The sequence below is a fragment of the Streptomyces sp. NPDC005533 genome (assembly GCF_042871845.1).
GTDB lineage: Bacteria > Actinomycetota > Actinomycetes > Streptomycetales > Streptomycetaceae > Streptomyces.
On sequence record NZ_JBIAJH010000019.1, the window covers coordinates 1 to 54926 of the forward strand.

General features: G+C 71.7%; 58 protein-coding genes and 1 rRNA gene (1 of these 59 running past the window's edge). 35 read left to right on the forward strand and 24 right to left on the reverse strand.

All coding sequences use genetic code 11. The features are described 5' to 3' along the window. Positions 1-87, forward strand: a 5S ribosomal RNA gene (gene rrf, locus ACFYP3_RS20105); the annotation flags it as partial. Positions 88-200: 113 nt separating this feature from the next. Then, positions 201-752, forward strand: a complete 552-nt coding sequence (locus ACFYP3_RS20110) for a GNAT family N-acetyltransferase (RefSeq protein ID WP_388834482.1) — start codon at positions 201-203, stop codon at positions 750-752. A 4-nt stretch (positions 753-756) separates the two neighbouring features. On the opposite strand, the gene ACFYP3_RS20115 is transcribed toward ACFYP3_RS20110, so the two are convergent. From ACFYP3_RS20115 to ACFYP3_RS20140, 6 genes are all read right to left on the reverse strand, one after another. Then, positions 757-2259, reverse strand: coding sequence for a type VI secretion protein (locus tag ACFYP3_RS20115; protein ID WP_388834141.1), 1503 nt, complete (start codon positions 2257-2259; stop codon positions 757-759). A 2-nt stretch (positions 2260-2261) separates the two neighbouring features. Further along, the gene (locus ACFYP3_RS20120) at positions 2262-3683 is read right to left on the reverse strand and encodes an ATP-binding protein (protein ID WP_388834143.1); all 1422 of its coding nucleotides are present in this window, start codon (positions 3681-3683) and stop codon (positions 2262-2264) included. Between the two features lie 19 nt (positions 3684-3702). Then, positions 3703-5265, reverse strand: coding sequence for an SCO6880 family protein (locus tag ACFYP3_RS20125; protein ID WP_388834145.1), 1563 nt, complete (start codon positions 5263-5265; stop codon positions 3703-3705). Further along, the gene (locus tag ACFYP3_RS20130; protein ID WP_388834147.1) at positions 5262-6590 is read right to left on the reverse strand and encodes a hypothetical protein; all 1329 of its coding nucleotides are present in this window, start codon (positions 6588-6590) and stop codon (positions 5262-5264) included. Before ACFYP3_RS20130 ends, ACFYP3_RS20125 begins: the two co-directional genes overlap by 4 nt. Then, positions 6580-7407, reverse strand: a complete 828-nt coding sequence (locus ACFYP3_RS20135) for a hypothetical protein (RefSeq protein WP_388834149.1) — start codon at positions 7405-7407, stop codon at positions 6580-6582. The genes ACFYP3_RS20130 and ACFYP3_RS20135 overlap by 11 nt, the downstream gene beginning before the upstream one ends. Positions 7408-7507: 100 nt before the next feature. Then, complete coding sequence (locus ACFYP3_RS20140) at positions 7508-7816, reverse strand: hypothetical protein (RefSeq protein WP_008742356.1); 309 nt, start codon at positions 7814-7816, stop codon at positions 7508-7510. Positions 7817-8191: 375 nt separating this feature from the next. Between ACFYP3_RS20140 and ACFYP3_RS20145 the strand changes: the two genes are divergently transcribed. Further along, a complete protein-coding gene (locus ACFYP3_RS20145) occupies positions 8192-9346 on the forward strand; it encodes an alpha/beta fold hydrolase (protein WP_388834151.1) in 1155 nt (384 codons plus the stop codon). A gap of 505 nt (positions 9347-9851) precedes the next feature. Here the strand turns inward: ACFYP3_RS20145 and ACFYP3_RS20150 are convergent. Then, a complete protein-coding gene (locus ACFYP3_RS20150) occupies positions 9852-10676 on the reverse strand; it encodes a pentapeptide repeat-containing protein (protein ID WP_388834153.1) in 825 nt (274 codons plus the stop codon). Positions 10677-10790: 114 nt separating this feature from the next. Between ACFYP3_RS20150 and ACFYP3_RS20155 the strand changes: the two genes are divergently transcribed. The 5 genes from ACFYP3_RS20155 (at position 10791) to ACFYP3_RS20175 (ending at position 16130) form a co-directional block, all read left to right on the forward strand. After that, positions 10791-11399 carry a LysE family transporter gene (locus ACFYP3_RS20155; RefSeq protein ID WP_362859030.1) on the forward strand — a complete coding sequence of 203 codons (609 nt, stop codon included), beginning with the start codon at positions 10791-10793 and terminating at the stop codon, positions 11397-11399. Between the two features lie 75 nt (positions 11400-11474). Continuing rightward, on the forward strand, positions 11475-12266 hold the full coding sequence (locus ACFYP3_RS20160; protein ID WP_388834155.1) for a thioesterase family protein: 792 nt from the start codon (positions 11475-11477) through the stop codon (positions 12264-12266). Positions 12267-12330: 64 nt separating this feature from the next. Then, positions 12331-14115, forward strand: a complete 1785-nt coding sequence (locus ACFYP3_RS20165; protein WP_388834158.1) for a serine/threonine-protein kinase — start codon at positions 12331-12333, stop codon at positions 14113-14115. A 59-nt stretch (positions 14116-14174) separates the two neighbouring features. Beyond that, entirely contained in the window at positions 14175-15194 is a 1020-nt protein-coding gene (locus ACFYP3_RS20170; protein WP_388834160.1) for an NlpC/P60 family protein, read from the forward strand. Between the two features lie 204 nt (positions 15195-15398). After that, positions 15399-16130, forward strand: a complete 732-nt coding sequence (locus ACFYP3_RS20175) for a phosphatase PAP2 family protein (protein WP_388834161.1) — start codon at positions 15399-15401, stop codon at positions 16128-16130. 120 nt (positions 16131-16250) lie between these two features. On the opposite strand, the gene ACFYP3_RS20180 is transcribed toward ACFYP3_RS20175, so the two are convergent. Both ACFYP3_RS20180 and ACFYP3_RS20185 read right to left on the reverse strand, forming a co-directional pair. Further along, positions 16251-16469 carry a hypothetical protein gene (locus ACFYP3_RS20180; RefSeq protein WP_388834164.1) on the reverse strand — a complete coding sequence of 73 codons (219 nt, stop codon included), beginning with the start codon at positions 16467-16469 and terminating at the stop codon, positions 16251-16253. 157 nt (positions 16470-16626) lie between these two features. Continuing rightward, complete coding sequence (locus tag ACFYP3_RS20185) at positions 16627-16842, reverse strand: hypothetical protein (RefSeq protein ID WP_199808145.1); 216 nt, start codon at positions 16840-16842, stop codon at positions 16627-16629. Between the two features lie 131 nt (positions 16843-16973). On the opposite strand from ACFYP3_RS20185, the gene ACFYP3_RS20190 reads away from it, so the two are divergent. Then, a complete protein-coding gene (locus ACFYP3_RS20190) occupies positions 16974-17807 on the forward strand; it encodes a hypothetical protein (protein ID WP_388834166.1) in 834 nt (277 codons plus the stop codon). 153 nt (positions 17808-17960) lie between these two features. Continuing rightward, the gene (locus tag ACFYP3_RS20195; RefSeq protein ID WP_327419582.1) at positions 17961-18116 is read left to right on the forward strand and encodes a hypothetical protein; all 156 of its coding nucleotides are present in this window, start codon (positions 17961-17963) and stop codon (positions 18114-18116) included. A 21-nt stretch (positions 18117-18137) separates the two neighbouring features. On the opposite strand, the gene ACFYP3_RS20200 is transcribed toward ACFYP3_RS20195, so the two are convergent. Continuing rightward, a complete protein-coding gene (locus ACFYP3_RS20200; protein WP_388834168.1) occupies positions 18138-18476 on the reverse strand; it encodes a metal-sensitive transcriptional regulator in 339 nt (112 codons plus the stop codon). A gap of 194 nt (positions 18477-18670) precedes the next feature. Here ACFYP3_RS20200 and ACFYP3_RS20205 point away from each other — a divergent pair, with 194 nt between their 5' ends. Both ACFYP3_RS20205 and ACFYP3_RS20210 read left to right on the forward strand, forming a co-directional pair. Beyond that, on the forward strand, positions 18671-19291 hold the full coding sequence (locus tag ACFYP3_RS20205; protein WP_008742369.1) for a DUF47 domain-containing protein: 621 nt from the start codon (positions 18671-18673) through the stop codon (positions 19289-19291). 5 nt (positions 19292-19296) lie between these two features. Further along, positions 19297-20295, forward strand: a complete 999-nt coding sequence (locus tag ACFYP3_RS20210) for an anion permease (protein ID WP_388834171.1) — start codon at positions 19297-19299, stop codon at positions 20293-20295. 129 nt (positions 20296-20424) lie between these two features. Here the strand turns inward: ACFYP3_RS20210 and pstB are convergent, their stop codons facing one another. The 7 genes from pstB to mshD form a co-directional block, all read right to left on the reverse strand. Next, positions 20425-21201 carry a phosphate ABC transporter ATP-binding protein PstB gene (gene pstB / locus ACFYP3_RS20215; RefSeq protein WP_388834174.1) on the reverse strand — a complete coding sequence of 259 codons (777 nt, stop codon included), beginning with the start codon at positions 21199-21201 and terminating at the stop codon, positions 20425-20427. A gap of 30 nt (positions 21202-21231) precedes the next feature. Next, the gene (pstA, locus tag ACFYP3_RS20220) at positions 21232-22314 is read right to left on the reverse strand and encodes a phosphate ABC transporter permease PstA (protein ID WP_388834177.1); all 1083 of its coding nucleotides are present in this window, start codon (positions 22312-22314) and stop codon (positions 21232-21234) included. Next, complete coding sequence (gene pstC / locus ACFYP3_RS20225) at positions 22314-23303, reverse strand: phosphate ABC transporter permease subunit PstC (protein ID WP_388834180.1); 990 nt, start codon at positions 23301-23303, stop codon at positions 22314-22316. The genes pstA and pstC overlap by 1 nt, the downstream gene beginning before the upstream one ends. Positions 23304-23444: 141 nt before the next feature. Further along, on the reverse strand, positions 23445-24578 hold the full coding sequence (gene pstS, locus ACFYP3_RS20230; protein ID WP_388834183.1) for a phosphate ABC transporter substrate-binding protein PstS: 1134 nt from the start codon (positions 24576-24578) through the stop codon (positions 23445-23447). Between the two features lie 244 nt (positions 24579-24822). After that, positions 24823-25794: a CHAD domain-containing protein gene (locus ACFYP3_RS20235; RefSeq protein ID WP_388834186.1), complete on the reverse strand. Its 972-nt coding sequence runs from the start codon at positions 25792-25794 to the stop codon at positions 24823-24825. Continuing rightward, a complete protein-coding gene (locus ACFYP3_RS20240) occupies positions 25775-28066 on the reverse strand; it encodes an RNA degradosome polyphosphate kinase (protein ID WP_388834189.1) in 2292 nt (763 codons plus the stop codon). Before ACFYP3_RS20240 ends, ACFYP3_RS20235 begins: the two co-directional genes overlap by 20 nt. Before the next feature lie 391 nt (positions 28067-28457). After that, complete coding sequence (mshD, locus tag ACFYP3_RS20245) at positions 28458-29384, reverse strand: mycothiol synthase (RefSeq protein ID WP_388834192.1); 927 nt, start codon at positions 29382-29384, stop codon at positions 28458-28460. A gap of 170 nt (positions 29385-29554) precedes the next feature. Here mshD and ACFYP3_RS20250 point away from each other — a divergent pair, with 170 nt between their 5' ends. Beyond that, positions 29555-31372 (forward strand): bifunctional metallophosphatase/5'-nucleotidase, encoded by a 1818-nt coding sequence (locus tag ACFYP3_RS20250; RefSeq protein ID WP_388834195.1) that lies wholly within the window; start codon positions 29555-29557, stop codon positions 31370-31372. 76 nt (positions 31373-31448) lie between these two features. On the opposite strand, the gene ACFYP3_RS20255 is transcribed toward ACFYP3_RS20250, so the two are convergent. Then, positions 31449-32231: an alpha/beta fold hydrolase gene (locus ACFYP3_RS20255; protein WP_388834198.1), complete on the reverse strand. Its 783-nt coding sequence runs from the start codon at positions 32229-32231 to the stop codon at positions 31449-31451. 123 nt (positions 32232-32354) lie between these two features. Here ACFYP3_RS20255 and ACFYP3_RS20260 point away from each other — a divergent pair, with 123 nt between their 5' ends. Together ACFYP3_RS20260 and ACFYP3_RS20265 are read left to right on the forward strand one after the other, a co-directional pair. Beyond that, positions 32355-32924 carry a TetR/AcrR family transcriptional regulator gene (locus ACFYP3_RS20260; RefSeq protein WP_388834201.1) on the forward strand — a complete coding sequence of 190 codons (570 nt, stop codon included), beginning with the start codon at positions 32355-32357 and terminating at the stop codon, positions 32922-32924. 136 nt (positions 32925-33060) lie between these two features. Next, a complete protein-coding gene (locus ACFYP3_RS20265) occupies positions 33061-33978 on the forward strand; it encodes a phosphatidylinositol-specific phospholipase C (protein ID WP_388834204.1) in 918 nt (305 codons plus the stop codon). On the opposite strand, the gene ACFYP3_RS20270 is transcribed toward ACFYP3_RS20265, so the two are convergent. The 5 genes from ACFYP3_RS20270 to ACFYP3_RS20290 all read right to left on the reverse strand — a co-directional run bounded on the left by ACFYP3_RS20270 (position 33958) and on the right by ACFYP3_RS20290 (position 39324). After that, complete coding sequence (locus ACFYP3_RS20270) at positions 33958-35391, reverse strand: sensor histidine kinase (RefSeq protein WP_388834207.1); 1434 nt, start codon at positions 35389-35391, stop codon at positions 33958-33960. The two genes, ACFYP3_RS20265 and ACFYP3_RS20270, sit on opposite strands and share 21 nt — an antisense overlap. Continuing rightward, positions 35388-36119: a response regulator transcription factor gene (locus tag ACFYP3_RS20275; RefSeq protein ID WP_388834210.1), complete on the reverse strand. Its 732-nt coding sequence runs from the start codon at positions 36117-36119 to the stop codon at positions 35388-35390. The genes ACFYP3_RS20270 and ACFYP3_RS20275 overlap by 4 nt, the downstream gene beginning before the upstream one ends. 75 nt (positions 36120-36194) lie before the next feature. Continuing rightward, entirely contained in the window at positions 36195-37304 is a 1110-nt protein-coding gene (locus tag ACFYP3_RS20280; RefSeq protein ID WP_388834213.1) for a S1C family serine protease, read from the reverse strand. A gap of 145 nt (positions 37305-37449) precedes the next feature. Then, a complete protein-coding gene (locus ACFYP3_RS20285; RefSeq protein ID WP_388834215.1) occupies positions 37450-38472 on the reverse strand; it encodes a LacI family DNA-binding transcriptional regulator in 1023 nt (340 codons plus the stop codon). A 24-nt stretch (positions 38473-38496) separates the two neighbouring features. After that, positions 38497-39324, reverse strand: a complete 828-nt coding sequence (locus tag ACFYP3_RS20290; protein WP_388834218.1) for a response regulator transcription factor — start codon at positions 39322-39324, stop codon at positions 38497-38499. 485 nt (positions 39325-39809) lie between these two features. Here ACFYP3_RS20290 and ACFYP3_RS20295 point away from each other — a divergent pair, with 485 nt between their 5' ends. The 13 genes from ACFYP3_RS20295 to ACFYP3_RS20355 all read left to right on the forward strand — a co-directional run bounded on the left by ACFYP3_RS20295 (position 39810) and on the right by ACFYP3_RS20355 (position 49682). Next, entirely contained in the window at positions 39810-40064 is a 255-nt protein-coding gene (locus tag ACFYP3_RS20295; protein ID WP_030718384.1) for a MoaD/ThiS family protein, read from the forward strand. Between the two features lie 10 nt (positions 40065-40074). Continuing rightward, positions 40075-41775 (forward strand): hypothetical protein, encoded by a 1701-nt coding sequence (locus ACFYP3_RS20300; protein WP_388834221.1) that lies wholly within the window; start codon positions 40075-40077, stop codon positions 41773-41775. Between the two features lie 64 nt (positions 41776-41839). Then, on the forward strand, positions 41840-42556 hold the full coding sequence (locus ACFYP3_RS20305; protein WP_388834224.1) for a DUF2993 domain-containing protein: 717 nt from the start codon (positions 41840-41842) through the stop codon (positions 42554-42556). Between the two features lie 160 nt (positions 42557-42716). After that, complete coding sequence (locus ACFYP3_RS20310) at positions 42717-42800, forward strand: putative leader peptide (RefSeq protein WP_350206375.1); 84 nt, start codon at positions 42717-42719, stop codon at positions 42798-42800. Positions 42801-42977: 177 nt separating this feature from the next. Next, entirely contained in the window at positions 42978-43823 is an 846-nt protein-coding gene (locus ACFYP3_RS20315; RefSeq protein WP_388834227.1) for a sulfurtransferase, read from the forward strand. 53 nt (positions 43824-43876) lie between these two features. Further along, positions 43877-44167 carry a DUF1416 domain-containing protein gene (locus tag ACFYP3_RS20320; RefSeq protein ID WP_030718391.1) on the forward strand — a complete coding sequence of 97 codons (291 nt, stop codon included), beginning with the start codon at positions 43877-43879 and terminating at the stop codon, positions 44165-44167. A 132-nt stretch (positions 44168-44299) separates the two neighbouring features. Next, positions 44300-44563, forward strand: coding sequence for a DUF3099 domain-containing protein (locus ACFYP3_RS20325; RefSeq protein ID WP_388834230.1), 264 nt, complete (start codon positions 44300-44302; stop codon positions 44561-44563). A gap of 113 nt (positions 44564-44676) precedes the next feature. Then, the gene (locus ACFYP3_RS20330) at positions 44677-45468 is read left to right on the forward strand and encodes a hypothetical protein (protein ID WP_388834233.1); all 792 of its coding nucleotides are present in this window, start codon (positions 44677-44679) and stop codon (positions 45466-45468) included. After that, entirely contained in the window at positions 45465-46328 is an 864-nt protein-coding gene (locus ACFYP3_RS20335; RefSeq protein ID WP_388834236.1) for a hypothetical protein, read from the forward strand. Before ACFYP3_RS20330 ends, ACFYP3_RS20335 begins: the two co-directional genes overlap by 4 nt. Next, entirely contained in the window at positions 46325-47293 is a 969-nt protein-coding gene (locus tag ACFYP3_RS20340; RefSeq protein WP_388834239.1) for a hypothetical protein, read from the forward strand. The genes ACFYP3_RS20335 and ACFYP3_RS20340 overlap by 4 nt, the downstream gene beginning before the upstream one ends. A gap of 282 nt (positions 47294-47575) precedes the next feature. Continuing rightward, a complete protein-coding gene (locus tag ACFYP3_RS20345; RefSeq protein ID WP_388834242.1) occupies positions 47576-48148 on the forward strand; it encodes an FABP family protein in 573 nt (190 codons plus the stop codon). Between the two features lie 79 nt (positions 48149-48227). After that, entirely contained in the window at positions 48228-48692 is a 465-nt protein-coding gene (locus tag ACFYP3_RS20350) for a Fur family transcriptional regulator (protein ID WP_388834245.1), read from the forward strand. Positions 48693-48713: 21 nt separating this feature from the next. Further along, entirely contained in the window at positions 48714-49682 is a 969-nt protein-coding gene (locus ACFYP3_RS20355) for a YgfZ/GcvT domain-containing protein (protein WP_388834248.1), read from the forward strand. Between the two features lie 13 nt (positions 49683-49695). Here the strand turns inward: ACFYP3_RS20355 and dtd are convergent, their stop codons facing one another. Beyond that, positions 49696-50121 carry a D-aminoacyl-tRNA deacylase gene (gene dtd / locus ACFYP3_RS20360; protein ID WP_388834251.1) on the reverse strand — a complete coding sequence of 142 codons (426 nt, stop codon included), beginning with the start codon at positions 50119-50121 and terminating at the stop codon, positions 49696-49698. Positions 50122-50257: 136 nt separating this feature from the next. On the opposite strand from dtd, the gene ACFYP3_RS20365 reads away from it, so the two are divergent. From ACFYP3_RS20365 to ACFYP3_RS20395, 7 genes are all read left to right on the forward strand, one after another. Next, positions 50258-50857, forward strand: a complete 600-nt coding sequence (locus ACFYP3_RS20365; RefSeq protein WP_388834253.1) for an AmfC protein — start codon at positions 50258-50260, stop codon at positions 50855-50857. A 61-nt stretch (positions 50858-50918) separates the two neighbouring features. Further along, positions 50919-52190 carry a GNAT family N-acetyltransferase gene (locus ACFYP3_RS20370; protein WP_388834255.1) on the forward strand — a complete coding sequence of 424 codons (1272 nt, stop codon included), beginning with the start codon at positions 50919-50921 and terminating at the stop codon, positions 52188-52190. Positions 52191-52222: 32 nt separating this feature from the next. After that, entirely contained in the window at positions 52223-52993 is a 771-nt protein-coding gene (locus ACFYP3_RS20375) for a putative protein N(5)-glutamine methyltransferase (RefSeq protein ID WP_388834486.1), read from the forward strand. A gap of 114 nt (positions 52994-53107) precedes the next feature. After that, the gene (locus ACFYP3_RS20380) at positions 53108-53455 is read left to right on the forward strand and encodes a DoxX family protein (RefSeq protein ID WP_388834257.1); all 348 of its coding nucleotides are present in this window, start codon (positions 53108-53110) and stop codon (positions 53453-53455) included. A gap of 106 nt (positions 53456-53561) precedes the next feature. Further along, a complete protein-coding gene (locus ACFYP3_RS20385) occupies positions 53562-53963 on the forward strand; it encodes a helix-turn-helix domain-containing protein (RefSeq protein WP_388834260.1) in 402 nt (133 codons plus the stop codon). A 23-nt stretch (positions 53964-53986) separates the two neighbouring features. Continuing rightward, the gene (locus tag ACFYP3_RS20390) at positions 53987-54541 is read left to right on the forward strand and encodes a hypothetical protein (RefSeq protein ID WP_388834263.1); all 555 of its coding nucleotides are present in this window, start codon (positions 53987-53989) and stop codon (positions 54539-54541) included. Between the two features lie 142 nt (positions 54542-54683). Then, a protein-coding gene (locus ACFYP3_RS20395; RefSeq protein ID WP_388834266.1) for a DUF2516 family protein crosses the window boundary here: on the forward strand, positions 54684-54926 show its 5' portion. The gene runs 105 nt beyond the window's last position; the window shows 243 of its 348 coding nt (coding positions 1-243); the start codon lies at positions 54684-54686; its stop codon lies beyond the right edge, outside the window.

Sequence of the window (54926 nt, forward strand, 5' to 3'; positions counted from 1 at the left end):
GGTTACATTCCGAACCCGGAAGCTAAGCCTTTCAGCGCCGATGGTACTGCAGGGGGGACCCTGTGGGAGAGTAGGACGCCGCCGAACAATCATTGCGGGAAGCCCCGCACCAAGCCTTCGGGTTCGGTGCGGGGCTTTTCTGCGTTTATGCGGATGAAGTCTGCACGGTCCTCTGGTTAGGATCGGCGACCATGAGTGACATCCAGCATGTGATACGCCCGGTGCGTGCAGACGAGTGGGAGAAGGTCAAGGATCTGCGGATCGCCTCCCTTCACGATCCCGCGGCTCCCATCGCCTTCCTCGACACCGCCGAGCTCGCCGTGGCCAGGCCGGACAGCTTCTGGCAGGAGCGGACCGCCGGGGTCGCGTCCGGGCGGGCCGTGCGGCAGTTCGTGGCCGAGGGGCCCGACGGGGTGTGGAACGGCTCCCTGGCCGTGCTGGTCGAAGAGCGCGGCACCACCGACTTCCTCGACCGTGAGATCGAGACGACCCAGGGGCACGTCGTCGCCGTGTTCGTCCGCGAGGGGCAGCGGGGGACCGGGGTCGCCGAGGAGCTGTTCCGGGCCGGCCTGGAGTGGGCCTGGTCGCTGGAGGGGCCCCGACTGGAACGCGTACGGCTCTACGTGCACGAGCGGAACGAGCGGGCGCAGGCCCTCTACCGGCGCGTCGGGTTCCGCGACAGTGGCGTGCGGGTGCCGCTGGAGAGCGACCCGTCCGCCAAGGAGATGGAGTTCGTGATCCCGAGGCCCTGAGGTCTCACGGCAGGTCAGCGTCGGGCCAGCGGGAGCGGGCCTGTTCGCGGCTGCGGCACAGGGCCAGGAGGGGAAGGGCCTCCTGGGTCAGGAGCTCCGGGAGCTGGGGGATCGGGGCCACGGCGGCCACGTCGTCCAGGACCAGGGACAGTGGTGGGTCGAGCCGACCGTGGGATGACCGTGCGGCCATGCGGCGGCCGTGCTCGACCACGTGAGAGGCGAGTGCGGTCAGCAGGGGCATCGCACCCGGGTGGGTGCGGGGATCCTCCAGAGGCTCACCCACCAAGTAGAGGGTGCCCCCTTCGGTGACGAACGATGCCAAGGTGAGTGCATCTGTTCGGTTCGGATTGCAGGCCTCGCGGATGTGGATCGAGGTCAGGCAGGAGAGGGCCCGGGCCGTCAGGTTCTGGGCCAGTTCCCGGCGTTCGGGGTGGGCGGTGAGGGCGCTCTCCAGCTCGCCGGCCGCGCCGGGGGCGGCCTGGGGGTGGGTGCGCAGGATGCGGACCGGATCCTGGGCGCCGTTGCCCTGGGCCCAGCGGTGGAGCTGCTTGAACGGGCGGCCGTCGAGGGCGACGGCCTGGAGCCAGCTGCGCAGGAGCGTTTCCGCGGTGTCGGCGACCGCCGCGTCCATCCGGGCCTGCGGGCGTACGGGGGCCAGCAGGGCGATCGCGCGGGCTGCGGCCGTGTCGCGGTCGGCGCAGCCCTCGGCGGGGTTCCAGTGCATGCGGGCCGGGGTGTCGCACAGGTGCGAGGGGTCGTAGAGGAGGACCGGGCCGAGTTTGGCGCGGGCGTCCTTGGTCTCGGTCCAGAGGGTGGGCGAGGAGGTCACGACGAGGGCTGCGCCGGGGGCTTCGTCGATGCGGTGGGCTGCGGCGCGCAGGCGGTCGTCGGGGGCGGCGTAGGTGAGGCCGCCGTGCGGGGGCGCGGTGCTGGCCGCCGTGCCGGCTGCCGCCGGGGGGTGGGGGGCGTAGCCGAAGCCGTAGCGGTAGGCCTCGTCGGACGGGGCGGGGCCTGCGGGTGCCGGTGCCGGTGCGGGTGCGTTGCTGGGGGCGCTGCCCCCGGACCCCCGCGCCTCAAACGCCGGCGGGGCTGGGGTGGGCGCCGGGGCAGGGATGGGCGCGGTGAAGGCCGGTTGTTTGGTCAGGGCGCGGCGGGACTTGGTGCGGGCGATCACGCCGATGGCGAAGACGGTGAGTACGAACATCACCAGGAGCTGGCTGACGAACAGGCCCCAGAACAGGCCCCAGCCCGAGAGGGCCGCCGGGTCGGTGTCCGGCCAGGCGGCGGGGATGTCGTGCGGCTCCGCTATCAGGGCGCGCACGGCTTCCGGGGTCCGGGTGAAGGTGACCGTGTCGGGCCAGGCGCCCTTGGCGAAGACGGCGGCCAGGCCGGTGGCCGTCCAGACGAGGACGGCCAGGCCGAGGAGGAAGGCCAGCAGGCCGACCAGCAGGCCGTCCGGGACGCCGCCGCCGCGCGCGGGGGAATCCGTACGTCGTGCGTCGTGCATGGTCAGGCCACCGTGGTCGCGGAACCCGGGCCGCCGTTGCCGCGGCTGCGTTCGATGGACAGGGCGCGTTCCTCCGCTTCGAGTTCGGCGGCCAGCATGTCTTCGGAGAGGCGGACGGGCGTGGAGGACTCGGTCATGGCGCGGTCCGTGAAGACGAGGGGGCGTTCGGCTTCGGTGATCAGGTGTTTGACGACCTGGACGTTGCCGTTGACGTCCCAGACGGCGATGCCGGGGGTGAGGGTGGGGATGATCTCCACGGCCCAGCGGGGGAGGCCGAGGACGCGGCCGGTGGCGCGTGCCTCGTCCGCCTTCTGGGCGTAGATGGTTCTGGTCGAGGCCATCTTGAGGATGGCCGCGGCCTCGCGTGCGGCCGCGCCGTCGACGACGTCGGAGAGGTGGTGGACGACGGCGACGAAGGACAGGCCGAGGCGGCGGCCGAACTTCAGCAGGCGCTGGAACAGCTGCGCCACGAAGGGGCTGTTGATGATGTGCCAGGCCTCTTCGACCAGGAAGATGCGCTTCTTGCGGTCCGGTCGGATCCAGGTGTGTTCCAGCCAGACGCCGACGATCGCCATGAGGATGGGCATGGCGATGGAGTTGCGGTCGATGTGGGACAGGTCGAAGACGATGAGGGGCGCGTCGAGGTCGATGCCGACGGTGGTGGGGCCGTCGAACATGCCGCGCAGGTCGCCGTCGACGAGACGGTCGATGACCAGGGCGACGTCGAGGCCCCACGCCCGGACGTCGTCTATGTCGACGTTCATGGCGAGGGCGGATTCGGGCTCGGGGTGGCGCAGTTGCTCCACGATGTCGGTGAGCACCGGCTGGCGTGAGGTGATGGTTCCCACGACGTAGGCGTGCGCGACCTTGAGGGCGAAGCCCGAGCGTTCGTCGAGGCCGTGGCCCATGGCCACCTCGATGATGGTCCGGAGCAGCGCGAGCTGCCCGGTCGTCGTGATGGCCGGGTCGAGGGGGTTGAGGCGGATCCCGTCGTCGTTGGCGGCGATGGGGTCCAGGCGGATGGGGGTTATCCCCAGCTGCTGGGCGATGAGGTTCCATTCGCCGACGCCGTCCTCGCCCTGGGCGTCGAGGACGACGACCTGGCGGTCCTTGAAGCGGAGCTGGCGCAGGACGTACGTCTTCTCCAGGGCGGACTTGCCGTTGCCGGATTCGCCGAGGACCAGCCAGTGGGGGGCCGGGAGCTGCTGTCCGTAGAGCTGGAAGGGGTCGTAGATGTAGCCCTTGCCGCTGTAGACCTCGCGGCCGATGATGACGCCGGAGTCGCCGAGTCCGGGGGCGGCGGTGGGCAGGTAGACGGCTTGCGCCTGCCCGGTGGAGGTGCGTACGGGCAGGCGCGTGGTCTCGACTTTGCCGAAGAGGAAGCTGGTGAAGGCGTCCGTCAGGGCGGACATGGGATCTCGCATGGGCGGCACTTCCCTCCAGCTAGCGTCGGATGCCGGTGGCGAACGGCAGGGTGTTGACGAAGGCGCGGTGGTGCTCGCGGTCGCACCATTCCAGCTTCAGGTAGGACTTGCCGGCGGAGGCGCGGATCGTCCGCTTGTCGCGGGCGAGGGCTTCGGGTGAACGCGAGGACACCGTGATGTACCCGACCAGGTTGACTCCGGCCGCACCGCTGGCGAGATCTTCACCCCTCTGGTCGAGCCGGCCGTGGGCGGCGATGTCGCGGGGGTCGACGGTGCGGTTCATCTTGGCGGCGCGGGAGGCGTCGGCCTCGTCGTTGGTCTTCTCGGTGAGCATCCGCTCGATGGCGACCTCGGTGGGCTCCAGGTCCATGGTGACGGCGACTGTGCGGATGACGTCGGGGGTGTGGACGAGGAGGGGGGCGAGGAAGTTGACGCCCACGGGCGTCATCGGCCACTCCTTGACCCAGGCGGTGGCGTGGCACCAGGGCGCGCGGGTGGAGGACTCGCGGGTCTTGGCCTGGAGGAAGGTGGGCTCGACGGCGTCGAGTTCGGCCGGCCAGGCGTTGCGCTTGGTCATGGCCTGGATGTGGTCGATGGGGTGGTCCGGGTCGTACATGGAGTGCACGAGGGAGGACAGGCGGCCCTGGCCGAGCGGCTGGCGGACGCGGATGTCGGCTTCGGCGAGGCGGGCGCAGATGTCGGTGAGCTCGCGGGCCATGACGATGGCGAGGCCGGCGTCGCGGTCGAGCTTGCGGCCCTTGTGGGGGGTGGCGGCGCGGGCGATGGTGTGGGCCTCGGCGGCGAGTTCGCGCGTGTAGTGCATGCAGGCGACGAGGTACGCGCGGTGCTGCTCGGAGGAGGTGGACACCATCGACTGGAGCTGCTCGTAGGAGTCGCGCAGCCAGCCGGGGGCCTGGGTGTCGCCGCGCTGGGCGACGTCCTTGGCGTGCGCGTCGGGGTCGGCGGGCAGGGTGCGGGCGAGCATCTGGAGGCGGGTGACGAAGCCGTCGCCGTTGGCCACGTGCTTGAGGAGGGTGCCGAAGCGGTCGACGAGGGCTTCTTGGTCCTCGCTGTCGCGCAGGCCGACGCCGGGGCCCTCGATCTCGATGGCGGCGGTGACGGTGCGCCGGTCCGCGTGGAGGAGTACGGCGATCTCGTCGGGGCCGAAGGGGGCGGCGAGCCAGTTGATCCGGCCGATGCCGGGGGGCGGGCCGACCTCGACCTCGCGGCCGTCGGCGGCGCGGACGCCGGCCTCCATGGCGGAGGAGCGGTAGGTGGTGCCGCGGCGGAGGGTGCGCTTGTAGCTACGGCTGATCTCGAACCAGCGGTAGAAGGTGCGGCCCTTGTACGGGACGTACACGGCGGCGAGCGCGATCATGGGGAAGCCGGCGAGGCTGACGATGCGCAGGGTGAGGTCGGGGACGAGCAGTCCGCTCATCATGCCGAGGAACGCCCCGGCGATGATCAGGGCGATCTCACCGGTCTCGCGGTTCTTGCCGACGATCGCGTTCGGCCGGGCGCGGCCGATGAGATACGTGCGGCGGGGCGCGACCGGGTGCATCTGGTGGGACTGGGTCGTCAACGCCCGTCACCTCCTGTGTTCCTCGTACTCGAACTCGTGCGGGGTGCGGGTGCGGCGGAGGGGACAGATCCGCCGCCTCCGCCGCCGGAGGTGGGGCGGCTGCTGTGGGCGGCCACGCCTCCGGAGAGGGGGTTGGCGGGGCGGGGTGCGTGGCTGCCGCCTCCGCCGTCGCCTCCGCGGTGGGCACCGCGGCTGCTGTGGGTCTTGATGCCCTGCGAGACGAGGGAGGCCGGGGAGCTGATGACGGCGGCGGCCTGGGCGCCGTCGGTGGCCTTGCTGCGGTTGGAGCGGGCGGAGGCGATCTCGTCGCCGAAGCCGGGCACGAAGCGGTAGATCATCGCGGAGGCGAAGATCGCCAGCAGGATGATGGCGAGGCCGGTGACGACGGCGGAGAAGGCGTTCGGGCCCTTTTCGCCGGTCAGGGCTCCGGCGAGGCCGAGGACGATGACGATGACCGGCTTCACGAGGATGACGGCGATCATGATGCCGGCCCAGCGGCGGACGTGGCCCCAGAGGTTGCGGTCGACGAGGCCGGAGTAGACGACGACGCCGAGGAGGGCGCCGACGTAGAGGAGGGCGGCCCGGATGAAGAGCTCCAGGTAGAGCACGCCGGCGGCGAGGACGGTGACGAGCGCGACGACGATCAGCATGATCGGGCCGCCGCCGATGTCGTCGCCCTTCTTGAGGGCCTCGGAGAAGGAGCCGAAGAAGACGTCGGTCTGGCCGCCGGTGGCGGAGGCGATGACGGCGGTGACGCCGTCGGTGGCGGAGACGACGGTGTAGAGGATCAGGGGGGTGAAGGCGGAGGCGAGGACGGTGAGCCAGAGGAAGCCGATGGCTTCGGACATGGCGGTGGTGAGGGGGACGCCGCGGACGGCTCGCTTGGCGACGGCGAAGAGCCAGAGGACGAGGGTGAGGATGGTGGAGGCGGCGAAGACGACGGCGTACTGCTTGAGGAAGGCGGGGTTGGTGAAGTCGACCTCGGCCGAGCCGTTGACCGCTTCGCTGAGCTTGCCGACGATCCAGGCGGCGGCGTCGGCGCAGCCGCGGGCCAGGGAGGCGAGGGGGTTGAGGGCGTCGGCCGGGTCGCTGGGCGCGAGGCCTGTGCGGGGGGCGCCGGTGCCGCCTTCGCCGCGCTCGCAGTATTCCTTGGCGGGACCGGCGATCAGCGCGCAGGGGTCCTTGCTCGCTGCGGGCGTGGGTGTGGGGGTAGGCGTGGGATCCGGCGCGGCCGTCGCGCGGGCGGCGAACAGAACGACCGCGGTCTGGAGGACCGCGGTGAGTGCGCCGATCCTTCGGAGCGAGAGCCGGTGTTTACCGGGCATAGGTGAACCCTCCGAATTCGGTGACCGCGCCGCCGATCTCCTCGGAGGTGGATACCGGGGTGTCGCCGGTGACTGGGGTGGGGCCGTCCTTCTGTGAGGTTTCGACGACCTTCCAGCCTGAGCCGTTCCACTTGAGCGTCATCGAGATCGTGAACCAGCCGCTGGTGACGGGGCGAGTGGACTTGTCGCCGGTCAGACCGAACATGCCGATGCACCACACGTCGACCGAAGCGGATCCGCCGCCGAAGCTCTTCACCTTGGTCCCCGCCGGGACGGTCCGGCTGACGAAGGTGGAGCCCGTCGGGGCCAGCCCGTCCTTCGTGAGGCCGATCTGGGAGAGGAGCCCCGCCGAGTAGTCGGCGTCGAACCCGGCCTGGAGCTTGGTCCGGCTGCTCTCCTCCGTGATGGCGTCCACGATGGCGCGGCGTCTCGTCGGGTTGAACATGCCGTCAGAGCCCAGGGCCACAGCGAAGTTGGCCGCGGCTGACTGTGCACCCTGCTGGTCCTGGGCGAAGCCCGAGGGTACACCGGCGTTCTTCTCCGTCACCGGTGAGGTTCCTGTCGGGGCGGTGGAGGAGGATGCCGGGGGTTTGTCGGAGGAAGGAACTGACGGGGTGTCCGGGGACTGGTTCGCGAACGCGATGGCGGCGATGAGGAGGACCACGACGCCGACCACCGTGACGAGGCTGCGGGCGGTGCGGGGGGAGCGGCGGGTGGGGCCGTACGGGTCGGCGGGGGAGTCCGGGAGGCGGGTGCGGGTCTGGCCCGTGCCGCCGACCTCGCCGTGGCCGCCGCCGTACTGGTCGTCGTTGCTCATTCCGTGTCGGCCCCCTCCGCGTCGTACGACGGTAGCGCTGGTTCCCGCGTAGGCGCGGTGTGGTGATTCCTCATCAGGTGCGGCCCGCGGTGTGGCCCGGTTAGACGGCCATTCCGTAGACGATGGTGAAGAGGGTGCCCAGGGATCCGATGATGAAGACGCCCGTGAGGCCGGCCACGATCAGGCCCTTGCCCTGTTCCGCGCTGAACGTGTCGCGCAGGGCGGTCGCGCCGATGCGCTGTTTGGCGGCCCCCCAGATGGCGATGCCCAGGCACAGGAGGATCGCCACGGCCATGACCACTTCGATCATGACCTTCGCTTCGTTGCCGAGACTGCCGAACGGCCCCCAGTTCGGGGCGATTCCGCCGATGATGGTGGTGATGTCGCCCTTTTCGGCTGCCAGGATCATGTAACTCACCGCCCCTGTAAGGGTAGTTCCGGATACCCACTGCCCGACGGCAGGGGTTACGCACTATCTTCGCTGATGAAACCGCCGCCGTCGTCGACTTGACGGCTCTCTTTACCCGATCTCGCGGACCGCGTCCGGCCTCCGCGCTCTGACCTGGGCAGGGGCGGTGTGTATGCGCAAGAACGTGCGGTCACTCTGTGTATCACGAGGGGTGACGCCGGGCAATGATTGTCGTCTCGGCGTACGGGTGGGGCGAGGGACGACCGTTCGGCGCAGCGGGGTCGCGTGTCGTTGGGCTGACCCGCTGACATTTGTGTGAAGTTTCGCCCGTCCGTCGGCGGCGGCGCTGTCAGTGGGGTGCGGGAGGCTGGGGGCATGACGACTCCATGGACTCTTGCGGATCTCGAGGCGGCCATCCGGGCGGGGTGGTCGGCGGAGACCTCCGAGCCGGCCGACATCAGCAAGGTGCCGTGGACCCCGGAGAATCCGGCCTGGGGGCAGTGCGACATCACCGCGCTGGTGGTGCAGGACCTCGTGGGCGGAGACCTCGTGCTGGGGAAGGTGTTCCTCGGCGGCCGGCCGGAGGGCTACCACTGGTGGAACCTGCTGCCCGGAGGCGTACGGGTCGACCTCACGCGGGAGCAGTTCCGGCGGGGCGAGACGGTCACGCCGGGGCGGGTCGTGGAGCGGCCGGGCGGCCGGCTGGGCAGGCGCTGGGAGGAGTACCAGCTGCTGCGGCAGCGGGTGATCGACAAGCTGGGTCCGTTGCCGGGGGTGATGCGGGCCGAGGACGGGCGGCGGCTCGTGTACACGGACTTCGGGGGGCCGGGGGCGCCGCTGCTCGCGCTGCACGGGCACTTCCAGGATGGGGCGGCCTTCGCGGACCTGGCGCGGGAGGTGGGTCCGGCGTGGCGGGTGATCGCCCTGGACCAGCGGGGGCACGGGGAGTCGGACCGGGCGGGGGAGTACACGCGGGAGGGGTACGTCGCTGACGCGGCGGCCCTGCTGGAGCACCTGGGGCTGGGGCCGGCGGTGGTGCTGGGGCATTCGCTGGGCGGGGTGAACGCGTACCAGCTCGCCGCGCGGCGGCCGGAGCTGGTGCGGGCGGTGGTGGTCGAGGACATCGGGGCGGTGGTCGACGGCGACCTGTCGTTCGCGCGGGCGTGGCCGCGGCGGGCGGCGACCCGGGAGGGGTTCCTGGCGGGGGTGGGGAGCTCGGCCCCGCACCTGGCGGGGTCCCTGCGGGAGTACGCGGACGGGTGGGGGGCGGCGTTCGAGGTCGAGGACATGGTGGCGTCCCAGGGGGCGCTGAACGGGGACCACTGGGGGGACTGGCTGGGGGTGCGGAGGCCGACGCTGCTGGTGCGGGGGGATCGGAGCGGGGTGTTGTCGGCGGAGCATGCGCGGGAGATGACGGTGCGGAGGGCGGGGGTGCGGTTGGTCGAGTTGCCGGCGGGGCATGCGGTGCGGGTCGGGGACCCGGAGGGGTATTACGGGGCGGTGCGGGGGTTTTTGGCGCGGGTCGCCTAGCGGCGGGCTGGGCTGGGCGGGTCTGGGTGGCGTGGCCGTCGCCGTTGCTGCCGCTGCCGCTGCCGCCGCTGTCGTTGTCGGGTGCGGCGGTGTTGCGGGGGCGCTGCCCCCGGGGCCCCCGCGCCTCAAACGCCGGCGGGGCTGGATGGTGCGGCGGGGGCTGACGGATGCCCCCGGGGCCCCCGCGCCGTGAGCGCTGCCGTCGTTGTCGGGTGCGGCGCCGTTGCGGGGGCGCTGCCCCCGGGCCCCCGCGCCTCAAACGCCGGCGGGGCTGGATGGTGCGGCGGGCTGGATGGTGCGGCGGGGGGTGAAGGGTCGGGGCTTTGCCCCGGGGCCCCGCGCCGTGGGTGCTGCTGTCGTTGTCGGGTGCGGGGGTGTTGCGGGGGCGCTGCCCCCGGGCCCCCGCGCCTCAAACGCCGGCGGGGCTGGATGGTGCGGCGGGCTGGATGGTGGGGCGGGGGCTGGAGGATTGGGGCTTCCGCCCTGAGCTCTCGCGCCTTGGGGGTCAGGTCCAGTGGGTGGGGCGGGTGAGGGTGGGGGGGAATTGGGTGGTGGGGTCGCCTTGGGCGGCGTTGAGTTGGGGTTGGGTGAGGAAGACGGCGTCTCGGAGGTCCGCGCCGCGGAGGTTGGCGTCGCGGAGGTCGGCGCCGATCAGGTCGGCCGAGCGGAGGTCGGCGCGGCGGAGGTCGGCGGCGATCAGGTAGGCGCCGCGGAGGTTCGCGCCGCGCAGGTCGGCGCCGGCGAGGCGGGCTCCCATCAGGTCGGCGCCGCGGTGGTTCTTCTTCTTGCGGCCCGGCACCTTGGCCCGTACGAGCTCGCTGGTCTCGAGCAGGAGGGTGTTGATCTCCGCGCGGAGCGGGGTGATGTCCAGGGCCGTGAGGGCTTCGGCGTCGGCACGGGTCCACTCCTCGGTCCGCTCGAGCAGGCGGCGCAGCTGCGTGTGGAGCGGGGCGGCGGCCGGGAGGGTCAGGGCCTCGGCGAGGTAGAAGAGCAGCTCGTGCAGCTGCCGCATCACCGGGAAGACCTCGAACATCTCGCCCCGGGTCTCCGGGTGGGCGCGCCAGTCGCGGCCGCCGAAGGTGACCTGGGAGACCTGCTGGCCCGCGCCGAAGCAGTCGAAGACCGTGCACCCCCGGAAGCCGGTGTCGCGCAGCCGCGTGTGGATTCCGCAGCGGAAGTCCTGCCGGAGGTTCTTGCAGGGGGTTCCGGCGGGCTTGTTCACGGCGAAGTCGTTGGACTTGGCGAAGGGCAGGGCCACGCAGCACAGCGCGAAGCAGTTCGCGCAGTCCGCTTCGAGGAGGGGGAGCGGGAGGGGGAGGTGGTTCGACACCTGCCCATTGTCACCGGGCGGGGGCGGTGAGGCGCACCCGCCGAAGCCGAGGCCCGCGGTCCACGTGGCCGGCAGGGGTTGATCACGGAGGGGGGCGGGCGTGAGCATCTGCGTATGACCGAAGTGATCGCAGTCGCCGTCATCACCCTTCTCGCCGTGATCAGTCCCGGCGCCGATTTCGCCATGGTGGTCCGCAACAGCTATCTCTACGGGCGGCCCACCGGGCTGTTCGCCGCCGGTGGGGTCGCGGCGGGGGTGCTGGTCCACGTCTCGTACACGATGCTCGGGGTCGGTCTGCTGATCGCGTCCTCCACCGCGCTGTTCACCGCGATCAAGCTGGCGGGTGCGGCCTATCTGGTGTGGATCGGGATACGGACCTTCCGGGCGCGGGCCGAGGTGTCCGTGGATCTGGAGTCGAAGCCGCAGCTGAGCCCGTTGGGGGCGATGCGTTCGGGGTTCCTGACCAATGTGCTCAATCCGAAGACGACGCTGTTCGTCGTCTCGACCTTCACCCAGGTGGTGAACCCGGACACCCCGGTGTGGCAGCAGGCGGGCTACGGGCTGTTCATGTCGGCGGCGCACCTGGGCTGGTTCGGGGCGGTGGCGCTGTTCTTCTCCGACTCGCGGTTGCGCGACCGGATGCTGAAGGCGCAGAAGACGCTGAACCGGGCCATCGGGTCGGTGCTGGTGGGGCTGGGGGTGGGCTTGGGGTTCGCCCGCTGAGGGGTGGTCGGCGGCGCCCGCCCCGTTCCCCGACGGCCGTTGTGGAGTCGGTTACCTGTCGGTAGCGTGCGGGGTATGGGCGCTGCCGAGGGGTTCTTCGAACGACTTGATGCCGGGCGGTTCACCGCCACCGCGTACACGAGCGGGCCGTGGGACCCGGGTTCGCAGCACGCCGGGCCGCCGGCGGCGCTGCTCGGGCGGGCCGTCGAGGAGCGGCCGGGTGCGCGCGCCGACATGCGGATCGCCCGGATCACGTACGAGATCCTGCGCCCGGTGCCGATCGGCGAGCTGGAGATCACCACGAGCGTGTTGCGGGCCGGGCGCAGCACCGAGGTGGTCGAGGCGGCCCTCGCCCCGGCGGGGGCCGCGCCCGTGATGCTGGCGCGGGCCCTGCGGATCCGGGTGGCCGAGGAGGCCGTGCCGGCCGTGGTGCCGGGGCCGCAGGTGCCGCCGCCGGGGGAGGTGGACGTGACGCCGTTCTTCCCGGTGCCGTGGGACACGGGCTACCACTCGGCCGTGGAGGCCCGGTTCACCGAGGGCGCGTTCGTCGAGCCGGGGCCCGGGACCTGCTGGATGCGGATGAGGGTGCCGCTCGTCGCCGGGGAGGAGACCAGGCCGCTGGACCGGGTGCTGATCGCCGCGGACTCGGGCAACGGCATCAGCGCGGTGATGGACTTCGGGCGCTACGTCTTCGTCAACGGCGACCTGACCGTGCACCTGCACCGCCATCCGGTGGGCGAGTGGGCCTGCGTGGAGGCCCGTACGAGCGTGGACGCGGCCGGGATCGGGCTGGCGGACGCGCGGCTGCACGACGAGAAGGGGCCCATCGGGCGCAGCGCGCAGAGCCTCTTCGTCGCACCCCGGTAGCGGCCGCCCTGCCAACCCAACCCCCTTGTCAGGGGCGGGGCGTGGGTGTGGCAGGCTCGGGCGGATGGAGGCCCTGAGAGAGACGGATCCGGCGCACATCGGGGCGCAGGCGTTGCTGGCCCGGCTGGGTGCCGGTGGCATGGGGCAGGTGTACCTCGGGCGGTCGCCGGGTGGTCGTCTGGTCGCCATCAAGGTGATCAAGGAAGAGATCACCGGGCATCCGGAGGCCCTCGCGCGGTTCCGGCGGGAGGTCGAGACCGTGCGTGCGGTGCGCTCGGCGTACACCGCGAACCTGATCGACGCGTCGCTGGCGGCGCCGCCCTACTGGCTCGCCACCGAGTACGTGGCCGGGCCCACGCTGAGCCACGCGGTGCGCGAGTACGGCGGGCTGCCGGCCGTCGCGTGCCGCAGGCTGTTCGCCGCGCTGGCGGAGGGCCTGGCGAGCGTGCACGCGTACGGGGTCACGCACCGGGACCTCAAGCCGCAGAACGTGATCCTGGGCGGGCAGGGGCCGCAGCTCATCGACTTCGGCATCGCCAAGGGCGTGGCCGAGACGGCTCTGACGCAGGACGGCGCCGCCCCGGGCACCCCCGGCTACACGGCTCCCGAGGTGCTGCTGCGGGGCGAGGCGGCGGACGCGGCGGACGTCTTCGCGCTGGGCGCCACGCTCGCCTACGCGGCGACGGGCCGGGCGCCGTACGGGACGGGGGAGCCGACCGCGGTCAACTTCCGCGCGGTACACGGCGAGATCGACGTCGAGGGCGTGGAGCCCGACCTGGCCGCGCTCATCCGGGCCTGTGTGGCGAGGGAGCCGGGGGACCGGCCGGCCCTGGCCGAGATCATCCGGCGCTGTGCGGTGGACTCGGCGCTGGTGGACGATCCGGTGTACGCGGCGCTGACGGCGACCGCGGGCGGGGCCGCGCAGGTGCCGGGGCTGCCGTCGACGATCGGTCCGGGGCTGCCCGCCGCCTCGGGGTACGTGCCGACGTACGTCCCCGCCGGTCCGGTCCCGCCCCGGGGCCCGGTCCCCGTCGCGAGCGGGGGCCCGGACCGGGAGGGCGGCCGTCGGCGTCCGCCGCGCTGGGCGCTGGCGGCCGTCGGCGGTCTGGTGGCGGGCGGCCTCGTCACGGGCGGGTACCTGTTCCTCCAGGACGAGGACGGCAAAGACGGCAAGGGGGACGGCGGAGGGCGGCGGGCCGGGGGCGCGCCGAGCGCCGCGGCCACGCCCGGCGGACCGGCCGCGCCGTCCGGATCGGGCGGAGCGGCTTCCAGCCCCGCCCCCTCCTCCCCGGGCGGCGGCAGCGGGTCGGGGGCGGTACCCGACCACATCGAGCCGAACAAGGTGTCGCGGGACCTGTGGACCAGCGCCGGTCCGGGCGGTGGGAGCTGCAGCCTGCCCCCGGAGGAGCGGGCGGAGTTCCTGGTGGTCTCCGCCGTGGACGCCGACGATCCGAGCGCGCGGAACGTCACCGGCACGGTCAAGATCCGGGTGTACCTGAAGTCGTACAACACGGAGACGGGTCCTTACACGGTCTCCGTCGGGGTCAAGGCTCCGCACGAGATCGACGAGAGCACCCAGCGCCCCTACGAGTTCGTCCGCGACTACAACCACGGCATCGGCTACGCCAGCAAGCCCGTCGATCTCAAGGAGCCGGCCACCGGCGGCGAGGTGGAGCTCACGTACCCGGACGACTTCGCCACGCAGCTCGTGGACAACCAGGGGACCACGAAGAGGTTCCCGGCGATCCCGCTCGCCAACGATCCCGGCGACTGGACCGTGCTGGTCTACCGGGTCAGGAGTGTCAAGGAGTACAGCAGCGTCCACTGCACCGGCTTTCCGGTGAAATAGTGCCGGGTCTGGCCGACGAATCCACTGTCAGGTGACGTTCCATGAGGCAGTGTTGACGAGTGCGCAAGTTCTGGATGGCAAGCGGGCTCGGCATCGGTGCGTGCCTGACCTTCGTCGCCCTGCTCGTCGTCGGTACGTACTCGGCGGCGGCGGGGATCGTGAACGGCGGCAGGCAGGGCGCCGTCGGACTGGTCAAGGGCGCGGTGCCGGCGGTCTATCAGCCGCTGGTGGAGAAGTGGGGCAACCTGTGCCCCGCCCTCAACCCGGCCCTGCTGGCGGCGCAGCTCTACACGGAGAGCGGCTGGAAGCCGGACGTGGTGAGCCACGCCGACGCGCGGGGCATCGCCCAGTTCATCCCGGGCACCTGGGCGACGTACGGCATCGACGGTGACGGTGACGGTGACCGTGACATCTGGGACCCGAAGGACGCCATCCCGTCGGCTGCCTCGTACGACTGCCAACTCGCCAAGGACGTCGCGCAGGTTCCGGGAGACCGGTCCGACAACATGCTCGCCGCTTACAACGCCGGTCCCTACCGCGTCATCAAGGCCGGGGGCGTGCCGCCGATCAGCGAGACGCAGGGCTACGTGAAGTCCATCCGGGCTCTGGAGAAGAGCTTCGCGCGGCCCGTCGGACGGGTGGCGCCCTCGCAACAGGCGGCCGGGGCGATCTACTTCGCGCAGAAGCAGCTCGGCACGCCGTACCTGTGGGGCGGCAACGGAACGGCCGACCAGGGCGGGCGGTTCGACTGTTCGGGTCTGACCAAGGCCGCGTACGAGACGGTCGGGATCCAGCTGCCGCGCGTGGCCAACGACCAGTACAACGCCGGGTCCCATCCCCCGCGCGACCAACTGCTCCCCGGCGACCTGGTGTTCTTCTCCGATGATCTGACGAATTCGCGGGAGATCCGGCACGTCGGGCTGTACGTGGGCGGCGGATACATGATCAACGCCCCGTACACCGGGGCCGTGATCCGTTTCGACAAGGTCGACACCCCCGACTACTTCGGCGCGACGCGCGTGACGAAGGATGGTGCGCAGGCCCTTCCGGAGCGTGTCGGTGCTGGTCGGGCCCCCTAGCAACTCTCCGTAATGCAAAGGCCCTGAGCTGCGACGATGAGTCACTCTTCGATAACGTTGGAGTGATCATTCGGTGGAGAGTGGAACGTGGATGCCAGAACGGGCGTTCCATGAGCGCGGGGGTTGATCAAGTGGGGGGCGAAGGGGTGCACACAGGGGTGCGCCCGCAGGGGATCCACGGCAAGAGCAAGGGGCCGCGTCACCATGGCTGGACTCACAACAGGTGGGCCGAACGTGGATGTCAGCCTGCTGTACGAGGTCAACGGAGCGGCCCGGCAGGCTCCTGACTGGCTGGACCGGGCCGTGAGCCTGGCCGGTGAGTACGGGATCCTGCTGGCCCTGGTGCTCTTGGTCCTGTGGTGCTGGCGCGGTGCGCGCCGCCAGGACGAGACCACGGCCGTCGAGTCCTTCGCCGCACTGGTGTGGGCCCCGCTGGCCGCCGCGCTGGCCCTGCTCGTGAACGTCCCGCTGCGCGAATTCGTCGGGCGGCAACGGCCGTTCCGGCACCACGAAGGCCTCCAGGTGCTCGATCCCGGCTTCGGCGCGGGGATCGGGAACACCGAGTTCTCCTTCGTCAGCGATCACACCACCCTCGCGATGGCCTTGGGCGTCGGCCTGTTCCTGGCGAACCGGAAGGTCGGGCTCCTGGGGATCGGACTGGCCCTCGTCGAAGGCTTCTGCCGCGTCTACATGGGCGTCCACTACCCGACCGACGTGATCGGCGGTCTCGCGCTCGGCACCGCCGTGGTGCTCGTGCTCGCTCCGCTCGCCATGGCGCTGCTCACCCCGGTGGTGCGCGCGGTGGCCGGCTCCCCGCGCGTCGGGCGGCTCGTACGGGCCAAGGGCCGGGCGGTGCCCCGGCCGGTCGGGCTCGCGACGCAGACCCAGAACCCGCCCGCGGGACAGCGGACGCACGAGAACGACCTCGCCGCCTGAGGGCGGCGCGGGCTCAGGTCCGCGCGTACGAGTCCCACACGGCGAGCAGCGCCGCCACCAGCAGGCACAGCCCCGCCGCCCCGAAGAACACCCGGATCGCCGGCCGGCGCGGCCGGGGCGTCACGGATCGCCGCCGTCGGCGTCACCGTCGCGCCGGTACCGGGAGCGCAGCCACCAGCCGGTGGCCACGGCCGCGGCGGTGGTGAGCCCGATGGCCAGGGCCACGTCGGCCGGGCCGTCCGCCGAGCCCACGGGTCTGGCCCAGGCCGCGGCGGCCGGGGCGAACGCGATGAGCAGGGCCCAGAAGAGGGCCGTGAGGCGGGCTGCGGATCCTGGCATGACTCAAGGGCATCCGCTGCGGCCCGCCCCGGCCAGCCGGACCGTCCGAACGGGCTAGACCGTGTCCGGGCCCGTCCGTGCGGACCGGCCCGCCCGTGCGGACCGGCCCGTCGGTCGTGGTGGGACCGGCCCGTCGGCGCGGGCCGGGTGTTCGTGCTTACGCCGCCGGGTGGCGGGCGGCGTCCTTGCGGGCCAGGTCGCGGGAGCGGCGGGCCGGGCCGGACCAGCCGCAGGTGCAGACCGCGAGGGAGAACGCTCCGCGTTCGGCGGTGGATGTGGTGTGGCCTGTCGGTGGCTGCGGCTCTGACGTCGGCCGCGGGAGCGGCTCGGAGGCAAGCGGGGGGAGCAGGGTCGCGTCGGTGTGCGGTTCCACACCCCCACGGTACCCGGGCGGGCCGCCGCCCGGGGAGGGTGCGCCCCGTGACGGGAAACCCGGGACCTCGTTAAACGGAGCGGGTGGGGGCCTCGGGCAAGCAGCGGTCACGCGTTGGGGGTTGGCAGGCGATGGTGGTGCACCAGCACAGGCGGCGGCCCGGACGTGCGGGTGAGGCGCTGCGCGCTGCCGGCGTCGCCCTGGCGGTCACGGCGATGAGCGGGTGCGGGGGCGGTGCCGGCGGCGACGATCGGCCCCCGGCGGACGCGGCGGCCGTGGTCCGCGGCGCCGCGGACGCGCTGGCGAAGACGGGCAGTGCCCGGGCCCGTACCGCGATGGAGATGGCCACGGGCGGGACCCGGGTCACGATCCGCGGCGAGGGCGGCGTCGACTTCAAGAACCGGATGGGACAGCTCCTGGTGATGCTCCCCACCGATGTGAAGGGCGAGGACGAGCACCGGCCCATCACCGAACTGCTCGTGCCCGGCGCGCTGTACATGAAGAACCGCGGTGCGGGCGTCCCCGCCGACAAGTGGGTCCGGGTCGACACGACGGCCCTCGCCGACGGCAACCTGGTCACGGGCGGGGCCACCGATCCGCTGGTCGCGGCCGAGCTGCTGCGCGGCGCGCAGGAGGTGACGTACGTCGGGGAGACCGAGGTGGCGGGCACCCGGGTGCGGCACTACCGGGGGACCACCGACATCGGGCGGGCTGCGGGGAGTGCGTCGGCGGAGGTGCGGGGGGCGCTGGAGGCGGCGGCGAAAGGGTTCAGCAAGGACACCGTGCCGTTCGACGTCTACCTGGACGAGCAGGGGCGCCTGCGGAAGGTCCGGCACCGGTTCACGTACGTCAACAATGGCGTGATCGATGTGTCGTCGACCACGCTGCTGTACGGGTTCGGGACGCCGGTGACCGTCGTATTGCCGGCAAGTGGGGACATTTACGCCGGGAAGATCGCCGGATAGTGAGGTGAGTGGAGGGAGAGCGACGCGATCGGGCCATGGGTCGGTATCCGGAAATGGTCCATCCGTGTCATGCGCCCCGGGGCGCGGCGTCCCTACGCTGAGAAGCCGGGCCCGAGCGTCGATGACCGTAGACGGCAGATTGAGGTGACACGCGTGACTCCCGCAGGCGGTACGACGGTGCAGGACCACGTGGCTCTCGCCGAGATCGAGCTGTGCGGTGAGCTGATCATCGCGGCGTCGGCGGCGGTGGAGGAGCGGCTCAGTCAGGACCGGATCGACGAGGTGCTGATGGGCATCTGGTCGGGCTGACCGGCCGGGCCCCCCGGGGCGCTACGTGCGCAGGAGGCGGGCGATGGCCTTCGTGGCCTCCTCGACCTTCGCGTCGATCTCGGTGCCGCCCTTGACCGCCGCGTCGGCGACGCAGTGGCGCAGGTGCTCCTCCAGCAGCTGGAGGGCGAAGGACTGGAGGGCCTTCGTGCTCGCCGAGACCTGGGTGAGTATGTCGATGCAGTAGACGTCCTCGTCGACCAGCCGCTGGAGGCCGCGGATCTGGCCTTCGATCCGGCGCAGTCGCTTGAGGTGCTCGTCCTTCTGGTGGTGGTAGCCGTGGACGGCCGCACCCTCCTGGGGCGCGTCGGCTCCGGAGCCCTCCGCCTCGATGATCGTCATGCGTCCTCCCGTGGTCCGGAACGAAGGGTGCATACCCCTCTTGGGTATAGGGTACTGGGCCCCTGCCGAAGGGGCGGGGGTCCCTGGTCCTCACTCTGCCTGATGGAGGACACTGGGGAACTGCCGGTTAGCCGTGGCCGGGGGATGCGCCTAGCATCAGCCTGACCGAATCCAATGCACCCCGAGGACCTCACGTGCGATTTCGTCTGACCCCCAGGGAGACGAGCTTCTACGACATGTTCGCCGCGTCCGCGGACAACATCGTCACGGGCTCCAAGCTCCTGATGGAACTGCTCGGAGCGGACTCCTCCGCCCGGGCCGAGATCGCGGAGCGGATGCGGGCGGCGGAACACGCGGGGGACGATGCGACCCACGCGATCTTCCACCAGCTGAACTCCTCCTTCATCACGCCGTTCGACCGTGAGGACATCTACAACCTCGCGTCGTCGCTCGACGACATCATGGACTTCATGGAGGAGGCCGTCGACCTGGTCGTCCTCTACAACGTGGAGGAGCTCCCCAAGGGCGTCGAGCAGCAGATCGAGGTCCTGGCGCGGGCGGCCGAACTGACCGCCGAGGCCATGCCGCACCTGCGGACGATGGACAACCTCACCGAGTACTGGATCGAGGTCAACCGCCTTGAGAACCAGGCCGACCAGATCCACCGCAAGCTGCTCGCGCAGCTCTTCAACGGCAAGTACGACGCCATCGAGGTGCTGAAGCTCAAGCAGATCGTCGACGTGCTCGAAGAGGCGGCCGACGCGTTCGAGCACGTTGCGAACACGGTGGAGACCATCGCGGTCAAGGAGTCCTGAACCTCGTGGACACCTTCGCTCTGGTCGTGACCATCGGTGTCGCGCTCGGCTTTACGTATACGAACGGTTTTCACGACTCGGCGAACGCGATCGCCACCTCGGTCTCGACGCGGGCGCTGACCCCGCGCGCGGCGCTGGCGATGGCCGCCGTGATGAACCTCGCCGGCGCCTTCCTCGGCAGCGGGGTCGCCAAGACGGTCAGCGAGGGCCTGATCGAGACGCCCCACGGCAACCGGGGCATGTGGATCCTCTTCTCGGCGCTCGTCGGCGCGATCGTCTGGAACCTGATCACCTGGTACTTCGGCCTGCCCTCGTCCTCCTCGCACGCGCTGTTCGGCGGCATGGTGGGCGCGGCGCTGGCGGGCGGCACCGGCGTCATCTGGAGCGGGGTGGTCGACAAGGTCGTCATCCCGATGTTCGCCTCGCCGGTCGTCGGTCTGATCGCCGGTTACCTGGTGATGGTGGTCATCCTGTGGATGTTCCGCCGGTCCAACCCGCACAAGGCCAAGCACGGCTTCCGTATCGCGCAGACCGTCTCGGCGGCCGCCATGGCGCTCGGCCACGGCCTCCAGGACGCGCAGAAGACGATGGGCATCGTCGTGATGGCGCTGGTCATCGCCGACGTGCAGAGCGCCGACGACGCGATCCCGATCTGGGTCAAGATCGTGTGCGCCGTGATGCTGTCGCTGGGTACGTACGCGGGTGGCTGGCGCATCATGCGCACCCTCGGCCGCAAGATCATCGAGCTGGACCCGCCGCAGGGCTTCGCGGCCGAGACCACGGGCGCCTCGATCATGTTCGGCTCGGCGTACCTCTTCCACGCGCCGATCTCCACCACGCACGTCATCACCTCGGCGATCATGGGCGTGGGCGCGACCAAGCGCGTCAACGCGGTCCGCTGGGGCGTCGCCAAGAACATCGTCCTCGGCTGGTTCATCACCATGCCGGCCGCGGCCATGGTCGCCGCGGTCTGCTTCTGGATCGTGGACCTCGCCTTCGTGTAGCGGGCGAGCGGCAGGACGCGGGAACGAGAGCGGGCCGGCTCCCCCCACCCAGGGGGAGCCGGCCCTTTTCTTTCTTTCGCCTTGCGGTGGCACCGCCATGCAGCACCGCAGGACGTTCAGCACATCTCTTTAGCCGAAGCGGCCCGAGATGTAGTCCTCGGTCGCCTGCACGGACGGGTTCGAGAAGATCCGGTCCGTGTCGTCGATCTCGACGAGCTTGCCGGGCTGGCCGACCGCCGCGAGGTTGAAGAAGGCGGTGCGGTCCGAGACGCGGGCCGCCTGCTGCATGTTGTGCGTCACGATGACGATCGTGAAGCGCTCCTTCAGCTCGCCGATCAGGTCCTCGATCGCCAGCGTGGAGATCGGGTCGAGGGCCGAGCAGGGCTCGTCCATCAGCAGGACCTGGGGCTCGACCGCGATGGCGCGGGCGATGCACAGACGCTGCTGCTGGCCGCCGGAGAGGCCCGAGCCGGGCTTGTTCAGGCGGTCCTTGACCTCGTTCCAGAGGTTGGCGCCCTGGAGGGACTTCTCGACGATCTCGGCCAGCTCGGACTTGCGGAAGCTGCCGTTCAGTCGCAGGCCCGCCGCCACGTTGTCGAAGATCGACATGGTGGGGAAGGGGTTCGGGCGCTGGAAGACCATGCCGACGGTGCGGCGCACCGCGACCGGGTCCACGCCGGCGCCGTACAGGTTCTCGTCGTCCAGGAGCACCTTGCCCTCGACGCGGCCACCGGGGGTGACCTCGTGCATGCGGTTCAGGGTGCGCAGGAAGGTGGACTTGCCGCAGCCGGACGGGCCGATGAAGGCGGTCACGGAGCGGGGCTCCACGGTCATCGAGATGTCATCGATGGCCTTGTGGGTGCCGTAGAAGGCGGACAGTCCGCTGACGTCGATTCGCTTCGCCATGAGGGGTCACTTCGCTTTCATACAGTCGCGTCAGCGACCGGTCTTCGGGGCCTTCCAGCGGGCGATGCCGCGGGCCACCAGATTGAGGATCATGACGAAGGCGATCAGTACGAGGGCTGCGGCCCACGCCCGGTCGTAGGAGGCTTCACTGCCGACCTTGTACTGCTCCCAGATGTAGAGGGGGAGCGAGGACTGGGCGCCTTCGAAGGGGTTGCCGTTGATCAGCTGGGTGCCGAAGACCAGCAGCATGATCGGCGCGGTCTCACCGGCGATGCGGGCCACGGCCAGCATGACACCGGTGGAGATGCCGCCGATGGCGGTGGGGAGCACGACCTTGAGGATCACGCGCCACTTCGGCACACCGAGGGCGAGGGCGGCCTCGCGCAGCTCGTTCGGGACGAGCTTGAGCATCTCCTCGGTGGAGCGGACCACGACGGGCATCATCAGGATCGACAGGGCCATGGCGCCGGCGAAGCCGGAGGGGCCGAAGCCGAGCATCAGGTTCCAGGTCGTCAGGATGAACAGACCCGCGACGATGGAGGGGATGCCGGTCATGACGTCGACGAAGAAGGTGACGGCCTTGGCGAGCGAGCCCCGGCCGTACTCGACCAGGTAGACGGCGGTCAGCAGGCCGATGGGGGCCGCGATCAGCGTGGCCAGGGCGACCTGCTCCAGGGTGCCGAGCAGTGCGTGGTAGACACCGCCGCCCTCCTCGAAGCTGGTCACGCCGTTCATCGAGTGGCTGAGGAAGGCGCCGTCGAGGGCCTTGATGCCGCGGCTGATCGTGGTCCACATCAGCGAGAGCAGCGGGACGACGGCGAGGACGAAGCAGACCCACACGACGGAGGTCGCGACGCGGTCCTTGGCCTGCCGGCGGTTCTCGATCACCGAGCTGGCGGTGTACGTGATCACGACGAAGAGGACGGCCGCGAGCAGACCCCACTGGATCTTGCTGTGCAGGCCGAAGGCGAGGCCGATGCCGCTGCCGAGGGCGATCGAGAGGGCCGCGATGCCGGCCGGGGCCCAGCGGGGGAGGCCGCCTCGGGTCAGGCCGGCGGGGGCGGCGGACTTCGGGGCCCGGGTGGGCCGCTGGTCCTGGAGTGCGTGGCTCATCAGGCGTTCGCCCCCGAGAAGTCCTTGCGGCGAGCGATGATCAGGCGAGCTGCACCGTTGACCAGCAGGGTGAGCAGGAAGAGGACCAGACCGGAGGCGATCAGCGCGTCCCGGCCGAACTCGTTGGCCTCGTCGAACTTGGCGGCGATGTTCTGCGCGAACGTGCCGCCGCCCGGGTCGAGGATGTGCAGCGAGATCAGGAAGCTCGGGGAGAGGACGGTGGCGACGGCCATGGTCTCGCCGAGTGCGCGGCCGAGGCCGAGCATCGAGGCGGAGATGACGCCGGAGCGGCCGAAGGGCAGCACTGACATCCGGATGACCTCCCAGCGGGTCGCGCCGAGGGCCAGGGCGGCCTCCTCGTTCATGCGCGGGACCTGGAGGAAGACCTCGCGGCTGACGCTGGTCACGATCGGCAGGATCATGATCGCGAGCAGGATGCCGACGGTGAAGAGCGAGCGGGCGACGCCGACCTGGGACTTGTCGAAGACGTAGGTCCAGCCGAGGTACTCGTCCAGCCAGAGGTTCAGGCCGTTCAGCTGCGGGACGAGGAAGAGGGCGCCCCAGATGCCGTAGATGATCGACGGCACGGCGGCCAGCAGGTCGACCACGTAGGCGAGGGGCGCGGCCAGCTTGCGCGGCGCGTAGTGCGAGATGAAGAGGGCGATGCCGACGGCGATCGGAACCGCGATGGCCATCGCGATGATCGAGCTGACGACGGTGCCGAAGAGCAGGACGGCGATGCCGAAGACGGGCGGGTTGGCCGACGCGTTCCAGTCGAAGGTGGTGAGGAAGTTCCCCTCGTTCTTCGACAGGGCGATCGAGGCGCGGTAGGTGAGGAAGCCGGCGATCGACGCCATGATCACCAGGAGCAGGATGCCGGAGCCCTTGGAGAGCCCGGCGAAGATCTTGTCACCGGCGCGGCCGGTGGACCTCTTGCTCGTGGAGACAGGCGGAGCCGTGTCTATCTGGGTGGGTGTGGTGGAAGCCATGGTCTTTCCGGTCTGTGTGGGGGGCAGGCCCCCTGGCGGCGGTGCACCGGATTTCCCCCGGGTGAAGGGGAAGGGTCTCCGGGGCCGGTCCGCCCGTCCCCGGACGGGGGGAGGGAGCGGACCGGCTCTCGGAGGTCAGGACTAGCCCAGCGAGGCGATGCTCTCGCGGACCTTGGCGTTGATCTCGGCCGGGATCGGGGCGTAGCCGTTCTCCAGCAGGATCTTCTGGCCCGCGTCGGACGCGGTGTAGTTCAGGAAGGACTTGACGGTCGGCAGGGTCTCCGCCTTGTTGCCCTTGTCGCAGACGACCTCGTACGTCACCAGGACGATGGGGTACGCGCCCTCGGCCTTGGTGGTGTAGTCGAGCTTAAGCGCGAGGTCGGCGCCGGTGCCGGAGATCTTGGCGGCGGCGATGGCCTTGGAGGCGTTCTCGCCGGTGGCCTTGACCGGGGTGGCAGCGCCCGTGTTCACGTCGACCGTCTTGATGTTCTGCGAGGTCGCGTAGGAGAGTTCGAAGTAGCCGATCGCTCCGTCGACGGCCTTCACCTGGGAGGCGACACCGGAGGAGCCGGAGGCACCCTGGCCACCGGGGGCCGGCCACTTCTTCGCGGCGTCGTACGTCCACGCGTCGGGGGCGGCGGCCTTGAGGTACTTGCCGAGGTTCTCGGTGGTGCCCGAGTCCTCGGAGCGGTGGAAGGCCTGGATGGCGGTGGAGGGAAGCGTGACGCCGGGGTTCAGCTTCTTGATCGCCTCGTCGTCCCACTTCTTGATCTTGTCGTTGAAGATGTTGGCGATCGTGGCGGCGTCGAGGTTCAGCTTGTCGACACCCGCGACGTTGAAGCCGAGGGCGATCGGGCCGCCGACCATGGGCAGGTCGATGCCCTGGCCACCGGTGCAGATCTTCTTGGACTCCTCGACCTGCTCCGGCTTCAGCGCCGAGTCGGAGCCGGCGAAACCGACGGTGCCCTGGTTGAAGGCGACGATGCCCTCACCGGAGGAGGAGGACTTGTAGTTCACCTCGACGCCGGAGCAGGCGGCCATGTAGTTCTTGATCCACAGGTCGATCGCGTTCTTCTGCGCGGACGAGCCGGAGGCGAGGAGCTTGCCCTTGGCGTCGTCGCACTTGATCTCGCCGGTGGCCGCGGAGGGCTTGGCCGTGCCGTCGGCGGTCTTCGTGTTGTCGTCCGAGCCGCACGCCGTGAGGACCAGGGCGCCGGACACGACAAGCGCGCCGAGGGCGGAGGCACGAAGCATGTTCTTGCGCTGAAGCTTCACTTTCGGGTGTTCCTTCCAGAAGCCGCCGGCCGCTTTCTGTGTCGGGGCGGCGTGCGAAGAGGACTACGTCGGTTGCCCGGCTGAGCTGCTCGGTTTCCGTGCGGCTCGCTCCGTGCACCACCGAAATTAGGCAGAACAGGTGAAGCAGCTGACCGGCCCGAGTGAACGGACGGTGAACCGTGGCGGACGACCCGGTGCGTTCCCGTCCGTTCGCACACGGTCGCCATCATCCGTTATCCGCCCGTTATCCCGGTGTGACCGCGGGCTCTTTCAGCCACACGCGCTCGAAATCGAGCCGGGCCGCCTCCACCTCGTGGCGCTGGTCGGCGTGCAGGACGCCCAGGGCGTAGGCCGTCGCCGGGGCGATGCGCGGGGTGCGGGCCGCCGTCGCCGAGGCGGCGGCCGCCTCCGCCGCGTCGCGGTGGCGGTCCAGGGCCTCGCCCGCGGCCGCGGGCCGGCTCACGTCCTCGCCGAGCGCCTCCCGGGCGTACCGGTGGACCCGCAGGAGGCGGCGCACCTCGTGCCAGAGGCCGTCGTGGTCCGCGTTGTACGGGCTCGACGCCGCCTGTTCGCCGTCGCCGCGCGGCGGCAGTGCCGCGACCGCCGCAGACAGTCTGTTTTCGGCCACTGCTGCCAGGGGGGCCAGGACGTCCCCGACCCGCCCCCGGGCCGCTACGGAATCCAGCGGGACCTCCGAGGCCAGCACCGCCACCGCGTCCGCCACCGCGTGGAACCGGGAGGAGCCGAGCGCCTGGAGCGTGGCCGAGTGGGCGCGCGTACGGGCCAGGGTGAGCTGACGCTCCAGCAGGGCCCCGGCGCGCGCCGAGCCCACCGTCAGCGCACCGGCCGTGCCGCGCGGCGCCGGGAGCTCGGGGGATCCCGACAGCCGGTGCAGCGCGTCCATCAGCCGGGCCAGCCGGGCGGCGTACGCGTGCTCGTCGGCCAGCGTCGAGGACAGCCACACCAGCTCGGTGCGCAGCCCGTCGGCCCAGGAGGACTCGGTCACCACCCGGAAGGTGGCCAGGGTTGCGCTGATGCGGCGCGCGGCCCCCCGCAGGCTGCGCGTCGCGTCAGTGCCTTCGACGGCGTCGGCCCCGCTCTCCTCGTGCAGGCGCAGCCCGCGCAGGAAAGCGGTGGCCTGGGAGCGCAGGTACGTGCCGAGCACGTCACCCGCCCCCGCCGTCGCCGTAATCGGGTCATGGTTTGGCTGAGCCACGCCGGCGCCTCCGGGCGTCTATGAGCGTCTCCTGTACGTGCCGCAGCGGCTGGCCTTCCGCGTCCGTGCTGTGCCGGGTCCACTCGCCGTCCGGGCCCAGGTGCCAGGAGGAGGTGGCGTCGGACATGCCGGTTTCGAGCATCCGGTCCAGTGCCGCGCGGTGGGCCGGGTCGGCGACCCTGACCAGTGCCTCGATACGGCGGTCGAGGTTGCGGTGCATCATGTCGGCGCTGCCGATCCACACCTCGGGCTCGCCGCCGTTGCCGAAGGCGAAGACCCGGGAGTGTTCCAGGAAACGGCCGAGGATCGAACGGACCCGGATGTTCTCCGAGAGTCCGGGGACTCCGGGGCGCACGGCGCAGATGCCGCGCACCCAGATGTCGACGGGCACGCCCGCCTGGGCGGCCCGGTAGAGCGAGTCGATGAGGGCCTCGTCGACGATCGAGTTCATCTTCAGGCGCACGTAGGCGGGGCGGCCGGCCAGGTGGTGGACGGCCTCCTTGTCGATCCGCGCGATCAGCCCGTCGCGCAGCGAGCGGGGCGCGACCATCAGCCGGCGGTAGGTCTCGCGGCGCGAGTAGCCGGACAGCCGGTTGAAGAGGTCGGAGAGGTCCGCGCCGACCTGCGGGTCGGCGGTGAGCAGGCCGAGGTCCTCGTAGAGGCGGGCCGTCTTGGGGTGGTAGTTGCCGGTGCCGACGTGCGAGTACCGGCGCAGCTGGTCGCCCTCCTGGCGGACGACGAGCGACAGCTTGCAGTGGGTCTTGAGGCCGACGAGGCCGTACACGACGTGGCAGCCGGACTCCTCCAGCTTGCGCGCCCACTTGATGTTGGCCTGCTCGTCGAAGCGGGCCTTGATCTCGACGAGGACGAGCACCTGCTTGCCGGAGTCGGCGGCGTCGATCAGGGCGTCCACGATCGGGGAGTCGCCGGAGGTGCGGTAGAGCGTCTGCTTGATCGCGAGGACGTCCGGGTCGGCGGCGGCCTGCTCCAGGAAGGCCTGCACCGAGGTGGAGAAGGAGTCGTACGGGTGGTGCAGCAGGACGTCCCGCTCGCGCAGGGCGGCGAAGATGTCGGGCGCGGACGCGGACTCCACCTCGGCGAGGTCCCGGTGGGTGCCGGCGACGAACTTCGGGTACTTCAGCTCGGGCCGGTCCAGGGAGGCGATGCCGAAGAGGGCGGTCAGGTCGAGGGGCCCGGGCAGCGGGTACACCTCGGAGGCGTTGACGTTCAGCTCCTGCACGAGGAGGTCCAGTACGCCGGGGTCGATGGACTCCTCGACCTCCAGGCGCACGGGCGGGCCGAAGCGGCGCCGCATGAGCTCCTTCTCCAGGGCCTGGAGGAGGTTCTCGGCGTCGTCCTCCTCGACCTCCAGGTCCTCGTTGCGCGTCACGCGGAACATGTGGTGCGCGAGCACCTCCATGCCGGGGAACAGCTCCTCCAGGTGCGCGGCGATGACGTCCTCCAGCGGGACGTAGCGCTGCGGGGAGGCCTCCAGGAAGCGGGAGAGCAGCGGCGGGACCTTGACCCGGGCGAAGTGGCGGTGGCCGCTGACGGGGTTGCGCACGACGACGGCCAGGTTGAGGGAGAGGCCGGAGATGTACGGGAACGGGTGCGCGGGGTCCACGGCCAGCGGGGTCAGCACCGGGAAGATCTGGTTCCGGAACAGCGTGAAGAGGCGGGCCTGCTCCTTCTCGGTGAGATCGGGCCAGCGGATGAGGTGGATGCCCTCCTCGCCCAGGGCCGGGGAGATGTCCTGCTGGAAGCAGGCGGCGTGGCGGGCCATGAGCTCGCGCGAGCGCGTCCAGATGAGGTCCAGCACCTCGCGGGGCTGCAACCCGGAGGCGGACCGGGTGGCGACACCGGTCGCGATACGCCGTTTGAGGCCGGCCACGCGGACCATGAAGAACTCGTCGAGGTTGCTCGCGAAGATCGCCAGGAAGTTGGCGCGCTCCAGCAGGGGCGTGGTGGGGTCCTCGGCCAGCTCCAGGACCCGCTCGTTGAAGGCGAGCCAGCTGCGCTCCCGGTCGAGGAAGCGCCCCGGGGGGAGCTCGTCGCCGTCCTTGTCGCCGTCGTACGCGTCCAGGTCGGCGTCGATGTCGGGCTCGAGGTCGACGTGCGGGCGGTGCGCCGAGATGGAGCCTATGCGGGCGTGGGCGCCGGTGACGGCGTTGACCGGGCCGGCCACCGGGCCTGTCGCCTGGCCGGTGGGGGGCGTCTGGGACGGGTGCTGGGCGGGGACCTCGGTGGGGCCTGCGCTGGGCTTGTGGCTCATGACTCCATTCTTCCGCGCACGCGGGAGGACGGGCGCGTCGGAAGTGTCGGCCGTCAGTCGGAGTCGGGGCTGCATGGGGGGAGAGTCGCAAGCGTGTCTTAATGCCCGGTTAATGGCGCGTGGCTTCCCGGCTCCGCCTGGCGCACGTGTCGCCTCCCGGCGGGGGCGGCGGGGGCGGGGCGTGCCGTGCGCTCCGGCGTGCCGGGTGCGCCAGCCCGGGCTCCGCCGGGCGCTGCCCGGACCCGCGCCCCAAGCGCCGGCGGGGCTCAGGGGTCGGGGCTCCGCCCCGGGCCCCGCGCCTCAAACGCCGGCGGGGCCGGGTTGTGCCGGCGGGGCCGGGGTGTGCGGGGTGCAGCCCGGGCCCCGCGGCTCGAACCTGGGCTGGGAGCGGTCAGCTCTCCGTGCGGTACATGAGGTCGACCTCGTGGGTGGTGAAGCCGAGGCCTTCGTAGACGGCGAGGGCGGCCGGGTTGTCGGCGTCGACGTAGAGCATGGCGGTGGGCAGGCCCTGGGCCACCAGGTGGCGCAGGCCGATCGCGGTGAGTGCCTTGCCGAGGCCGCCGCCCTGGGCGCCCGGGCGGACGCCGAGGACGTAGACCTCGCCCAGCTGCTCCGCCGCGTGGACCTTCGTCCAGTGGAAGCCGACGAGCTCCCCGTCGCGCTCCGCGAGGAAGAAGCCCTTGGGGTCGAACCACGGCTGCGCGATCCGGTCGTTCAGGTCCCGCAGGGTCAGCGAGCCCTGCTCGGGGTGGTGGGCGAAGGCGGCCGCGTTCGTGGCGAGCCAGGCCTCGTCGTCGGTGCCGGGCACGAAGGTCCGTACGCTCACGCCGGGCGGGAGAGCCGCCTCCGGCAGCGGGTCGGCGTCGGTCAGCGGCCGGCGCAGCTGGCGCAGCTCGCGGAAGAGGGTCAGGCCGAGCACCTGCGCGAGGTGCCGGGCGGCCGACTTGCCGCCGTGGGCCCACACCCGCAGCCGCTTCCCGGAGGCGGCGAGCAGGGCCGTGCCCATCGCCCGGCCGTGCCCGCGGCCGCGCAGGGCCGGGTGCACGACGAGCTCGGCGGCGGGGGCCTCCACAGGGTCGGTGTCCTCCAGTTGTCCGTATCCGGCGAGCCGGTCCCCCTCGGTGAGCAGGAAGTGCCGGATCCCCGGGCGCGGTCCGCCGCGCAGCTGGAGCCGTCCCTGCTCGGACACGGCGGTGGTGCCGTCCGTGCGCGCCGCGTCCTCGATCAGGTCGAGCACGGCCTCGGCCTGTTCCTCCGTCAGTTCGTCGAGGGTCTGAATCTGCCGTCCCGGCTCCAGGGCCGCTGCTGCCTCAGTCATGGCACGAGCCTACGACCGCGACGGGTGGCGGGCGGAGTGCGGGCGCGGGGTCGGTCCGTCTTCTGCGCGTAACCAACGCGATACCCGTTACCCCCTGGTAGAGCTACGCGCGTTGACCATAGGCTTCCCCGGACCTCCCAAGCAGTATCGCTGTCCACAAAGGGGACTAAATGTCAGCGACGCCACAACGGCACCGCCGAAACCGCCGGTTGACCTTCGCCGCCCTCGCCGTCACGGCCGGGGCCGGGGCCATGGTCGCCGCCGCACTGCCGGCCGGAGCCGCGAGTGGTGGCGGTACGGCCAAGAGCCGGACCGTCGACGTGCAGATGCTGTCGTTCAACGACTTCCACGGCACGCTGGAGCCCCCGCAGGGCTCGTCCGGCAACGTGACCGAACGTCAGGCCGACGGCACCACCAAGGCCATACCCGCGGGCGGTGTCGAGTACCTCGCGACCAGCCTGCGCGAGGCCCGCAAGGGCCACGAGTACTCCGTCACCGCGGCGGCCGGTGACATGATCGGCGGCAGCCCGATGCTGTCCGGTCTCTTCCACGACGAGCCGTCCATCGAGGCGCTCAACAAGCTCGACCTGGACGTCACCAGTGTCGGCAACCACGAGTTCGACGAGGGCAAGACCGAGCTGCGGCGCATGGCGTACGGCGGCTGCCACCCGGTCGACGGCTGCTACGAGTTCGGCAAGGAGTTCACGGGCTCCCAGTTCCAGTACCTCGCCGCGAACGTCACCGACGAGAAGACCAAGCGTCCGCTGATGTCGCCCACCTTCGTGTGGAAGAAGGGCGACGTGAAGATCGGCTTCATCGGCGTCACCCTGGAGGGCACTCCGGACGTCGTGACCGCCGAGGGCGTCAAGGGCCTGAAGTTCGGCGACGAGGTCGAGACGATCAACAAGTACGCCGCCGAGCTGAACAAGCAGGGCGTGAAGTCGATCGTCGCGCTCATCCACGAGGGCGGTCTGCCCGCGAACGGCGCCTACAACTACGACTGCAACGTCCCGGGCGCCGGCGCCGGCATCTCGGGCGCGATCGTGGACATCGCCAAGAACGTGGACCCCGCGGTCGACGCGCTGGTGACCGGCCACACGCACCAGGCCTACGCCTGCAACATCCCGGACCCGGCGGGCAACCCGCGCACCGTGACCTCGGCCGCCTCCATCGGCCGCCTGTTCACGGACACCACCCTCACCTACGACCGGCAGACCAAGGACATCGTCCGTACGCCGGTCGCCTCGCCCAAGCCGGTCAACAAGGTCGTCACCCGGGACCAGCCCAAGGCGCCGGACATGACCGAGCTGATCGACCGCTGGAAGACCCTGGCGGCCCCGATCGCCAACCGCCCGCAGGGCTTCATCGCGGCCGACATCCCGGGCCGCGGTTCCGAGGCGCCCGAGAAGCCGCTCGGCGACCTGATCGCCGACGCGCAGCTGGAGGCGCTGGCCCCGGCGGACAAGGGCGGCGCGCAGCTGGCCGTCATGAACCCGGGCGGCATCCGCTCGGACCTCGCCTACAAGGCCTCGGGTGACGAGGGCGACGGCGTGGTGACGTACGGCGAGTCCTTCACGGTCCAGCCGTTCACCAACATGATGAACATCGTGGACCTGACCGGCGCCCAGCTGATCACCGCGCTGCAGCAGCAGGTCAGCGGCCCGGTCAACGGTGCGAACCCGAAGATCCTGCAGGTGTCGAAGGGCTTCACGTACACCCTCGACATGACCAGGACGGGCGCGGACCGCGTCGTCGTGGACTCGGTGAGGCTGAACGGCGAGGCGATCGACCCGGCCAAGACCTACCGGGTCGCGATGAACGAGTTCCTCGCGGGCGGCGGTGACGGCTTCACCGTCCTGAAGGAGCACAAGAACAAGCTGGTGGGCGCGTCCGATCTGGACTGCTTCAACGCCTACCTGACGAAGAACTCCTCGGCGACCAGCCCGATCGCCGTGCCGGCGGCGGACCGGATCACCGTCGTCAAGTAACACCGCGTGCGGTATCCCCGAAGGGGCGGCGGGCCATCGGCCCGCCGCCCCTTCGGCTTTGCCCGCTCGGGCACGGTCAGAGGGTCGCCAGGAACGTGCCGACGGCCGCGTGGAACCCCTCGGGGTCGGTGAACGGCACGAAGTGGTCGCCGTCGAGGGGCGCGTACGAGGTCTTCGGGCGCCGGGCGACCATCGCGTCGGCCGCGTCCTGCGTGAGCGCCTCGCTGCGCGTGCCGTGGATCAGCAGGGCCGGGCAGGTGCTCGCGAGCCAGGCGTCCCAGTGGTCGCCCCGGCACGCCCGGATGGAGTCGAGCATGTCCTCCGGGTGGTAGGCCAGGCGCCAGCCGCTGCCGTCCGGGAGGGGGCGCAGTCCGTCGGCGACGAAGGGGGCGGCCGGTCCGGCGGCGGCGAGGAGTTCCTCGCGGGTGGCGGCGGTGTAGGGGAGTCCGTCGAGGAAGTCGAACCAGTTCGGGCCCGTGGGGATGCGGATCTCGACGGTGGCGTCCACGCCGATGAGCGCGGAGATCCGGTCGGGGTGGGCGGCGGCCAGGTGGTAGGCGTTGAGCCCGCCGAGGGAGTAGCCGAGGAGCGGGACGGGGGCGTCGAGGCCCAGGTGGTCGAGGAGGGCGACGGCGTCGCCGACGTAGCCCTCGCGGCGGTGGTCGGGCGCCCGGTCCGAGTCGCCGTGCCCGCGCTGGTCGGGGGCGATGACCCGCCATCCGTCGCCGAGGGCGTCGGCCAGGCCGGTGAAGGCGAGGGCTTCGGACAGGCCGCCGTGCAGGGCGAGGAGCGGGCGGCCGGGACCGCCGAAGTCCAGGTACGAGAGGGTCCGGTCGTCGATCTTCAGCTGGTGGCGCATGGCGCGTGCCTCCCGTGGGCCCGTGTGATCTTCCGATGGCTCCACCCTGCCAGGAGTTGGGCAAGTGCGCAATACGATTGTGTAGCGCATTTGCCCAAAACGGGGCGCGGATACCATCCCGGCATGGGAAATCGCGAGGACCTGCTGGCCGGAGCGCGCCGCTGCCTGGAGGAGAAGGGGTACCTCCGCACGACCGTGCGCGACATCGCCTCGGCGGCGCAGGTGAGCATGGCCGCGATCGGCTACCACTTCGGATCCCGGGAGGCGCTGCTCAACCAGGCGCTCTTCGCCGCCATGGACGAATGGGCCGCGGGGTCCGGCAGGCTCGCCGGGCAGGGGGACACCGCCGCGGAGCGGTACGCCGACACCTGGGACCGCAAGATCCAGGACTTCGCCGACATGCGCTGGCTCTGGACCGCGAACGTCGAGGCCTTCGTACACGCGCAGTCCTCGCCCGAGCTGCTCGCGATCCTGGCCGAGGAGCAGCGCAAGTCCCGGCCCATGGTGGCCGCCCAGCTGCGCGGGGTGCCCCGGGACGAGGTCGCGGAGGAGGACGTACGGGCCCTCGGGTCGGTGCACCTCGCGCTGCTGACCGGGGTGATGGTCCAGTGCCTGACCGATCCGCAGGGCGCGCCGACCGGCCGGGAGATCGTCCAGGGGCTGCGCACGATGGTGGAGCTGCTCGAAGGCTGAGGCCGATCGGGGTCGGGGTCGGGGCCGGAGACCGGGGCCGGGTCCGGTCCGGAGGCCGGGCCTTACCGACGGGTATCTATTTTGAGGTGTCCACGCCATACTCCGTTGCCATCACCGGGTCGGCAAAGGGGCGGGCATGGGCGTGGACATCGGCGTGGGCGGCGGCGCGGGCGTGGGCGTGGGCGTGGGCAGACGGGCGTTCCTGGCCGGAGCGCTGGCCGCGGGCGCGGCGCTCGGACTCGGCGCCGCGGGGACCGCCCGGGCCTCGGCCGCGGCCCTCGGCACCCAGGACTGGATGGCCGGACTCGGGGACTCCACCCCCCTCCAGCGGATGACCATCCCCGGCACCCACGACTCCGGCGCCACCAAGGGCGGCCTCTACGTCGCCTGCCAGAACACCTCCATCGCCCAGCAACTCGACTCCGGCATCCGCTTCCTCGACGTGCGCTGCCGGGTCGCGGGCGGGTCCTTCGCGATCCACCACGCGGCCTTCTTCCAGGACCTCATGTTCGGCGACGTCCTCGTGGCCTGCTGGAACTTCCTCGCGGCGCACCCCTCCGAGACCGTCCTGATGCGCCTCAAGCAGGAGTACTCCACCGACAGCGACGCCACCTTCCGCGCCGTCTTCGACGACTACCTGGACCACCGCGGCTGGCGGCCGCTGTTCCGCATCGCCGACACCCTGCCCACCCTCGGCCAGGCCCGCGGGAAAGTCGTGCTCCTCGCCGACAACGGCGGGCTGCCCGGTCTGCGCTACGGCGACGGCAACGTCTTCGACATCCAGGACGACTACAACACCGAGCCCTTCGCCAAGCGGGGCCGCATCGAGAACCACTTCCGCAAGGCCGTCCAGCAGCCCGGCAAACTCTTCGTGAACTACGTCAGCACCGCCGCCTACATGCCGCCGCGCTGGAACTCCGACCGCCTCAACCCGCAGGTGCACGCCTTCGTCGACGGCGGTGAGCTCGCCGGCCGGACCGGGCTCGGCATCGTCCCGATGGACTTCCCGAACACCCGCTCCGGCCTGGTCCCCTCACTGATCCGGCACAACTGACGGCTCGGAGGGCGGCGGGGTCGGCGCCCCCGGGATGCGGAGCACCGCCTCCGTGCCCGGCCCGCCGTCGGCCGCCGCCCGCAGCGCGGCACTGCCGCCCGCGCGGGCGGCCGTACGGGCCACGATCGACAGGCCCAGCCCGCTGCCGGGCAGGGCGCGGGCCGACGGGGACCGCCAGAACCGCTCGAAGACGTGCGGCAGGTCCTCGGCCGGGATGCCCGGACCGTGGTCCCGTACGGTCAGCTCGCCGGCCCGCAGCGTCACCTCGACCGCCCCGCCCGGCGGGCTGAACTTCACGGCGTTGTCCAGGACGTTGACCACCGCCCGCTCCAGCGCGGCCGCCTCGCCCCGTACGTACCAGGGCGCCAGGTCCGAGTCGAAGCGGAGCTCGGGACCGCGCAGCCGGGCCCGGGACAGCGCGGCCCCGGTGATCTCGTGCAGGGCGACCACCTGGAGCGGCCCGGGAGAGGCCGCGTCCGGCCGGGACAGCTCCTGGAGGTCCCCGATCAGCGACGCCAGCTCCGTCATCTGCGCCTTGACCGAGGCCAGCAGCTCCCGCCGGTCGTCGGGCGGGATGGCCCGCCCGGTCTCCTCACTGCGCGCGAGCAGCTCGATGTTGGTGCGCAGCGAGGTCAGCGGGGTGCGCAGCTCGTGCCCGGCGTCGGCGATCAGCTGGGCCTGCCGGTCCTGGGAGGAGGCGAGGGCCGCCGTCATCGAGTTGAAGGACCGCGACAGGCGGGCGATCTCGTCGTCGCCCTCGTCGGGGATCCGTACGGTGAGGTCCTCGGTACGGGCGATGTGCTCGACGGCGTCGGTCAGTTCGTCGACCGGCCGCAGTCCCGTACGGGCCACCCACAGGCCGGCCGCGCCGGCGCCGACGACCCCGACGCCGCAGACCAGGAGCAGCACCCAGGCCAGGGTGTACAGGGGCTTGTCGATGTCGGCGAGCGGCTTGGCGACGGACAGCGCGGCGGCCCGGCCGTCGAGCAGGGCGGGCTGGGTGTAGACGCGGACGGCCACCCCGTCGGAGGTGGTCGCGTCGTAGAGGACGGCCCCGCGCCGCCGCTGGGCGACTTCGAGGTCGGTGGCGCTGACCGGCAGGGTGCCCTTGCCGTCGACCCAGCAGTGACCGCCGTCCGGCAGCACGATCTGCACCTGGGCGCTGAGGTTGTTCGCGGGCCGCTCCGGCAGGGCGGTGCCGGAGACGCAGCTGAGCGCCCGGAACACCTGGTTGGCCTGCGCCTCCGCGTTGGTGGCGCGCAGCGAGCTGTCCAGCTGGTCGCGCAGCTGGGCCCGCACCATCACCCACGACACCGCGGCCACCGCGGCGACGGCCAGGGCCACCGCCACCGTGACGAGCAGGGCCAGCCGGGAGCGCAGCGGGAGCGCGCGGAACCTGGCGGTCGGACTCACTCGGGCCCGCTCTCGCCGGCGCGCAGGACGTAACCCACCCCGCGCACGGTGTGGACGATGCGGGGCTCGCCGCCCGCCTCGGTCTTGCGGCGCAGGTACATCACGTACACGTCCAGGGAGTTGGAGCTGGGCTCGAAGTCGAAGCCCCAGACGGTCTTGAGGATCTGCTCGCGGGTCAGGACCTGGCGCGGGTGCGCGAGGAACATCTCCAGCAGCGTGAACTCCGTACGGGTCAGTTCCACCGGGCGCCCGCCCCGGGTCACCTCGCGGGTCGCGAGGTCCATGCGCAGGTCGCCGAAGGTCAGGGCGTCCTCGTGGCTCTCGCCGCCGGCCTGCGGGGCGGCGTAGGAGCTGCGGCGCAGCAGGGCGCGGACGCGGGCGAAGAGCTCGTCGAGCTCGAACGGCTTGACGAGGTAGTCGTCGGCGCCCGCGTCGAGGCCCGTGACGCGGTCGCCGACGGTGTCGCGGGCGGTGAGCATCAGCACCGGAGTGACGCTGCCGGCGGCGCGCAGCCGCCGGGCCGCGGTCAGCCCGTCCATCCGGGGCATCTGGATGTCCAGGACGATCAGGTCGGGGGAGTACGAGGCCGCCCGGTCGAGGGCGTCGAGCCCGTCGACGGCGGTCTGCACGGCGTACCCCTCGAAGGCGAGGCTGCGGCGCAGCGCCTCGCGTACGGCCGGTTCGTCGTCGACGACGAGGATCCGCGCTTCGCCTTCGGCGGGATTCATGGATGGGTCTCCCAGAGGTGGTGGTCGGCCGAGGAGTCCGACGGGTGACGGCGCCTCCAGCCTCGCACGGACGGGTCAGAAGGAAGTGCCGAAGCCGTCGGCGGTGGAGCCGGCACCGCCGGGGCCGCCCTTGCGGAGGGAGTCCAGGTCGGCCTTGACGGTGTTGACCGGGATGGCGAAGCCGAGGCCGACGCTGCCCGCGGCGGAGCCGCCGGAGGAGGGGGAGTAGATCGCCGAGGGCATCCCCACGATCTCGCCGTTCATGTTGACCAGGGCGCCGCCGGAGTTGCCGGGGTTGAGGGAGGCGTCGGTCTGGAGGGCCTTGTACGAGGTGGTGTCGGAGCCGGTGTCGCCGTTGAACTCGCGGCCGCCGAAGGAGAAGGGCCAGCCGCCGCCGTCCTGCCGGCGGCCCTGCGGCGCCCGCTGCTCGGACTTCGGCACCTTCACCTCGCGGTTCAGCGCCGAGACGATGCCGCTGGTGACGGTGCCGGTCAGGCCGTCGGGGGAGCCGATGGCGACGACCTCGTCGCCGACCCTGACGTTGCCGGAGTCGCCGAGCCTGGCGGGCGTGAGGCCGCTCGCGCCCTGGAGCTTGATGAGGGCCAGGTCCTTGTCGGGGTCCGTGCCGACGATCTTGGCCGGGTACTTCTTGCCGTCGCTCGTCGTCACCTGGACCTCGGCGGCCCCGTCCACGACGTGGTTGTTGGTGACGATCTCGCCGTCGGCGGTGACGACGATGCCCGAGCCGGTGCCCTGGCCGGACGCGGTGCGGGTGTCGATGCGGACCACCGAGGGGCTGACCTGTTCGGCGACGCCGGAGACCGTGCCGGAGCCCGTGCTCCGCGAGACGTTGGTGCCGTCGACGCCGCCGGAGCCGCCGCTCTGGTGGACCATCAGCTGCTGGACGGCGGCCGCGGTGCCGCCGCCTACCAGGGCCGCGGCGAGCGCGACGGCCGCCAGCAGGGCCACGGGCCGCTTCGCGCGGGGCGCGGGGGCGGCGGCGTGGGCCGGGCCGTCGGGGCGGGCGCCGGGGACGGTCTCACCGCGGATGACCGGCGGCTGGTGCGCTTCGTGCCAGCCGGGTGCGGCGGGCGGGTACGAGGGCGGCGGCGGGTACGCCGCCCCCGCCTGGGTCGGGCGGTGCTCCTGGGGGTACTCGCCTTCGCGGCGGAAGCTGTCGGTCATGGCTCCGACTCTGGCCGCCGATGATGAGAGCTTCCTGAGTCTGACCTGAGAAGCCCGACAGAACCTCGTATGCCCCTTATAAGGAACGGGACTTCCGCCGCCCCGCCACTGCCCCTTCGGCCTCGCCGGCGCGTGGGGCGCGGGGTCAGCGGCAGCCGCAGCTGCGGCGGATCACCAGGGCCGAAGGGAACTGCTTCAGGCGTTCGCGGCGGGAGCCGGCCACGCGCAGGCCGTCGTCCAGGACGAGGTCCACCGCCGCGCGGGCCATCGCCGGACGGTCCGAGGCGATCGTGGTCAGCGGCGGGTCCGTGAGGGCCGCCTCCTTCACGTCGTCGAAGCCGGCCACGGCCAGCTCCCCGGGCACGTCGATGCGCAGCTCCCGCGCCGCGCGCAGCACACCGATCGCCTGGTCGTCCGTGGCGCAGAAGATGGCCGTCGGCCGGTCGGGCCGGGCCAGGACCTCCAGGGCGACCGTGTACGCGTCGTAGCGGTTGTACGGGGCCTCGATGAGCTGGCCCTCGATCGAGCGGCCGGACTCCTGCATGGCCCGCCGCCAGCCCTCGACGTGGTCGGCGACCGGGTCGCCGACGGACGGGGTGTTCTCGACGCCGCCGATGCAGGCGACGTACTCGTGCCCGTGTTCGAGCAGGTGGCGGGTGGCGAGCTGGGCGCCGCCGATGTCGTCGGTGACGACGGCGACGTCGTCGATGGCCTCCGGTCGCTCGTGCAGCAGCACCACCCGCGCGTCCCAGGCCTCGATCTCGCTGGCGGCCTGCTCGCTCATGCCCTGGCTGACCAGGATCAGGCCGGAGACGCGCATTCCGAGGAAGGCCCGCAGGTAGTGGACCTCGCGCTCGGTGCGGTAGTCGGAGTTGCCGACGAGCACCATCTTCCCGCGCTCGGCGGCGGCCTGCTCGACCGCGTGCGCCATCTCCGCGAAGAACGGCTGCCGGGCGTCCGGGACGATCATGCCTATGAGGTCGGTGCGCCGCGAAGCCATCGCCTGGGCGACCCGGTCCGGGCGGTAGCCCAGATCCTTGATCGCGGCGAGGACACGCTCGCGCGTGGCCGGGGCGACCGGCCGGGGTCCGTTGTTGATGACGTAGCTCACGACGGCGGTAGACGTACCCGCAAGTCGTGCCACGTCATCCCGCGTCACCTTGGCCACGCGCGGCAGTCTACGCGGGGTGACCTACCTCTGGGCAGGCCCTCCTGCCGAGTGGACGATCGAGGAGGCCTCCGCCGATCGGGTGACGGCCGGAGCCGGCTGCGCGGACGCCGGTGCGGACGCCTGTGCGGTGGCCTGCGCGGCGGCCTTGGCCGCGGCCTCCGCGGCCGCCCGCTCGACCTTCTCCGGCGTGACGAAGCGGTAGCCGACGTTGCGGACCGTGCCGATCAGCGACTCGTGCTCGGGGCCGAGCTTGGCGCGCAGCCGCCGTACGTGGACGTCCACCGTCCGGGTGCCGCCGAAGTAGTCGTAGCCCCACACCTCCTGCAGCAGCTGGGCGCGGGTGAAGACCCGGCCCGGATGCTGCGCGAGGTACTTGAGCAGCTCGAACTCCTTGAAGGTGAGGTCCAGCACCCGCCCCTTGAGCTTGGCGGAGTACGTCGCCTCGTCCACCGACAGATCGCCGTTGCGGATCTCCATCGGGGAGTCGTCCGAGCCCAGCTGCTGACGGCCGGTGGCCAGTCGCAGCCGCGCCTCGACCTCGGCCGGGCCGGCGGTGTCGAGGAGGACGTCGTCGATGCCCCAGTCGGCGGTGACGGCCGCGAGGCCGCCCTCGGTGACCACGAGGATCAGCGGACAGCCGGGCCCCGTGGAGCGGAGCAGCTGGCACAGCGACCGCACCTGCGGCAGGTCGCGGCGGCCGTCCACGAGGATGACGTCGGCGCCCGGGGTGTCCACGAGGGCCGGGCCCTCGGCCGGGGCGACCCGGACGTTGTGCAGCAGCAGGCCGAGGGCGGGCAGCACCTCGGCGGAGGGCTGCAGCGCGTTGGTGAGCAGCAGGAGAGAGCTCATGACCGACCACCTGCCCGGGTCGGACGGTGCACGGTTCGCTGGTCCATCACGTCGGTTCCTCCTCGGTCCCGTCCCCGGGGTACCTCCCAGCGGTGGCTGGGGGAGTGCGCGGTACTGCTTCGTACGTCTTGCCGGGCGTCCCCGCGGTCCCCGCGCCCTCGGGTCCGCATGGATACCACTGTTCTCGGTTCGTTCAACGCTCTGAAAGCACAAAAGGACCCGGGGGCAACATTGCCCGGATCCTCTCGCCAAGCAGAATAGCCCACCGGCCCGTGCGCGGCCGAGCACTCTTCGGCATCCCCTGCTGTGGGTTCTGCCACGCCCGTGCCTGAGTATGCCCCGGTTTCACCGGATCGGCGGCCCGCCGGGCGGTGACTCGGGGTCGCTCCGGGGCACGCGCGACGCGTGGGCGCACGCCGGGGCGGACAGCCGGAGGGGCCATCATGGAGGCCGACGACGGCAGAGAGCCGACGAGAGGAGCAGCAGTGGCAACCGGAACCATCCGCTACTGGGCGGCGGCCAAGGCCGCGGCCAAGACGGCGGAGGAGCCGTACTCGGCGCGCACCCTGGCCGAGGCGCTCGACGCCGTACGGGAGCGCCACCCCGGGGAGCTGACCCGGGTGCTGCTGCGCTGCTCCTTCCTCGTGAACGACGAGCCTGTGGGCAAGCGCCCGCATGATGCCGTCCTGCTGACCGAGGGGGGCACCGTCGAGGTGCTCCCCCCGTTCGCGGGCGGGTGAGCGGGAGCCGATGAGCACGCCTGAGGAACACCAGCAGCAGCGGGAACAGCGCGAGCGGCAGGAGCGGGAGCAGCAGGAGCAGGAGCTGCACCGGCGGTACGCGCAGCAGCAGGACCCGTACGGGACCCAGACCTGGCAGTCCGACACCTGGGACACCAGCCACCAGCCGGTGTACCCGCCGCTGGGCGCGGTGCCGGGGCAGCCGGTGGCGCCCGAGGGCTGGTTCCGCGACGGGGCCCCGGCCGCGCAGCCGCAGGCGCAGCCCCCGGCCCCGGCCCAGGGCGGCGGTGCCGGCGGGTCCTGGCCGGACGCTTCCGCGGCCGGGTCCGCCGACCCCTACCCGGCGTCGTACGCGTACCCGGCGGCCGGCGGGCCCGCGCAGCAGCAGCCGGTGGTTCCCGAGGGCTGGTTCCGGGACGAGGTCCCGGCCCAGGCTCCGGCTCCCGTCGAGGACTGGTCGCAGGGCGGCCAGGGCGCGGGCGGGCCCGCCGAGGCCGCCGAGCAGACGGCGTACCTGCCGCCGTACCCCGGTCCCGGGCAGGAGGCCGCAGCCGAGCAGACCGCGTACATGCCGCCGTACCCCGGCGGGGCGCAGCAGCCGGCCGCCCCGGAGGGCTGGTTCCGCGACGAGCTGCAGGCCCCGGCCCCGGCCCCCGCTCAGGCCCAGGCTCCCGTCGAGGACTGGTCGCAGGGCGGCCAGGGCGCGGGCGAGCCCGCCGAGGCCGCCGAGCAGACGGCCTACCTGCCGCCCTACCCCGGTCCCGCGCAGTCCCCGCCACCGGCCGAGGAGACGGCGTACCTGCCGCCCGTGCCGGCCCCCGAGCGGGACGGGGCCGCCGCCGAGCAGAGCGCCTACCCGCCGCCCCGGGCGGCCGCGGACCCGGCCGCGGACGGCGCGGAACCGGTGGAGGTCACCGCCTGGTCCCCGCCCACCCTCGCCGGGAACACCCTGCGGGCCGTCGACCCGGCCCAGGCCCGCGCCGAAGGCCGGTCGCCGATCATCGACCCCGGTCCGCAGTCGGCCATACTGACCGCCGCCCTCGGCCTGCTGCTCGCCGTGGCCGCGGCCCTCGGGCAGTACGCCCTGCTCGTGCCGCTGATCGCCCTGCAGGCGCTCACCGCGGCCGGCTGGTTCCGCCTCAACGGCATGTGGCCGGCCCGCCAGGGCATCGCCCTCGCCTTCGCCGGAGCCGTCGTCGCCGACGGGGCCGTGCTCGCGGTGGACCGCACGTACGGCCCCGGCGCGATCGTCGGCACCCTCGGCGCCTGGGTGCTGCTCACCCTCGTCCTCCAGCTGCGCAGCCACGCGGATCCCGACGAGCGGATGTACGGGCTGATGGCCTCGGTGGCCTCGGCCGCCCTCGCCATCATCTGCGCCGGCTACCTGGCGGCCGGTTCCGCCGCCGTCACCGTCGGCGCCGCCGCCGTGGCCGTCGCCGTCTTCGCCCGGGCGCTGCCGCTGCCCACCGCTGCCTCGGTCGGCGTCTGCCTGGCCGCGGCCGCCGGTGCGGGCGTCGCGGTCGGCGGACTGACCTCGGTCGGGGTGGGCGGGGCGCTGATCGGCCTGGTCTGCGGCGTGTGCGCGCTGATCGGGCTGCGCGTGGCGGCGTACGACTACCCCTCGAAGTTCGTGCACATGACGGCCGGTGTGGCGCTGCCGCTCGCGGCGGCCGCTCCCGCCGTGTACCTGATCGGCCGGGTGGTGGGCTGACGTTCCGCTGACGGGCGCACATGGTCCACTAGATCGCTCGTACCGACTAGTAGGGGGAGGGCACGTGCGTGCTCTGCGGATCGTCGTGATCATCGGAGTGGTGCTGGGGGCGGTCTTCGCCGGCGTGGACCGGTGGGCCGCGGGTTACGTCGAGAACCAGCTGGCCGACAAGATCCAGGCCCGCCAGGGCCTGGCCGGCAGCTCGGAAGTGGAGATCCGCGGATTCCCCTTCCTGACGCAGGCGTTCAGCCACGAGCTGGACCGGGTCGACCTGAAGCTCAGAGGTGTCGAGGTGGTCGCCGAGGGGCGCAAGACGCGGCTCTCGGAGCTCGACGCGAGCTTCCGCAGCGTCAAGCTCAACGGTGACTACAGCGGCGGCACCGCCGAGCGGGCCGAGGGCACCGGGCGGATCACGTACGAGGACCTGACCGCGGCCTCGCAGACCGGCGCGACCCTCACCTACGGCGGGGCGCCGGGCAAGGTGAAGGTCACCGCGGCCGTGGACGTGCTCGGCAAGACGGTGACGCACAGCGTGGTGTCGACGATCTCCCTCGTGGACGCGCCGGACGGAAAGGGCGCCAAATTCGTCCGGGTGCGCGCCGACGAGGTCCCGGGCTCGGGCATCCCCGGGGTCGAGAAGCTGATCCGCAAGAAGACCGACTTCGAACGCAACCTGGAGGTCGGCATGCCGGCCGGGCTCCACCTCTCGGCCCTGACCTCGGACGAGACCGGTGTGCACCTCACGCTGGGCGGTTCGAACGTGGTGGTGGCCGGATCGTGAGACGGTGCGGTCCGATCCGCAGAAGGACGGGCCGCACGGCGGCTCCCGGAGGCGGCGCGGCGGCCGCCCGGGGGTTCCGATCCCACTATCCGGACGATCCTGTCTCGGAATATGACACACCGGTGACAGGGCGGCCGATTCGTCCCTACGATCCATGGCTATGAAGCATCAGCAGGCGGACCTCACGAAGCGACGGGCAGTAGACCTGTGTCGCGTCGCCGCCATGCTCTGTCGATCCATGTGACCTGTGAGCGCATCCGCTCCATCAGCCGGACGACGGCCCCAAGGCCCTTTCCCGCGTGACCGCACCCGCCTCCTGACCGCCTGACGCCTCCCCGCGCAGGGTCCGGAGCGCACCCGCAGGCACGCAGTACGCGTCACCCGCACCACCCCGCCGCACACTGCCCCGGAGGAGAACATCATGAGCCGCAGCGACGTCCTCGTAGACGCCGACTGGGTCGAGGCCCACCTGAACGACGAGAACGTCGTCGTCGTCGAGGTGGACGAGGACACGTCCGCCTACGACAAGAACCACATCAAGAACGCCGTCCGGATCGACTGGAAGCAGGACCTCCAGGACCCGGTCCGCCGTGACTTCGTGGACCAGGAGGGCTTCGAGAAGCTGCTCTCCGCCAAGGGCATCTCCAACGACGACACCGTCGTCCTCTACGGCGGCAACAACAACTGGTTCGCGTCCTACGCCTTCTGGTACTTCAAGCTCTACGGCCACCAGGACGTGAAGCTCCTCGACGGCGGCCGCAAGAAGTGGGAGCTCGACTCCCGCGACCTGGTCGACGGCAAGGACGTCCCGAGCCGCCCGGCCACCCAGTACAAGGCCAAGGCCCAGGACACCTCCATCCGCGCCTTCCGCGACGACGTCGTGGCCGCGATCGGCAACCTGAACCTGGTCGACGTGCGGTCGCCCGACGAGTTCTCCGGCAAGCTGCTCGCCCCGGCGCACCTCCCGCAGGAGCAGTCGCAGCGCCCCGGCCACGTGCCGAGCGCCCGCAACATCCCGTGGTCGAAGAACGCCAACGACGACGGCACCCTCAAGTCCGACGAGGAGCTCAAGGCCCTCTACGAGGCCGAGGGCGTCGACCTGTCGAAGGACACCATCGCCTACTGCCGCATCGGTGAGCGCTCCGCGCTCACGTGGCTCGTGCTGCACCAGATCCTGGGCCAGACGAACGTCAAGAACTACGACGGCTCCTGGACCGAGTACGGCTCGCTCGTCGGCGTGCCGATCGAGCTCGGCGCCAACAAGTAATCCCGGGCACGCGACGCCCCGTAGTACGACCTCTCTAGGACAGGACAGAGAACATGTGTGGAGCACAGATCGGCGGGCCCGACCTCGCGACGCTCAAGCCCGGTGAGACCGCGATCCAGGGACAGGTGACCAAGGGCGGCGAGCCCATCAGCGGTTACGTGCGGCTGCTGGACGGCGGTGGCGAGTTCACCGCCGAGGTCCCGACCTCGGCGACCGGCCAGTTCCGCTTCTACGCCGCTCCCGGCACCTGGACGCTGCGGGCGCTCGTCCCGGGTGCCCAGGCGGACCGTGCCGTCGTGGTCGCCGAGGCCGGCGGTGTGACGGACGTGGCGATCGCGGTCTGAGCACCGCACGTGTGATCGCTCGACAGATCGGCCGGAGGGCCGCACCCCAGGGGGTTGGACGCCACTGGAACGGGGTGCGGCCCTTCGTGCCGTCCGCCTTGTGTTCGCGGCCGCCCGCTCTACGCTGGAGTCATGTACGCCCGTCGCCGGCGCGTCTACTTCCTGCTCATGGGCGGATGCCTGGTCCTCTTCGTCTCCGCCTGGACCTTCGTGCGCCTGCTGTCGGTCGAGGCCGCGGTCGCGCTGTGCGTGGTCGCCATGGTCATCCCGCCGGTGGCCGCGATGATCGCGAACCGGCGCGGACCGGACGACCGCTGGTGGGACGACCCCTCGGGCGATCCGAAATCCGACGAGTGGTGGGACGAACTGGACGGAAAGCGGCGTCACGAGGACTGAAACCTCACGAAACGAGAACGTGATCTACGTTCGTACAACTGCTCCCCTCCGGTGCGCGTCAAGGGGTACGCGCGGGTATCCAGCCTGCGCCGCAGGTTTTGTGGGGGACTCCTTTGGAACACGAACAGACCATCCCTGAGCAGCGGAAAGGGGAGGAGAGTGCACCGGAGCCGGACACTTCGACCCCGCGCCGCCGGACGGGTCGCACCACCCTCCTGATCGCGGGCGCGGCCGTGCTCGGCGTCCTCGCCGGGACGATCACCGGCTACGCGGTGCAGTACCACCGCGAGCCCACCCCGCTGCCGCCGCTCGCCCAGCAGGACATCGCCGTCCCGAAGCCGCTGGCGGTGACCGACGCGACGAGCACGCGCTCGATCAACGCCAACCGCTGGCACAAGGCGGACGAGGACCTCGTCGCGAAGCTGCTGGAGGCCCCCTCGGCCGCGACGGTCGCCTTCTCGGGCGCCCAGTCCCCGGACGCGTTCGCCGCGGACTTCTACGCGAACCCTCCCGCGGCGATCGGCTCCGCCATCCGGCAGAACGTCCGCAGGATCGCCACCGTGCGGTGGTCCGAGGACCACACGAACTTCGTCGAGATCCGGCTGCTCCAGTTCCAGAACCGGGACGGGGCCCAGAGGTTCCAGTCGGGCGTGCAGGACTACATGCCGACCACGAAGCACGCGGGCAACGCGGGCAGTGAGGTTCCGGGTGTTCCCGCGGACTTCGGCCACCTGTGGATCAATTCCGAGGCGAGTGAGAAGGCCGGTTACCTCCCGGTCCGGCGGGGCACCGCGCTGGTCCGCCGCGGCGACATCGTCATGCACATCACCTACGTGAACAACCGCGGCGAGGTCGACGAGAAGGTCGTGGCCGACCTGGCCAAGCGGCAGATGGAGCGGCTGTGAGCGAGCGGGAGAACGAGAGCGGAGCCGTCGCGGACGCCGTGCCGGACGTCGTCGGGGATGCCGTGCCGGATGTCGTCGGGGATGCCGCCGAGGCCGCCCAGGACGCCACCGGGCCCACGCGCAGGGTGAAGACCGGGGCGGTCAGGCTGGTGGCGGCGGCCGTGGGCGTCGTCGTCCTCGTGGGCGGTGGCCTGTGGTTCTCCGCCGTGCTCGACGATGCCGAGCGGACCGCGCCGACGCGGTACTGGATGGCGGAGGGCGCGCCCACCGGCTCTCCCGCCCCGGTCCCGCCCGTGCCGGCGGCCGAGCTCAAGGCCAAGCTGGTGCCGCTGTCCACGGGCTACTGGCTCGGCCCCGACATCGACGCCGAGGGCAACGACTACTTCGTCTCGGGCGAGCGGGCGGTGCAGGCCTTCAAGGACGACCACTCGGGCCTGTCGACCGGTGACCGCGAGGTGCGGGACAAGGCGCTGGCGGATCTGAAGCTGAAGGGCCTGGCGGGGCGCAGCTACGCCCGGGGGAACGGCGGCGGAGCGATGGTCTCCGAGATCCAGCTCATGCAGGCGGACCCCAAGGAACTGGGGAAGTTCGCCGAGTTCGCCAAGAAGCTCCTCGATCTCACCGCGGTCGACGGTCAGGCGCCCAAGGTGGACGGTTTCCCCGACGCCAAGTGCGCGCTCGGCTCCGCCGTCGACGGCAAGAAGCAGGAGATCGCCACCCTCGAATGCGTGGCCCTCCAGGGAGACGTGCTGGTGACCTACCGGACCTACGGGTGGTCCCCGGGTTTCCACGCGAGCGATGCCGCGGGCCTGTTCATGGAGCAGCTGAACCACCTCAAGTCCCCCGGGGAGTCCGTGTGAGCGAGCAGACCACCACCGGCACCGAGCCCGGTCGTGAGCCCGGGCCCGAGGCCGAGCCCGTGCCCGGGCCCACTGCCGGGCCGGCCCCGCAGACGCCGGAGGGCCCCGAGGACGCGGCGGCCGCCGCGTCCTGCGACGCCCCCGCCCCGGAGGCCGCGCCGATCGCGCCCAAGGACCGCAGACGCCTGTTCGCCGCCCTGCGCTGGACCGCCGCCGTCGCCGTCTTCGCGACCGTCGGCGCGGGCGTCGCGTACGGGATCACCCGGCCCGAGCGCACCGACGTCCCCGGCCTCTCCACGGCGGACGACGGCCGCTGGACGTACCCGGCGCTGTCGCAACCGGCGCTGCCCGCGGGCGCCCCCCTGGCCCAGGGCCCGGACAACCCGGACGAGACGCACTACGCGCAGCTCACCGGCCTGCTCCTGCCCGCTCCCGAAGGCGCCAAGGCCGACGACGCCGTCAAGGCGGACAAGGACGGGGCGGTGTCGGCCGACGTCTTCCTGGAGGAGTACGCGCCCGACGTGCGCGAGAAGCTGAAGCAGTCCCTCGAATGGGACGGGCTGCGCCAGATCACCGGCCGGGGCTGGACCATGCCGGACGGCACCCGTACGCACGTCTACCTGTTGCGCTTCCACGCGTCGGGTTTCGTGGACGCCTTCAAGGGATGCGACACCAACGCACGGTTGAACGGCGTCTCGGCCCTGGAGCTGGACGACGTCTGGACCGGGGTCAAGAGCACGCAGAACGCCATCGTCCCCTTGCGTTTCCCGGGTTCGGGCATGGCCGGCGAGAGCGAGCTCAGCGTGTACCAGGAGGTGAAGCCCGTCCTCGGGGACGAGCAGACCAAGGTCGGGTGCCTCCAGTCGGGTGACGTCCTCGGCATGGTCATCCAGACCCGCAAGGGCGAGGTGGCCCCCGTCCCCTTCCACCAGACGGTGATCCTGCAGAGCCAGCTGCTGAGCTGACGGCCGGGCCGGCCGCCGGGGGCGTACCGGTACGGCCCACCTCGCAGCGTGCGCCGGTCCCCGGGCCAGTAGGCTTGGGGACCGGCCCCGTACAGCCCCGAAACGATTCCGAGGAGCACCCCGTGCTTGAGGCAGTCTTCACCTCCCTGCTGGTCCTGGTCTGCGTCGGCGTCCTGGCCTTCACCGGCCTGGCCGTCAAGAAGCTGTACCAGGGTCAGCGCTGAGCACCGGCTCCGCAGACCGCCCCGGAACCCCTCCCACAGATCGCCTGAGCAGCCATCCATGATCCAGATCCCGTCCGACCTGAACCCGGGCCTCGTGCCCCTCGCCTTCCTCCTCGGTACCTGGGAGGGCGCGGGCGTCTTCGACTTCCCGGGTGAGGAGAAGTGCAACTTCGGCCAAGAGGTCGTCTTCAGCCACGACGGCCGGGACTTCCTGGAGTACACCTCCCACAGCTGGGTCCTCGACGCCGACGGCAACAAGGTGCGGCCGCTGGAGTCCGAGTCCGGTTACTGGCGCATCGACAAGGACCGCAAGGTCGAGATCGTCATGGCCCGCGACCAGGGAGTCGTCGAGGTCTGGTACGGCGAGCTCGCCGACCAGAAGCCGCAGATCGACCTGGCCACCGACGCGGTCGCCCGTACCGCGGCCTCCGGCCCGTACAGCGGCGGCAAGCGGCTCTACGGCTACGTGAAGAGCGACCTCATGTGGGTCGGCGAGAAGGCCACGCCGGACGTCGAGCTGCGCCCGTACATGTCGGCCCAGCTGAAGAAGGTCGTCACGCCCGAGGAGGTCGCCGAGATGGCGCGCAACCTCCCGGACATGCCGGACGACGGCATCGCCTTCTTCCGCTGAGCGGGGCCGTCCACAGGCTGTGCACGAAAGGGGACCGCGGGCTCGCCCGCGGTCCCCTTCGCACCCCTACACTGGCGGAGTGGTGAGCACCGAGAGCACCGAGGGAACCCAGGGCCTCGACTGGAAGAGCGACCTGCGGCAGCGCGGATACCGGCTGACGCCGCAGCGCCAGCTCGTGCTGGAGGCGGTCGACGCCCTGGAGCACGCGACTCCGGACGAGATCCTCGTCGAGGTGCGCAAGACCGCCTCCGGGGTCAACATCTCCACGGTCTACCGCACCCTGGAGCTCCTGGAGGAGCTCAAGCTGGTCTCGCACGCCCACCTCGGGCACGGGGCCCCCACCTACCACCTCGCCGACCGGCACCACCACATCCACCTGGTCTGCCGTGACTGCGGCGAGGTCATCGAGGCGGACGTGGACGTCGCCGCCGAGTTCACGGCGAAGCTCCGCACCACCTTCGGGTTCGAGACCGACATGAAGCACTTCGCGATCTTCGGCCTGTGCGCGAAGTGCGCGGCCCAGCAGCGTGCCGCCCAGGCGTAGCAGGGTCGTACGCTTGGTCCCATGACCAGCAGCCCCTTGCTCCATCTCCCCGGCGCCGTGCAGGCCGAAGGCCGCGACGAGGGCGTCGCCGCCCACTACGGCGAGCTGTACGGCGAACAGCGCGCCCTCGCGGACGGACGCGGCTTCGTCGACCTCTCGCACCGCGGGGTCGTCACCGTCACCGGGCCGGAGCGGCTGAGCTGGCTGCACCTGCTGCTCACCCAGCACCTGACGGAGCTGCCGCCCGGGCAGGCCACCGAGGCGCTGATCCTCTCCGCGAACGGGCACATCGAGCACGCGCTGTACCTCGTCGACGACGGCGAGACCACGTGGGCGCACGTGGAGCCGGGCACCCAGGGCGAGCTGATCGCCTACCTGGAGTCCATGAAGTTCTTCTACCGCGTCGAAGTCGCCGACCGCACCGGGGAGTTCGCGGTCGTGCACCTGCCGGCCGGCTCCATCGCCGAGGTCGCCAAGGAGCACGTCGTACGGGAGACCGCGCACGGCCGTGACGTCTTCCTCCCCCGCGCCGAGCTGGAGTCCTTCGCCGCCGCGTACGGCCCGGCCGCCGGTCTCCTCGCCTACGAGGCCCTGCGCGTCGAGGCGCACCGGCCGCGGCTCGGCCAGGAGACCGACCACCGGACCATCCCGCACGAGCTGGGCTGGATCGGCACCGCCGTGCACCTGCAGAAGGGCTGCTACCGCGGCCAGGAGACGGTGGCCCGCGTCCACAACCTGGGCAAGCCCCCGCGCCGCCTGGTCTTCCTCCACCTGGACGGCTCCGAGGTGCTCCTCCCGGCCCACGGCGCACCGGTCCGGCTCGCCGCCGACGGGGAGGAGGGCCGCCAGCTGGGCTTCGTGACCACCGCCGTACGCCACCACGAGCTGGGCCCGATCGCCCTCGCGCTGGTCAAGCGGAACGTGCCGGTGGACGCCCCGCTGCTGGTCGGGAAGACCGCCGCCGCACAGGAGGTCGTCGTGGCCCCCTGAGGGGCCCCGACCGTCAGACGTCGATGACGAGGGTGAACGGGCCGTGGTTGGTCAGCGAGACCCGCATGTCCGCGCCGAACCGGCCCGTCTCCACCGTCGCGCCCAGCGCGCGCAGCTGCGCCACGACCTCGTCGACCAGCGGCTCGGCCACCGGGCCTGGCGCCGCCGCGTTCCACGTGGGGCGGCGGCCCTTGCGGGCGTCGCCGTAGAGCGTGAACTGGGAGATCACCAGCAGCGGCGCGTTCACGTCGCTGCAGGACTTCTCCGCCTCCAGGATCCGCACCGACCACAGCTTGCGGGCCAGTACGGCCGCCTTCTCCGGCGTGTCGTCGTGGGTCACCCCCACCAGCACGCACAGTCCTTCGCCGACGATCTCGCCCACGGTCTCGCCGCCCACGACGACGCGCGCGCCGTCCACCCTCTGCACCACTGCTCGCATACCACCTGTGTACCAGCCGTGCACCCGTCCGGGGCCGATCGGGTGGAGTGGGACTGCATCGGGGCCACGGAGAGTGGCACCATGCACGCAGGCGGTGCGGGTGCGCCGCACCGGTCGAGGGGACGGACTCGTTCGTATGAATACTTCTGGTACCTCCGTACCTGCATCACCCGCTTCCATCGCAGCTGCCGCGGTACGACCGCCCGCGCAGCGCACGGCCGACACACAGGGGACGCCGACCCCGACCACCGCGCTCGGGCTGCCGGAACTGCGCGCGCTGCGCCGTGACGCGCAGCGCGACGAGGCCGATCTGAGCTATGTGCGCAGACTGCTCCAGGGCCGCATCGACATCCTGCGCGCCGAGCTGGCCCGCCGCAGCGACCCCGAGCTCGCCCGCCGCACCGACCCCGAGGCGCCGGTGGTGGACCGGCTGTCGGTGATCCTCGCCGACGCCCCCTCCAGCCGCAGCGCCTCCGCCCGGCACGTCACGCTCGGCACCCCGCACAGCGAGGAGTACCGGCTGCTGGCGGCCGAGATGCTGGCCGACGTGGAGCTCTCCGACCTCGGCGCCCGCACCGACGAGGAGCTGCACGAGGGGATGGGGAAGCTGGTGCGGTACGAGCAGCAGGTCTCGCGGCGCCGGCAGCAGCTCCAGCGCACGGCCGACGACTGCAGTGCCGAGATCACCCGGCGCTACCGGGAGGGAGAGGCGCAGGTGGACGACCTGCTGGCGTAGGAGGTCCGGGCGGCGGAAATTCGGGCGACTGGCGCCGGACGGGCGATTAGCGTGGCCCGCTATGAGTGCTGACGTCCGGCCGATCGCCGCATCCGAACTCCCCGACTGGCTGCGAACCGTGAACACCGGGTTCCTGAACACGGCCCGAGCGACCGACTCGGACGTGGCCCAGCGGGCCAAGGACAACGATCTCGCCCGCACCCAGGGCGCGTTCGACACCGACACCGGCCGTTGCGTGGCGGCCTTCCGGTCCTTCGCGCAGGAACTGACCGTGCCCGGCGGGGCCGCCGTCCCCTCCACCGCGATCTCCAACGTGGGCGTGCTGCCCACCCATCGCCGCCAGGGCCTGCTGACCCGGATGATGGCCGCGGAGTTCGCCGCGGCCGGGGCGCGCGGCGACGTGCTGGCGACGCTGATCGCCGCCGAGTACCCGATCTACGGGCGGTACGGGTTCGGACCCGCCACCTCTCTCGCCGAATGGGAGATCGACGTACCGCGCACCGGACTGGACCGGCGGCTGTCGGCGCCCGTGGACGGCCCGGGGGTCCCCCCGGCCGGAAGCTGGGGGAGGATCGACCTGGTGGACGAGGCCGAGGTCCGGCAGGTCGGCCCGGAGCTGCACGAGCGGCTGCGGGCGCGCACGCCCGGCATGATCGACCGGAGCGAGCTCTGGTGGCGCATGCGGACCGGCCTGGAACAGGTCTCGTACCGCCCGTACCAGGAGAAGTTCTTCGCGGTCTACCGCACGGCGGCGGGCGAGCCGGCCGGTCTGGTCACCTACCGGGCCGACGACCACTGGACGGACGCGAAGGTCCCGCAGAACACCGTGCAGGTCCACGACCTGCTGGCGGCCACCCCGCAGGCGGAGCGGGCGCTGTGGCAGTTCCTCTGCTCGATCGACTGGGTGCAGAAGGTCCGCACCGGCTACCGGGCCCCCGACGACCTCGTCCCGCAGCTGCTGCCCGACCCGCGTTCGGCCCGCCTCGTCACCTCCGCGGACTTCCTGTGGGTGCGGGTGCTGGACGTCGTACGGGCGCTGGGCGCGCGGACGTACGAGGCGCCCGGGGAGCTCGTGCTGGAGGTCACCGACGCGTCGGGGCCGGCGGCCGGCCGCTACCGGTTGGACGCGGGCACCGGCACGTGCGAGCGGACCGGGGCGGCGGCGGACCTGCGGCTGGACGTCTCGGCACTGGGCTCGCTGTACCTCGGCGACGAGTCCGCGGTACGGCTGGCCGCGCTCGGGCGGGTCACGCAGGAGCGGCCGGGGGCGGTCGCGCTGGCGGACGCGGTGTTCCGGACGGCGCGCCGGCCGTGGTGCCCGGACATCTTCTGACCCGTACCGTTCCCGTGTCGGAGAACTGAGGACTGAGGTACTTGACGTCACTTGTGGAAACCCTGCGCGCGGCCGGCTGCGTCTTCGCCGAGGAGGAGGCGGAGCTGCTGACCGGGGCCGCCCGGGACGCCGGGCACCTGGCGGAGCTGCTGGCCCGCCGGGTGGGCGGTGAACCGCTGGAACACGTGGTCGGCTGGGCGGAGTTCTGCGGGCTGCGCCTGGAGGTGGGCGCGGGGGCGTTCGTACCGCGCCGGCGCACCGAGTTCCTGGTGCGGGAGGCGGTCGCGCTGGCCCGGCCCGGTGCCGTGGTGCTCGACCTGTGCTGCGGGGTGGGCGCCCTGGGCGCGGCGGTGGTCTCGCAGCTGCCGGGCGGCGCGGAGCTGCACGCGGCGGACATCGACCCGGCGGCGCTGGCGTACGCGCGGCGCAACGTGGCCCCGTACGGCGGCCGGGTGTGGGAGGGCGACCTGTACGCCGCGCTCCCGGATGCGCTGCGGGGCCGGGTGGAGCTGCTGGTGGTCAACGCCCCGTACGTGCCGACGCGGGAGATCGGCCTGATGCCGTCGGAGGCGCGGGAGCACGAGCCGCTGGTCTCCCTCGACGGCGGAGCCGACGGCCTGGACGTCCACCGCCGGGTCGCGGAGGGCGCGGCGCCGTGGCTGGCCCCGGGCGGTCACCTGCTGATCGAGACGAGCGCCCGGCAGTCCCCGTCGACGGCCTCGGCGCTGGCGTCCGCGGGCCTCGCGGTCCGCGCGGCCACCTCGGAGGAGCTGCACGCCACGGTGGTGATCGGCACGGCCTGAGAAAAACTCCGCGGGCCTGTCACATCCGTGCGGTGCGGCGGGTCAGAGGAGTGAAGCAGGCGGGAAACCGACCGGAGCCAGTCCGCACCGGCGCCCGCCTGAGGGGAGCGTCAGATGTCCACCACCGCCGTTGTTTTCGCCCTGGTCGGCGCGTTCATGGTCGCCTTCTCGGCCGGCTCGGTCTTCTTCAAGGCCAAGTGGGTCGTGGAGCCGATGGTGGAGTACGGCGTCCCGCGCTCGTGGTGGAACCTGCTCGGGGCCGCCAAGGCGGCCGGGGCGGCCGGCCTGGTGATCGGGGTGTTCGTACCGGCCATCGGCATCGCCGCCGCGATCGGCATCGCCCTGTACTTCTCCGGGGCCGTGATCACGGTGCTGCGCGCGAAGTCGTACGCCCACGTCGCGTTCCCCCTGATCTACGCGGCCCCCGCGGTGGTCGCCCTGACACTGGGCTTCAACGGCTGACAGCCTCCCGACGCCGACCCGGCCGTCCGCTGTGAGGGAAGGTGCGTGGGAGATGTTGCAAGCGGTGTGCTTGCAATAGTTAGCGTGATGGGGCAGGATTCACAGCATGGCATCGCTCAACGTCGGAAATCTCGGCGAGTACCTCCGTGAGCAGCGTCGGCAGGCCCAGCTTTCGCTGCGGCAGCTGGCCGAGGCGGCGGGGGTGTCGAATCCGTACCTGAGCCAGATCGAGCGCGGGCTGCGCAAGCCGAGCGCGGACATCCTCCAGCAGCTGGCCAAGGCGCTGCGGATCTCCGCGGAGACGCTGTACGTGCAGGCCGGGATCCTGGATGAGCGGGACCCGGACGAGGTGGAGACGCGAGCCGTCATCCTCGCCGACCCGAGCATCAACGAGCGGCAGAAGCAGGTGCTGCTCCAGATCTACGAGTCGTTCCGCAAGGAGAACGCGCTCGACGTGCCTGCCGCACCCGCCGCACCCGCCGACGAGATGCCGTCGAAGACCGACTGAAGTTGATCCGGGAGGACCAGCACATGGCCATCGCCGATGACCTGAAGAAGACCCTCACCGACCCCACCCCCCTCTACTTCGCCGCCGGCACGGCCGACCTGGCCGTCCAGCAGGCCAAGAAGGTGCCCGAGCTGATCGAGCAGCTGCGCGCCGAGGCCCCCGCGCGCATCGAGGCCGTGAAGAACACGGACCCGAAGGCCGTGCAGGAGGCGCTCACCGCCAAGGTCGCCGAGGTGTTCGGCGCGATCGACCCGAAGAAGCTCGGCGAGACCGCGCAGGACCTGGCGCTGCGCGGTGTGGGCGTGGCCGCTGAGTACGCGGTGCGCGCCAAGGAGACGTACGACAAGGTCGCCGAGCACGGCGAGCAGGCCGTGCGGACCTGGCGCGGCGAGTTCTCCGAGGAGATCGTCGACATCGCCGTGGCCGTCGAGCCCCAGCCGGCGGCCGAGCCGGCCGCCGCGTCCGGGTCCGAGCCGGTGGCCGCGGCCTCCGACGAGGAGAAGCCGGCCGCGAAGAAGCCCGCCGTGCGCAGGAACTCGGCCAAGAAGGCCGCCGTCACGGCGGACGACGCGAGCTGAACCGCAGCGGCATGAGCGCCGACGGGCCGGGCACCCTTCAGGGGCCCGGCCCGTTGGAGTTCATGAGGGCGCCCGTGCCGGTAGCGTGGAGTCGGGCGGCATCGGAAGTGCGAAGCGCATGCGTGAGAAGGCGGTCTAGGCGATGTTGATGGACGGGTTCGACCAGGGCGTGCTCCCGCTGTTCGGGTACGCCATGCTGCTGCTCGCCGTCGCGGCCTTCGTGATCGCGCTGCTGGCGCGCGAGGACGCGTACCGGGCCGCCGACAAGCAGACCAAGACCTTCTGGCTGGTCATCCTCGGCATCACCGTCGTGGTGAACGTCTTCCTGCAGATGCTCTTCCTGCAGATCGCCGGTCTGGTCGCGACCATCGTGTTCTTCGTCGAC

What these genes read in the sequence shown, in the direction of transcription:
- ACFYP3_RS20115 (WP_388834141.1), bottom strand. Translation starts at nt 2,259, where the DNA reads ATGCACGACGCACGACGTACGGATTCCCCCGCGCGCGGCGGCGGCGTC.
- ACFYP3_RS20120 (WP_388834143.1), bottom strand. Translation starts at nt 3,683, where the DNA reads ATGCGAGATCCCATGTCCGCCCTGACGGACGCCTTCACCAGCTTCCTC.
- ACFYP3_RS20130 (WP_388834147.1), bottom strand. Translation starts at nt 6,590, where the DNA reads ATGCCCGGTAAACACCGGCTCTCGCTCCGAAGGATCGGCGCACTCACC.
- ACFYP3_RS20135 (WP_388834149.1), bottom strand. Translation starts at nt 7,407, where the DNA reads ATGAGCAACGACGACCAGTACGGCGGCGGCCACGGCGAGGTCGGCGGC.
- ACFYP3_RS20140 (WP_008742356.1), bottom strand. Translation starts at nt 7,816, where the DNA reads ATGATCCTGGCAGCCGAAAAGGGCGACATCACCACCATCATCGGCGGA.
- ACFYP3_RS20145 (WP_388834151.1), top strand. Translation starts at nt 8,192, where the DNA reads ATGACGACTCCATGGACTCTTGCGGATCTCGAGGCGGCCATCCGGGCG.
- ACFYP3_RS20155 (WP_362859030.1), top strand. Translation starts at nt 10,791, where the DNA reads ATGACCGAAGTGATCGCAGTCGCCGTCATCACCCTTCTCGCCGTGATC.
- ACFYP3_RS20160 (WP_388834155.1), top strand. Translation starts at nt 11,475, where the DNA reads ATGGGCGCTGCCGAGGGGTTCTTCGAACGACTTGATGCCGGGCGGTTC.
- ACFYP3_RS20165 (WP_388834158.1), top strand. Translation starts at nt 12,331, where the DNA reads ATGGAGGCCCTGAGAGAGACGGATCCGGCGCACATCGGGGCGCAGGCG.
- ACFYP3_RS20175 (WP_388834161.1), top strand. Translation starts at nt 15,399, where the DNA reads ATGGCTGGACTCACAACAGGTGGGCCGAACGTGGATGTCAGCCTGCTG.
- ACFYP3_RS20180 (WP_388834164.1), bottom strand. Translation starts at nt 16,469, where the DNA reads ATGCCAGGATCCGCAGCCCGCCTCACGGCCCTCTTCTGGGCCCTGCTC.
- ACFYP3_RS20190 (WP_388834166.1), top strand. Translation starts at nt 16,974, where the DNA reads ATGGTGGTGCACCAGCACAGGCGGCGGCCCGGACGTGCGGGTGAGGCG.
- ACFYP3_RS20200 (WP_388834168.1), bottom strand. Translation starts at nt 18,476, where the DNA reads ATGACGATCATCGAGGCGGAGGGCTCCGGAGCCGACGCGCCCCAGGAG.
- pstB (WP_388834174.1), bottom strand. Translation starts at nt 21,201, where the DNA reads ATGGCGAAGCGAATCGACGTCAGCGGACTGTCCGCCTTCTACGGCACC.
- pstA (WP_388834177.1), bottom strand. Translation starts at nt 22,314, where the DNA reads ATGAGCCACGCACTCCAGGACCAGCGGCCCACCCGGGCCCCGAAGTCC.
- pstC (WP_388834180.1), bottom strand. Translation starts at nt 23,303, where the DNA reads ATGGCTTCCACCACACCCACCCAGATAGACACGGCTCCGCCTGTCTCC.
- ACFYP3_RS20240 (WP_388834189.1), bottom strand. Translation starts at nt 28,066, where the DNA reads ATGAGCCACAAGCCCAGCGCAGGCCCCACCGAGGTCCCCGCCCAGCAC.
- mshD (WP_388834192.1), bottom strand. Translation starts at nt 29,384, where the DNA reads ATGACTGAGGCAGCAGCGGCCCTGGAGCCGGGACGGCAGATTCAGACC.
- ACFYP3_RS20250 (WP_388834195.1), top strand. Translation starts at nt 29,555, where the DNA reads ATGTCAGCGACGCCACAACGGCACCGCCGAAACCGCCGGTTGACCTTC.
- ACFYP3_RS20255 (WP_388834198.1), bottom strand. Translation starts at nt 32,231, where the DNA reads ATGCGCCACCAGCTGAAGATCGACGACCGGACCCTCTCGTACCTGGAC.
- ACFYP3_RS20260 (WP_388834201.1), top strand. Translation starts at nt 32,355, where the DNA reads ATGGGAAATCGCGAGGACCTGCTGGCCGGAGCGCGCCGCTGCCTGGAG.
- ACFYP3_RS20265 (WP_388834204.1), top strand. Translation starts at nt 33,061, where the DNA reads ATGGGCGTGGACATCGGCGTGGGCGGCGGCGCGGGCGTGGGCGTGGGC.
- ACFYP3_RS20275 (WP_388834210.1), bottom strand. Translation starts at nt 36,119, where the DNA reads ATGAATCCCGCCGAAGGCGAAGCGCGGATCCTCGTCGTCGACGACGAA.
- ACFYP3_RS20280 (WP_388834213.1), bottom strand. Translation starts at nt 37,304, where the DNA reads ATGACCGACAGCTTCCGCCGCGAAGGCGAGTACCCCCAGGAGCACCGC.
- ACFYP3_RS20290 (WP_388834218.1), bottom strand. Translation starts at nt 39,324, where the DNA reads ATGAGCTCTCTCCTGCTGCTCACCAACGCGCTGCAGCCCTCCGCCGAG.
- ACFYP3_RS20300 (WP_388834221.1), top strand. Translation starts at nt 40,075, where the DNA reads ATGAGCACGCCTGAGGAACACCAGCAGCAGCGGGAACAGCGCGAGCGG.
- ACFYP3_RS20310 (WP_350206375.1), top strand. Translation starts at nt 42,717, where the DNA reads ATGAAGCATCAGCAGGCGGACCTCACGAAGCGACGGGCAGTAGACCTG.
- ACFYP3_RS20315 (WP_388834227.1), top strand. Translation starts at nt 42,978, where the DNA reads ATGAGCCGCAGCGACGTCCTCGTAGACGCCGACTGGGTCGAGGCCCAC.
- ACFYP3_RS20320 (WP_030718391.1), top strand. Translation starts at nt 43,877, where the DNA reads ATGTGTGGAGCACAGATCGGCGGGCCCGACCTCGCGACGCTCAAGCCC.
- ACFYP3_RS20325 (WP_388834230.1), top strand. Translation starts at nt 44,300, where the DNA reads ATGTACGCCCGTCGCCGGCGCGTCTACTTCCTGCTCATGGGCGGATGC.
- ACFYP3_RS20345 (WP_388834242.1), top strand. Translation starts at nt 47,576, where the DNA reads ATGATCCAGATCCCGTCCGACCTGAACCCGGGCCTCGTGCCCCTCGCC.
- ACFYP3_RS20355 (WP_388834248.1), top strand. Translation starts at nt 48,714, where the DNA reads ATGACCAGCAGCCCCTTGCTCCATCTCCCCGGCGCCGTGCAGGCCGAA.
- dtd (WP_388834251.1), bottom strand. Translation starts at nt 50,121, where the DNA reads ATGCGAGCAGTGGTGCAGAGGGTGGACGGCGCGCGCGTCGTCGTGGGC.
- ACFYP3_RS20365 (WP_388834253.1), top strand. Translation starts at nt 50,258, where the DNA reads ATGAATACTTCTGGTACCTCCGTACCTGCATCACCCGCTTCCATCGCA.
- ACFYP3_RS20370 (WP_388834255.1), top strand. Translation starts at nt 50,919, where the DNA reads ATGAGTGCTGACGTCCGGCCGATCGCCGCATCCGAACTCCCCGACTGG.
- ACFYP3_RS20380 (WP_388834257.1), top strand. Translation starts at nt 53,108, where the DNA reads ATGTCCACCACCGCCGTTGTTTTCGCCCTGGTCGGCGCGTTCATGGTC.
- ACFYP3_RS20385 (WP_388834260.1), top strand. Translation starts at nt 53,562, where the DNA reads ATGGCATCGCTCAACGTCGGAAATCTCGGCGAGTACCTCCGTGAGCAG.
- ACFYP3_RS20390 (WP_388834263.1), top strand. Translation starts at nt 53,987, where the DNA reads ATGGCCATCGCCGATGACCTGAAGAAGACCCTCACCGACCCCACCCCC.